Origin of the sequence: Edaphosphingomonas haloaromaticamans (assembly GCF_001853345.1) — a bacterium.
GTDB lineage: Bacteria > Pseudomonadota > Alphaproteobacteria > Sphingomonadales > Sphingomonadaceae > Sphingomonas_E > Sphingomonas_E fennica.
Window position 1 is genome coordinate 47,773 of the sequence record NZ_MIPT01000002.1, and the last position, 55,951, is coordinate 103,723.

Below are 55,951 nucleotides of genomic sequence, written 5' to 3' on the forward strand. Positions count from 1 at the left end.
TTCGATATCCTCGCTCATCACCGCTCCTCGCAAAAAGCGGCTATCAGCACTGCGGAGCAGCTTCCCGCAAGGCGGCCTTCAGAACACGGTTACGGCTGAGGGTGGAAATCTGAGCGAGTTGTACCCGCCGAGCCATCACGGCACTGACCTCCTTGACTAGCTTCTCAACTACCGCTTGTCGTAGCGGCCCGGCCCACTCCTTGCGTACCTCTGTGCCATCCATCCCTTCGATTTCGTCGAGCGCCGCCACGAGCATCGCCGGGAGGCCTTTGAATAACTCGGCGAGCATCACAAGCGAGGTTTGGAAGCGCTCGTCGAGGAAGAGGGCTGGATCACTGTAGGTCTCGATCGCGATCATGGCTTGCACGATGTTGATGTCCAGGGCGGCCAAAACCTGCTGGAGTTCATACACGAACATCGGCGCGCGCTTAGCGGGATCACTGTGAAGTAGGAGACCGAGACGCGTTTTGCTGATGCCGGTCTTCAGCGCCAGCTTGCGTTGGCCTACATTCTGTTCAGACATTGCTTCGAGGATCAGCGGGATGAAGTCCCACTGCTCGACCCTGGCCGGAACGCAGCCATCGTCGGAAGCTTCGATATGGGCAAGCGATGACAAGTCATGGCCCCCTTTTGCACGCAAGGCCTGAAACGAAACACACAGGCAGTGACTTAGCAAGCCTCTGCATTTTGTGCGCCTGCAGCAAAAGCCAGCAGCAACTATCTTAGCGGGACTATCTTCTCGTTACCCAGTTCTTCGCTGATCGCAGATTTTCGTGGCGGATTATCTGTGCCCTCCAATCCCAGTCGCTCAAGAACGCGCGCAGCTTTCTGGCCGACCACGTAGTGGAAGAGCATGATCGAAAGTGTGTCCCCCAAGCTTATTTCGGACCCAAGCCCCTCAGAGATGAGCTTCTTTACTGCATCCAGGCTGTCGGCACTTGATCTGGTGATGGTCAGATCGATTCGAATGTCGCCTGTTGTAGGGATCGCCGACAGATGCTCCCGGATTGTTTCAGGTGCATGGTCCTCCAGCGCACACGGCAACCCGATCCGATCGGAAACCAGATTTCCGAGGGTCTGATAGCACCTGGTTTCGTTCGAACGCAGGCGCAGGCTCTCCGTCGTCAAATTGAAGAAATGCTCCGATATGTCGAGCGCGAGGGTGCACTGATCTCCTGTCATGGCACCTGCACCTGGCTATCCTCCATCCTTAGCTGTGGTTCGATAACGTAGACACGATTAAGCCGGGCTGACGGGATCCCCCCGAATCCGGTTAGCGATTCTAACTTCGCCCGTCATTGATCGCAATTAGAGGCGCGGACGCCGAATCAAAAATTCGTCTGCCCCGAGAAATGGGGCGGCGTGCCCCAGATAGTGGGGCGAGCTGCCCCGCATGCCGGGGCGCGCCGCCCCGGCCATCGGGGCAGGGTCCGATCAGACTCACATAAAATTCGTTTGCGAGACCGTGCCGTCGGGAACTGCGTTGCCGCCGATCGCTCGCCGGGACCACCCTTCAATTGGGCGCGGGTCAGTCGCGTTCCGTTTGAAGGGAAACTCTCATGCAGTCTGTCATAAAGTACAGCGGTCGTGCGGAGCTGGCGATCTTCGCTTTGGTCGCACTCGCGTTCGCGCTCCTGCTCTTTGCCGGCCCGGCCCTCGCCGGTGCCGACACGACGTTCGATACGGCGCTCACGAAGTTCACCGACTTCCTCGAAGGGTCGGGCGGCAAGATCATCACCGTCCTGTCGCTCGCGGGCGGCATCGTCGCGTTGGCCTCAGGCCGCTTCTCGATGGGCCAGATCGCCATTCCTGTCGGCGTCGGTGTGGGTGCCGGGACCGGCATTCCGATCGTCACCTCCACCGTCACGGCAACAATCTGAACAGTCCAAGGGTCGGCCGGAATAGCAGATCCGGTCGGCCTGCGGGGAGGGTGGTGATATGGCCGCGGACAAGTACGTCGTTCCGTCTCATCTGGATGATCCCGAGCTAATCGGGCTGTGGACGCTGGATGAGTTCCTAGCGATGGTTTTGCCATTCGTCTGGGGTATCCTGTCTCAGCATATTCTCATTGGCATGTTGCTTGCGGGCGCAGGCTGGTGGGGACTGAAGAAGGCTAAGGCAGGACGGGCGATCTCCTGGCTGCTTCACATGGCCTACTGGCATCTTCCGGCCGGCTTCACCGGCATGAAGGCCACACCGCCCTCCTATCTCCGGCTGATGGCGGGCTGAGATGGAAATCTCCTACACCCACGCTCAAAGCCAGCGGGTCCTGAAGCAGCGCAACCTGCTTGTGATCGTCGCCGGCGTCCTTGGCAGCCTGTGCGCCATCCTCGGTCTTGTGACAGTCACGCGCGACAGGGAGATTGTCCTTCAACCGATCCTGGCATCGCCGTTGGTCGTGAACTCTTCAGGTGTCTCGCGGCAGTATCTCGAGCTGGTCACCCGCGACACCGCGGTGCTGACGCTCGATCGCAGCCCGGCGAATCTCGAATACTGGATGAAGTCGGTACTCGATATCACCGCGCCCAGCGCGCAAGGAAAGATCCGCGCCGACCTGATGAAGATCGTCAACGAGCAGCGCGGCTCGTCGATCGCCCAGTTCTTCACCATCCAGACTATGGAGCTGGATACGAAGAATCTGCGGTCGACCGTCACCGGCGACCTGCACACGATCGTCGGCAACAAGGTCGTCTCCAGCGAGCGCCGCTCCTTCCGCTTCGATTGGCAATATTCCGGACTGTCCCTGAAGCTCGTGGGCTTCGGAATGGTGACGACCGGCAAGGAAAAGGATCAGTGATGTCGGTCTACATCATCGGCAGCGCCGCGACCGGCGCGGTCTTCCTGTCGCGCTATTATTGCATCGTGAGCCGGATGATCGGCGTTGCCCTAGTCGCCGTGAGCTTCTTCCTCATCACCTCCCCGGCTTGGGCGGACCAGACGGTGATGGCAGCCGACGGCAGCCAGGTTGATTGCGCAGCGTCGGCAAAGGATCTCACCAGGATCAGCTTGGTCGAGGACGAGTTTGCGTCGGTCTCGAAGATCTCGACCGGNAATCCGCAGGATGACTTTTCCGTCGTCAACGAACCGGTGCGGGGAGACATCTACCTCTCGGTGCCGGAGGGCTTCGCGCGCCCGGCGCTTTCGTTCTTTGCGACCAGCAAGCGCGGCTACGTCTACAAGATCGTGTGCCGGATCGCCGGCGAGCAGGCCGTGCAGCTCTTCATCTCCAATCCGGCGATCGCGAAGGCCAACGTGGAGGAGAATGGGGCGCCCCAGGCGGTGGTTGCAACCAGCCCGCAGGAAGCGGCGGTCGTCCTCATCCAGGCGATGTATTCAAACAGCGTCGCCGATGGCTACGAGATGCGCCAGCGCACTCTGCGGCCGGTCTATGTCGGCAATCTCAAGGTCCAGATGATCGCTGAATATCGGGGGTCGGAACTGACCGGCCGCGTGCTGCGCATAGAGAATCGCGGCGGGGAAGCCGTCACGCTGACGGAGAGCACGGTCGCGCCGAGCAGTGCGCTCGCCGTGTCGATCGCCGAGCCGAAGCTGGAACCTGGGAAGGTCACCACGGCCTACCTCGTCTCACAAACCGGGAGGCAGTGACATGGCCTGGAATGACTTCCTCAAACGCAATCGTGAGCCGTTGGATGGCAGCGATACTGAGGGCGTCTCGCCCATCTCGGCCGACCTGTCCGCGAACGAAAGCATCCGAAAAAAGCAGCGCATGCTGCTCGCCGGGGTCGCCGGCGTCGGCCTGGTGGCATCGTCCTTCTGGATCTTCGGCGGCGACGAGAAGGCGACCGGTACGAACGACGACGGGACCGCGAAGGTCGAGGTGTCGACCAAGGACATGGTCAACAAGAATCTCAACCAGCAGGAGTGGATGGCGCTCTCCGAAAACCAGATGCAATCGGTCGAGAATCAACTGAAATCGGTCAACGGCCAGCAGCAACGCCTGGACCAGCTTTCGCAGCAGGTCGAACTGCTCAAGGGGGAAAATCAGGCGATGCGGGCGGACGGCTCGCGCGTCCTCTCGGCTTATCAGCAAGAGAATGAGGCGCTGCGCCGACAGGTGGCTTCCGCCCGAACTACGCCGGCGCCAGCGCCCGCGACCGGGCCGGGCGCGATGTACGGGCCCAACGGGACCCAGGCCTATCAGCGTCCGGATGGGCCGAACGCGTCTGCCAATGGTCGCCCGATGCCGATGGGAGGCGCCGCCGAGGTCAAGCTGGTCAGTTTCCAGACCGCAGATGCCGGCAATGCCACGCGCGTCGCTAAGGGAACGACCACCTTCAGCGACAGCATCAACTATCTGCCGCCCAACAGCTTCGCCAGTGCCAAGGTCATAGTCGGCGTTGACGCGAGCGCCGGCGTCAACAGCCAGACCGACCCCTTGCCGGTCGTGCTTCGCGTCACTGGCCCGGCCCGTTCCGTCTATCAGAACGGGCGCCTCCTAACGACCAAGATCGAAGGCTGCCTCGTGAACGGTGCCGCCCGCGGCGAGCTCTCGAGCGAGAAGGTCTACGTCAAACTGCAAAAGATGACGTGCCCGCAGCCTGGCGGGCGCTACGCCGTCTCCGAGGTCAAGGGGTTCATCGCCTTTGGCGGCAAGACAGGGGTGCGCGGCCGAGTGGTCAGCCGGGAAGGCTCGCTTGCCATGCAGGCGTTTCTGGCCGGTCTGGTCAGTGGTGGCGGCAACGCTCTCAACACCGCTTTCAATCAGCCGCTCGCCAGCATCAGCACCGACGGGGAGGGGGGCGTCAACCGCACGCCCAACTTCGGCAGCGTCGGCCTGCGCGCGCTCGGCGGCGGTGCCGCGGAATCGGGCAAGGACGTCTCGAAATATCTGATCGAGCGGGCCGAGCAATATCAGCCCGTGATCGAGATGCCGACCGGCATCGATGTCGAAATCGTTTTCCTGGAGGGTGTCTATGTCCGCAATTGATCGTCTGCGAAAGCTGCGCGCGTTCGCTCGCCCGGCGCCGATTGTAGCGGCCGCTGCCGCGCTCGGCGTTGCCGGAATCGCTCTTGCAGCCGATGTCGCCGGCAAGGATGACGCCAAGGTCAGCCTGCTCCTGAAGACCAGGCTTCCGAAGACGCCGATCAACAAGCTCGATTGCGATAAGATCGACGGGCTGTGCGAAGTCACCTCGGGCGCGAACCTCTTCTACGTCAATCATGGCGCGCGCTATCTGATCATCGGTCGTGTCTACGATATGGAGACGCGTCAAGACCTGACCGCGGCGCGGCTGCTCGAGATCAATCCGGACATGCTGGTGGGCGGGGCCGCCAAGGCGAACGCCGCGGTATCCGATGACGGCGAGGCTGGCGAAATCGCAGCGACGGCGCGCGGTGTCGGCAAGACATCCGCGCCGGTCCGCCCCGTCTCGCTCAACCTGTCTGGGCTTCCGGCCGACGGGGCCATTGTCTGGGGCAACCGGTCGGCCAAACAGAGCATCACCATCTTCACGGACTTCCGTTGCGGTTATTGCAGGGCGCTCGCCAGCGTCTTGCGCGGCATGGATGTGAAGGTGGTCGAGCGTCCGATCTCGGTCCTCGGTAGCCGCGACATCGCCGACCGCGTCTATTGCTCCAAAAACCAGGAACAGGCGCTGCATGCCGCCTATGCCGGTGAGCCATTCAAAGCGCCGGCGAGCTGCGACACCAAGGGGCTCGATGCAAACGAGCGCTTCGCGCGCGAGCATGGGCTTAATGCGACGCCAATCATCGTTCGGGGTGATGGCGCCGTCCTGGAAGGATATCGGCCCAAGGAGTTTCTCGAGGCCTGGCTGCAGGGGACGCGGTCGTGACGGCGCGGCACGCCCTGTCGCTGCGCGGCTGCGCGATCGCCGCTCTGTCCCTGCTTGGCGGGTGCGCCACGTTCGGCAGCAATGTGAAGGGAAGTTTTTCCTGTAAAGCGCCCGATGGCATCTGCGCGCCATCGTCCTCGATCGACGATCGAGCACTCGCGATGATCACCGGAGAGGGCACTGTCGAGCGTTCATCGCCGGCCAGCAGCGGGCCGGCCAGGCAGTCTGCACCCAGATCCTCGCACATCGCCTTTTTAGGACAAGCGCCGGCACCTCAGATCGATGCGCGCCGTACCCAGGAGCGCGTGCTGCGCATTGTCTTTCAGCCATATATCGATGAGCGTGGCCGCCTTCATGAGGTGACGGCAGTCCATGCCGTGGTGCAAAGCGGGGAATGGCAACAACAATTCCTCGTCAATGCAACAGCGATACCGGACCGAGATGCGATTGTCGCTGCTGAGCAGCCGGAATCGCTCGCCGAAGCGGTCGATCGAGCGGAACTGGCAAGCCGAGCGACGGGCGGCGTCGACCCCAATCTACCCGATCCTGCGGCCGTCGCGGCAGCCCGCGCCCGTGCAGCCGACCCGGTCAAAGCGATCAAGGACGATGTTGCGACCCGTCTAGCCCCCAAGGCGGGCCGCACACCGACGCCCCCGGCCACTAACGTCTCCTCCAGGCGCGCGGAATCGCGCAGCGTCGAGGGAGCAGTGCCGGGGGCGCCGACTATCGAAGCGAAGGTGCCGCCGCTCGCAACGGCAGACAAAGCCTCGGCCGGGACCGCCCCGGCGCCGGAGGGCGCAGACAGTGCGACCGCGATCGGCGAAGCAATCACGCGGGTGAGAGGCTCTACCGAATACCAGGCGCGCTCGGCTCAGGCAGCGAGCGACGCGAAGGCAGCAGCTCTGACCGGATCGACGCCGACACCCGAGCCCAAGACGAAGCCCACCGTGCGCGCGGCGAACTTCCCGGCCGCTGCTCCAGAGGAAAATTGAGATGGCGAGCGGCTTCCTCGATGAGTTGCTGTCCGGTATCTTCGGCGACAGCAAGCGACCGGACACCCAGCGGCCGGACCTGGTGGTCCCGATGCTTGCGCATTGGCTCCCTTATCGAAGCTTCGACCCGAAGACCGGTATCTTCTACAATAGCGCCTCGCGCGGCTTCGTGATCGAGGCCGCGCCGCTGGTCGGCGCGGACGAGCGGACGGGTGAGATCCTGGCGCAGTTCCTGTCCGAAGGCATTCCCGCGCCCGGCTGCCTTCAGATTCACCAATGGATGTCGCCGCGCATCGGCGAGCAGCTCTCGAAATGGTATCTGCCCCGCTACTCGGCGCGCGGCGTTTACGAACGGATGGCCAAGCACCGGGTCGACTTCCTGACGGACGGCGTCTGGAATTCGCTTTCAGCCGACGCGCCGTTTTGCCTTCGCCATCATCGGGTCGCGATATCCTACTCGACGCCGGAGTCCTCAAACATCACGATCGAGCAGATCGTATCGCTCATGGACGGGCTGATCTCGGCTCTTCAATCGGTGAACGTATCCGCCCGCAAGATGGACCCGGTCGCGCTCATCGGCTGGATCGACGATATCACGTCGCCGACCACCGCCGCTGGCGACGATGCGGTGAGCTACAACCCTCTCGACCCGATCGCCGATCAGGCGATCCGAAGGGATATCGAGCTGCATATCGAGCCGGACCGCATGTTGCTGCGGACCGAGCGCTTCCGGCCGACCGGAAAAACGCTGAAGGGCGCGCCGGAGATCGGGGAGATCTACCCCGACGTGTTCGATGTGCGCTCCTTCTCGGTGCGCAACCTGCCCACGCGCTGGGCGCCATGGGACGTAACCCGGCTGATCGGCGACATCTTTACCGACAAGCTGCGCATGCCATGCCCCGTATCGACCAACCTGTGCATCGAGTTCCCGGACCCGCAGGCGTCGACCAACAAGGCCAGCTACAAGTTCATGCGAACGACCAGCCTGGCCGATTCCAAATCGTCCCGCTTCCTGCCGCAGCTCCGCGAGCAGTCGCAGGAGTGGCGACACGTCAATGAAGAGATCCGGCAGGGCAGGAAGCTCGTGCGCGTGTTCTTCAGCGTCACGTCGTTCTCGCCGAAAGGGCAGGGCGACAGCAACGAGCGAGTGCTGAAGTCGGTCTACCGTGCGGCGGGCTGGGATCTTCTCGATGACCGCTACCTGCAGGTGATGGGTCTGTTGTGCGCGATGCCCATGACGATGGCCAATGGCCTGTCAAAGGATCTCGAGCGCATGAAGCGGATGCGCACTCTGCTCACGACGACGGCCGCAAATCTCGCGCCGCTGCAGGGGGAATATCTCGGCGGAAGCATTCCCCACCTGCTGCTGATCGGCCGGCGCGGACAGCCCTTCTTCTGGAGCCCCTTCGAGAATGCCGCCGGCAATCACAACGTCGCCGTGTTCGGCAAATCGGGCTCCGGCAAGTCGGTCGCGCTGCAGGAATTATGCGGCTCGCTCTGCGGTGCCGGCGCGCGAGTGGTCGTGATCGACGACGGGCGTTCGTTCGAGCATTCGGCCAAACTTCAGGGCGGCGCCTTTGTCGAGTTCACCATGAGCTCGGGCTTCTGTCTCAATCCCTTCTCGATGATCGACGAGGCCCAGGCCGCCGAAGACGAGGACTATCTCCTCGACGGCATGGCAATGCTGAAGGCCATCATCAATCAGATGTCCCGGCATATCAACCTGCTCGACGACACCGAGCGCGGGCTGATCGACGGTGCCGTGAACCAGGTCTGGGAGGCGCACGGCAGCCGCGGCTCGATCGATCTTGTCATCGAGGCGCTCGAGGCAACCGGAAACGGGCTGGCCGCGAACCTTGCGATCGCGATGCGGCCCTTCTCGTCGGGCGGCACCTACGGCCGCTTCTTTCAGGGCGAGGTCTCGTTCGAACTTTCGGCCCAGCTCACGGTCTTCGAGCTCTCCGATCTGTCTGCCCGTGAGGAGCTGCGCAGCGTCGTCCTGACGGCGATCATGTTCATGTCGCAGCAGATGATGCGCAAGCTGGATCGTTCGATCCCGAAAGCGCTACTCCTCGACGAAGCATGGCAGATGCTCCGCGGCGGGGCGATGGCCGATTTCATCGAGACCTACGCGCGTACCTGCCGGAAATATGGCGCATCGCTGGTCACGGCGACGCAATCGCTGAACGACTATTACAAATCGGCCGGATCGGTCGCGGCGCTCGAAAATTCCGACTGGTTCGTGATCCTCCAGCAAAAGCCGGAGACGATCGCAGACTTCAAGAAGCATGACCGCTTCGAGATGGACGATCACACCGATGCGCTGTTGCGATCCTTGAAGCGCAACGGCTTCGAATATTCGGACATCATGATCAAAGGGCCCGACACCCTCGCTGTCGGCCGCCTGGTCCTCGACCCCTATTCCGCAGCGCTGTTCTCCTCGAGTCCGAAGACTTTTGCGGCGATCGACGCTCTGATCGCCGAGGGCCTCAGCATGGACGAGGCGATCGAGCGGATCGCGTTTCCGAACAATCCCGAAAAGTGGGTCAGCAATCTCGTCCCGGAGGACGAGATCGCGATCGCGGCGGAGTAGCAGGGATGGCGACGCATCCGGTCCCGACCACCGCCCGGCGATACATCGGGTTCACGCGCCATGAATGGCAGACCATGCTTCATTTCCTGCTGCATGGGCTCGGCTTTGTCGCGTCGACGATGCTCATCACCTGGGGCCTCTTCTGCCTCTTCTTCCTCGCGATCGGCGGCTTCTCGTTCGATGGTTTCGTCCATCAGCTCAATAATTTCACGACGCGCTACGTTGCCGCGGACCCGGCGCGCACCGCCGCCTTCCTCAACATGTTCGCGATCGCGCACATGATCCTTTCCACCGCCGTCGTCGCTCTTCGCGCCAATCGCATCCTTCCGCAGCGTGCGGATGAGGGAGTTCCGCCTCATGGCTGACCAACCCCAACTCGACCTTCCTCCCCCTTCCGCGCCTGAGACCCGAGCAGCGAAGCGCAGGGTCGGTTTTGGCGGCTTCACGCGCGTCCAGATGCTGATCCTGTTGCTGCTCGTCGCTGCGATCATCTGGGGAATGTGGGTGACGCGGGCACTGACCCAGTCGAAACAAGACCATATCGTTTCGGCACGGTTGTCGGCGCTGGTCGGCGACTATGTCGAGGCACAGCGCTTCTCAGGCTCGCCGCCCGACCGCGTGCGCGCCGAGATGCAGGCGTTCATGTCCTCGCTCGACAAGGAACTGCAGCGCAGGAGCCAAGACGGCCAGATCGTGCTTGTCGGTGAAGCCGTGCTCACCAAGAACGTGCCGGACATCACCGACAGCCTGAAAAAGGCGGTCTTTGCCTCGGGCGTTCCCGAACCCAAGCGTATGTCCGTCGAGGAATTGCAGCGGATGCAGGAGCTCTCGGCTGCCCAATCGGCGCTGGCCGCCTCGCGTGCAGCACCGCTGGCGGCGCCGGGGGCAACCATCGATCCGATGGCTGGCGTCCCCGGCGCCAGCCCTCAGGTGCCCGCGGGCCAGGCTTTTCCGGCCCAGCCAATCCCGCCGCAGATTCCCGGTGCGTCCGTCTCGACGTTCGGAGGACCTGATGGCAACGGCGGCCAATAGGGTGGAAGCCCTGCGTTGGCGTCCCCGCACGCGCATGTGGGGGATGCTGGCGGTGGCCGTCGCCGGGACGCTTGGCTTCGGCGCGATCGGCGAATGGCGTGATGGCCACGCCCTTTTGATCAACACGACGGACTCGCTCCCGAATTGGGCGTTTCTCATCCAGCGCCACAAGCTGCCGGCACGCGGCGACTATGTGTTCTTCGATCCGCCGCCCGGCGAGCTCCTCCGCCGCCATTTCGGCGCGAAGCCACAGATGTTCGGGAAGATCGCCTACGGCGTGCCCGGCGACATCATCAGCCATATCGGCCGGACGGTCGCCGTGAATGGTCACCCGGTCGCGCAGATGAAGCCCTTCACACGCTTCGGCGAGCCGCTGACTCCTGGCGCCACCGGACGGGTGCCGGCCGGATGCTATTTCGCGGCGACGCCTCACAAGGACGGCTTCGACAGCCGTTACGGCGAAATTGGCTTCGTCTGCGGGCGCCAGATCATTGGGACAGGGGAGCCAATCCTATGAGGATGCTTGTCACGAGCTGCGTGTGCGCGGTTGCGGCGCTAGGCGCGGCGCTCGTCTTTCCCCCGATGCGGTCGGAAGCGAAGGATTATGGCCAGGCGGCACAGGCATTTCCGGTGATCGAGCCGGATCTGCTTTCGACGATCGAAGCCCGACTGCGCAGGGCCGAGGCGAGTGGCGAACTCGCGCGCACCAATGAGATGTTTGCCAAGCGCGTCGAGGCGAAGGTTCGGCGTCCTGATCCCGTGGCGGGGATAACCGCGGCGCGAGCGGCCCGAAGCTGGGACTTCGATCCTTCGGTCATGATGGAGCGCGACATTCGCGATCAGAAAGGAAACCTGATCGCCGCGGCCGGCCAGCGTATCAATCCGCTCGACTTCGTCTCGGTCCGACAGGACCTCGTCTTCATCGATGGTGACGACCCCGCGCAGACGGCGTGGGCCATCGAGCATTACTCCGACATCAAGGCCAAGATCATCCTGGTCAATGGCTCGCCGGTCGAGCTGATGACCGCGAAAAAGCGGCGTTTCTATTTCGACCAGGCAGGCAAGCTCACGACCCGGTTCGGCATCGAGCACACACCGGCAATCGTCACCCAGGCCGGCAGGGTGATGCGCGTGTCCGAAGTCGCGCTCAAGCCCGGAAAAACAGGCTGATGCCACCTTGGCTAGACATGCTTCGCACGCCGATGGCGGCCCCCGAGACCGGCGCGCTGCGACGTCTGCGCCTGATTTGGCAGATGCTTTGTCTGATGCTCGGCGCCGCGATTATTGGCCTGCAGCCGCTATCGCTCGCCTTCGGGCGGGCGGCGCCATGCGCGATCGCAGTACTTCTGCTTGCCAATATCTGCACGACCGCCGTCTACCTCGCGCGGAAGCATCGCGCCGACACCTCATTTCTGGAAGCAAGCGGGGAGGAGCAATGATGCATAGCGCGCGATGGGCTCTGCGGCTCCTCCTGACGATGATCGCCGCCTTCATTCTCGCGCCGAGCGCTCAGGCCGCGGGACCGACCTGTCACGGGAAGTTCGTCAACCCGATCACCGATGTCTGTTGGTCGTGCCTCTTCCCGCTGTCGGTGGGCGGCCTCAAGATCTGGCCGAGCGGCCGGCCGGATACAGCCAATCCGGCTTCGCCTATTTGCGCCTGCGGCAGCCCCATTCCTCGGATCGGTATCTCCGTCGGTTTCTGGGAACCAGCGCGCCTCGCGGACGTGACCATGAAGCCTTGGTGCTTTCCGAACCTTGGTGGTATCCGCATCGCACCCGGCTTCGACATCGGACAGGGCTATTTGGCCGGCCCGTCGATGGTGGGCGGCCGCTCCCAGAGCACGGCCAAATGGCACGTCCATTGGTATGTGTACCCGCTCCTCTACTGGATGGAAATCCTGACCGACTTCGTCTGCTTCGAGCAGGCAAGTTTCGATATCGCGTACATGACCGAGATCGACCCGCTCTGGCAGGACGACTCGCTGACAGCACTCATCAACCCGGAAGCCATCGTTTTTGCCAATCCGATCGCCCAGGTTGCCTGCGCCGGAGACTGCATCGCCGGCACCGCCCATTTGCCGCTCGATCCGCTATTCTGGTGCGCTGGCTGCCAGGGCAGCATGTATCCGCTCAATGGAAACGTGCCGTCGTCGATCGGCCACGTTCAGTCCTCGCGGCTCGCGCTGTCGCGCTTTGCGTACAAGATGCACCGCGAGGCGCTGGCGTGGGGAACGATGGGGTCGGCGGGCCTCTGCAAGAAGTACCTCATGCCGATCATGCGGAAGCAGCAATACCGCTTTCAGATGGTCAATCCGATCCCGACCGTGAGCGGTCGCTTCGCTTGCTCCGCGATCGGGGCATCCACCATGCCGCCCGACGCAGGCCGCGCCTATCCCGCCGGTGGCGAGGACATGGGCTACCTGGTCTGGCGCAAACGCAACTGCTGCGTTCTCTAGGGGGGCCTTTCGATGCGCGGATATCTTTGGGCTTCTACTGCTGTTCTCGGCATCGCCAGCATATCGGCGGTGCTTGCGCAGAGCGTCGATGGGATCGACGTTCAGGCGATCAAGAAGCGCTCAGCCGAGCTTCAGGCTGATGCCGAGGCGTTCGTCAATCAGGTGAAGGACAGGGGTGATGCGTTCCGCGAGGAGGCGGCCAATGTGAATGACGGTGGCATGGCCAACATGCAGCGCGTTGCGAAGACCGATCTGCCCAAGGGGCCCGCTGGTCCGGTCGACTTCGACGAAATCGTAGCGGGCGCCGCGTCGAACGCGACGGTGGGGAAGGGCGAAGCACCCCAGTTCATAGTGTTTGCCAGCCTGTCGATGCCGCCACAGGCGCTCAAGCAATTGATCGGCGATACCGCGCGCGCGGGCGGTGTGGTCGTCTTCCGGGGCTTTCCGAACAATTCGATGAAGGAGTTTTCGTCCGCCCTCGGGAAGATCGTGACCCGGCAGGACGATTTCGCCAATGTCGGTATTGATCCGCGCCTCTTCCGCGCTTTCGACGTCCAAGCTGTTCCGACCTATATCGCCGTCTCGTCCGATTTCGACCTTTGCGCCGGTTTCTCGTGCCAGACCAAGGTTCCGCCCCACGACCGTCTCATTGGCAACGTCTCGGTTGAATATGCGCTCGAGCAGTTTGCCGAGGGGAATGGCCCGGGTGCCCGCGTCGCCGCCGTTGGGCTCTCCAACATGCGCAAGGTCAATCGGTGAGGTCGATCCCCGCCTCGGCTGCGCTCGTTGTCGCGCTGATGGTCGTAACGCCGGCGCTGGCGCAAACGACCGTCGAGGAGGCGCGGGAGCAGGGCAAGGAGCTCGGCACCCAGAAGCGCAACGATCCGACGCTCGTACCGTCGAGTGACGCCCAGGCGGCAGCGGTCCCCGGCTATTCCGGCCCGAGCCTGCCCGAAGGTTCCTATTTCGACGATCCCGAGCGACTTGAGGCGGCCGGTCAATCGGCGAAGTCCTCGAACGAGCAATATCGCATCACGACGGACGCCGATCGGACGCGCGCGACGTTCAGCAATTCGGAGATCTTGGCGGCCACGCAGAGGGCGACGTCGGTTGAGAACGATCCATCCACCTATCTGGCCGGTGAAGATTATAGCGGCGGTGGCGGGTCTTGTGTGCCGTTGCCACCGGCGGTTGGGAACGCAGGCTACTACGAAGCGACCTGCAATCAGGGCACGAAGATCGAGGACCAGCCGCGCTCCTGCTCGATCACGATGGTGCCGGAGACGACGACGGTCGACGCCTTCAAATTCTTTGTGGTTCCCAACAGCGCCTACGGCACCCCGTTCGCACGGTACGATTCGATGGCGCCGCATATAACGGCCGGGACATGCCGTCCGACTGGCGTGGTGATGCAGGCGTGCGCCGCCCATCGCATCTACGGCGTTTCGACGAACAAATTTTGCGACGATTACAACGCCACCGAATATGTTTGCTCCCAGGACCTGACGGGAATTGCCTTCCTCCCTAGCCCGATTACCGGACGGGATTGGCATGCCAAAACGACCGACACGCAGGTCACCGTCAAGAGGGCCGACGGCTGTGGACATCTTACAGCGGATGCCATGTGCACGGCCGATCCTGCGGGGGAGATTTGCACCGAGGGCCCGGAGACCCGCGTCATCAATGGGGTGCCGATAACCCAGGCATGCTGGGCGTGGAAAAGAGACTTCACCTGCCACACGCTGACTCCCGCCAGCGACTGCGGCGACCTCGAGAGCAATCGGGCCTGCACCTATTTGCGGACCGAATGCCTTGATGACGAACCGAACGGCGGCGCATGTCAGGTCGAAAACCGGGTTTATAAATGCCCGACGCCCTTGAGTGGGACCAGCGACGCACCGCAATATATTTGCGGCGACGATGTCTACTGCATCAACGGTGATTGCGAGCCGATCGTTCGCGAGGCGTCGACCGAATTCAAGGATGCGCTCGTCGCCTTGCATTCGATCGACCAGGCCGGTGAGGAGTTCGACGAGACCAATTTCACGGTCTTCAAGGGCAATCGCGAGACCTGTCACAAGCCGGTGTTCGGGCTCATCAACTGCTGCGCCGGCAAAACGTCAGGCCTGCTGACGGTCGGTGCAGGCGCAGCCGCACTGGCCGGCGGGCCTGCGGCGATCGCCGCGTTGGCGACGCCCTTCCTGACCCTGTTCGCTTGTTCGCAGGACGAGATGAAGCTCGACATCAAGGATCGGATGGGTCTGTGCCACAATCTCGGAACCTATTGCTCATCGAAGATCCTCGGCATCTGCACAACGAAGCGGACCGCCTATTGCTGCTTTGAAAGCAAGCTCAGCCGCGTGCTTCAGGAACAGGGCCGGCCACAGCTCGGCAAGCCTTGGGGGAGCGCCAAAAAGGAAACGTGTCAGGGCTTCACCGTCGACGAATTTGCCCGCCTCGACCTCTCCGTCATGAATTTCACCGAGGTGTATGCGGACTTCATGGATGCGGCGAAGCTGCCTGACGAAGTCCAGACGATGACGGACATCCAGGCGAAAATTCAGTCCTACTACGACCTCCACGGAAAATGAGGCGGGTCAGATGTGCACCACGCCGGGGGGAGGCCGTCCGAAGCCAGAAAGTCAGGGAGAATGATCATGTCGATGCCGCTTCTTGAGCTGCCCGTCATCGCGGCAGCGCTGCTGCTTCAGCCAGCGCACGAGAGCCCGTCGCCGCGCCCGCCGTGCGCCTCCCGGCACGCCGCAACGGTGGCCGATTGCTGTGTTCATTTACCGGATTGGGAAGCGCGCAAAGAAAGCCCGCCCCGCGAACGCCCTGCACAGTCGCCCGGTAAGGCCGAGGGAGGGACGGAACATGGCAATTCTTGACCGGACGGTGATCCTTGCGGCAGCTCTCTCGGCGGCGATTTGGGCGCCCGCGCTTGCCCAGGACGCGCCCGCGGCCCGAAATGATACCATCGAGCAGGATCGGCCGGACGAATTCTACTGCGGCGAGCGCAGGCTGGGGCAGTGGTTCTATTGCGCGAAGCCAAAGCCGATGGACAACGCCAAGCCGGCGACGCCTGTCGAAGCGGATCGCGCCACGGATCGGATCGCCGCGATCGCCAAGCAACTCGACGAGCTGAAGGCCAAGGCCATCCTCGAGCCGACGGAAGCGAACGTCATCAACTATATCCGCTTCCAGCGCGAACAGCTCGATCGCGCGTCGACATTCTCGGACACCTGGCAACGCGCGCTCTGGCAGAACCCGGACCTCGACTATACGCTGCAACGCCCGGTTTCGACGGTCGGCAAGCGTCTGTGGCTCGATAATCGGAAGGCCGACCGCGATGCTGTCCTCACCAGCCTCGGCCAGCGCTACGGGCTGTTCTATTTCTATGCCCAAAGTTGCGGCGCGTGCGAGGTGTTCGCGCCGATCCTGCGATCGGTCACCGATAGTCATCGGATGACGGTGATGGCCGTATCCATGGACGGCGGGCCGAGCAGGGATTTTCCGAATTACGTCGTCGATTCCGGGCAGCGGGCACGAATGGGTGTGCCGGGCAATGAAACGCCTGCGCTGGTCCTGTTCGATACCCAGACCAAGCGGACGATTCCGGTCGGCTACGGCGTGCTCAGCGCCGACGAAATCATGGACCGCATCTTCATGCTGACCAACACCAAGGTCGGGAGCGACTATTGATGACACAGGCAAAAAAGGGCGTCCTGCGCCGGAAGTTCGGCTCTGGTCTGGCGTTAATCGCAGCTTCCCATTTCGCGATCGTCGGCGTCGCGCACGCTGATGTCGCGTCTGAGATGAACGGCTTCTTCAACGATGCCGGTGGCGCCGCAAATGTCACCGGGCCGACGGCATTCCAGGGTCAGTCCGCGGGCTATTACTCGCTTGGCAACGTGTGGACCCGCTTTCCGCAGAAGAGCGTCTCGCCGTTCAATCTGCAGCTTCCGAGCGCGCGGGCGGGCTGCGGCGGCATCGACCTGTTCGCAGGCAGCTTCTCCTTCATCAACGCCTCGGAAATCGTGGCGATGTTGAAGGCGACCGCCAACAATGCCCTTGGTTTCGCCTTCAAGCTCGCGATCGATTCCGTTTCGCCAGAGATCGGGAAGGTAATGGATGAGTTCAGCCAGAAGGCGCAGCTTCTCAACCAGATGAATATATCGAGCTGCGAGACGGCGCAGGCGCTGGTCGGTGGAATCTGGCCGCAGATGGAAACCACCCGCTCGACGATCTGCGAGGCGGTCGGCAACAGCCAGGGCATATTCTCCGATTGGGCCGCTTCACGGCAAGGCTGCAACAACGGCAACCGCCGGGACAGCACAATCGCTGGCAATACCGATGCGAGCATGAAGGACCAGCTCGTCGGCGAGCCACACAACTACACTTGGGAGGCGCTGAAGAAGTCCGCCAAATTCGGGGCGTTCGACCAGTCATTCTCCGAATATATCATGACGCTCGTCGGCACGGTGATCACCACGCCATCAACCGATCCGAGCGTAGGCGGGAAGGTCATCATGTTCGGGCCCGCCGAGGAGGCGGTGGTTACGGCGCTGCTCGACGGCACGGCGAACGCACCGGCGGTGAAGATGCTCAAGTGCAACGACACGGATTGCTACGATGTCGGTGAGCAGACCCTGACGGTGCCGGCCTCGTCGGCGTTGCGGCCGCGGATCGCAGGGATGATCCGCTCGATGAGCAGCAAGATCAGGACGGACACCGCGCTCGACGGTTCGGAGAAGCAGCTCCTCAACCTCGCGACCGTACCGCTCTACAAGATCCTGTCAGTCCAGGCCTATGCGCATTACGCGCTGACCGACGGCGAAATCGAAACGCTCTCAGAGATCGTCGCAGTCGATCTGCTGGCCGCGATGCTCGATAACATGCTCGATCGCGTCGAGCAGGCGCAGACTCACTATCAGACGTTCGACCAGGCCACCGCGACGCAGTGGAAACAGCAAATCGCTGCGACGCGGCAGAAATTCGCGCAGCGTGACGTGAAGCTCTCCAACAAGCTGCAGGTGACGATGCAGATCATCGATCGCAGCATCATGCTCGAATCCACGCTCCAGAATTCGATGACGCCGGGCATGGCGTCCGCGCTCAATTTCTCGCGCGGGTTGAACGCACAAGGGCTGAATTAGGGCAGGGGAGCCGGCGCGATGCTCGAGGTCTTTACGGTCGGGGGCGGGGAATATCTCGTCAACACCTTCAATGCCGTCGCTGCCTGGTCCGGGGGAGGTGGATACCGCTCGCTCCTCCGCGTCGTGATGGTGATGGGGCTCATCTACTCTCTGCTCGTCGTCGCCTTCACGATGAACTTTCGCGTGTGGATGAACTGGTTTCTGCAATCGACGGCGATCTATCTCTGCCTCATGGTGCCGACCATCGACGTGAAGGTCACCGACCGGATCAATCCGTCACTGGCACCGGCAACGGTCGCGAACGTGCCGCTCGGGCTTGGTGTTCTGGCAAGTTTCACCACGCAGATTGGCGACTGGCTGACGCGGACGGCCGAGACCGTTTTCGTGATGCCGAGCGAGCTCAACTATTCGACCAACGGCATGGTCTATGGCGCGCGCCTGTTCGACGCCACTCGCAACTTCGTGATCCGCGATGCCGAGTTCTCGACCAATCTTGAGGAGCATTTCAAGAAATGCGTCTTCGGGGACGTGATGCTCTACCGGAAGTCGCTGACCGTCCTGGCGCAATCGAAGGATCTCTGGGCGGAAATCGGTCCCGGCTCGGAAGCCCGATCGCAGGAATGGCTCGAACGGCAGGGCGATGGGACCGTCACCAGCGCGATCGTCACCTGCCGGCAGGCTTACGACATGCTAAATGCGCGGTGGGCGCCGATGATCGAGGCGAACACGCCGTTCTGGGGGAAGGAGCTTTACCCGAAGCTGAGCAACGCGCTGGCGGCCGACAAGCTGAGGCACGATCTGCCGATCGCCAATGCCGCGTTCACCGGCTCGGGCAGCAACTACAGCGATTCCATGCGGCAGAACACGGCGATCAACGCCTTCATGCAAGCCCGCAACAGCATGGCGGGCGGATCGGGCGCGGCGACGATCGACACCTTCGCGCAGACCCGCGCCGACATTCAGGCACGCAACACTTATAATTCGATCGCACAGCAGGCGATGGCCTGGGTGCCCATCCTCAACATCGTGCTGACCGTGGTCTTCTTCGCGATGTTCCCGGTGATATTCCCATTGTTCCTGATGCCGCAAACGGGTCTCGCGACCCTGAAGGGCTATGCGATGGGCTTCTTCTATCTCGCAGCCTGGGGGCCTCTCTATGTCATCCTGCACATGATCTGCATGACAAGAGCCGAGGCCGCCGCCGCGGGGGTCGCGCCCGGCGGCGTCACGCTGGGCACCTATGCCGGCATCGGCGCCGTGAATGGAGAGACTGCGACGATCGCCGGCTTCATGCTGATGAGCATCCCATTTCTCGCCGCGGGTCTTGCACGGGGCGCGATGTCGATCGCGGGCCAGGCGACCTCGATGCTTGCGCCGGCACAGAACGCCGCCGAGGCTGCCGCGCTGGAACAGACCACGGGAAACTATTCTTACGGCAATGTGAGCTGGGCGAATGCGACGTCGAACATGCGCCAGAGCGACCAATGGTCGATTGCGCCGAGTTTCACGGGCGGTGCGACCAGCGTGGGTTGGCGCCAGGACAACGGCGCCGTGGTGTCGGGCTTCGGCAATGGACAAGATGTCATCGACATGTCGGGCGCGATCTCGCGGCTGGGGTTCACGCCAACCATGAACAGCGGCACCGTCGCGGAATGGCGGGAAATGTCGAGCGCGGCGCATCGCCAAGCGCAAGCGTGGGAGAATGCCGCGCAGGATATTCTGACCAGCACACACACGAACCGAAGTGCGTTTGGGGTCTCGTCCGAGCGATCCAGAGGCTTTGAATCTGGAAGCGGGTCCACCGCAAATACAAATGTCGAGAAGTTCGATCGTGTTACCGGGTCGAGCTCGCAGGGCCTAGAGGAGCGCTCCTCGACCGGGTTGACCGATCGGATCTCGATGGGCCGTGATCGGTCAGCCGGCACGCTCGATCAGGTGACCGGCGGGATCAATGGCGGCATCGGCGGCGGCGGAGGTCGTAAGGGTGGCGGTGGGCGGGCAGGCGGCGGGGGACTTCTTCCCAATGTCGGCGGTTCCCTTGGGGTCAGCAAGACCGGGCAACAGGTCGACAATCTTCGCTATGGCACGGATCAAACGCGTTCCTCCGACAGCTCCAGCTCGTCTTCAAGCGGTGTGCGCGACGAGCACTCCAACGGCAGCGGAGCTAGCACATCCGACGGCACTTATGTTCGTTCAGGCTCGTTCAGCCGGTCATCGGTGACGTCATCGTCCTCGGTGAGCACCGAGGACGCCCTTTCGCGGGCACGATCCTATTCCGAGGCCGCGCGGCGTATGGAAGAGCTATCGCAATCCCTCGCGCGCGATGCGAGCTTCGCCGAATCGCACGGGATGCAGCTCAGCGAGAATATGAGCCAGGATCTTGCGCAATGGTACAGGCTGCAACAGGCCCTTCATCCCAACCTTGATGCGCCCGAGCTTTGGGCGACCGACTTAACGCCGCAGAAGCGCGCGGTCCGTGACCAATTGATTCAACAGTGGGCACAGGAAAAACGAGACGCGCTTTGGTCCGAGATCAGCGGCGATATCAAGGACCCGTCGCTGGTCGACGTGTCGCGGATCGATCTCGACGCCGGCGATGTGCGCGGCTCCTATAATCCGCGCGGGGTTAGCGGGATCGGTAGCGGTGGGGGAGGCGGCGACCCTGGCGCCGCTGCCCGCATGATCGCTGATGGACAGGCGAAGCTGGACGGTGATCGGGCGGCAGCGGAAGCCGCCCGTAACAATCGCGGTGGCGCGAATGTTGATCTACAATCCGAGGTCGGCCGCGAACTCAATCGCGGTTTCTTCACCGATCCGAACTTGCGGAAGTAAAGGACCGGTCAGAGCGTCAGGTAAAGATAGGCACCCGTCGCCACGAGCAGGACAAGCGAAATCACGCCACCGATCAGGCGGCCACGCGAAAGCTCGTTAGTATCGTCATCGCTCTCGTCGGAATTGATCTCATGCGGCATCGGATCGGCCGGCCTATAGATTGGGCCGCCGGGTAGATCTTTGGTGAATGCGTATGTGATCGTATCAAACATGGGCGACTTTCTACCGCCGACATCATATCATTGAGTAACTTCGCATTCAAACCGGAATAGGCCGATGCGGACACGTGCCACAATCGCAAATTCTTAGAGCGATAATATATATTATGTTAAATATCAATATCTTATAAGAATATCAGTCCCGATACAACGCGGAGACCTTTCATGGAAGTCCGATTGAGCGCGACACCTAAAGGCAACGGATTTCAGGCAACGGTCGCATTGCCCGATGGGGTATCGATCAGCTCGGCCGAATCCTATCCCACCGAAGCCGAAGCGATCACCGCGGCGGCCGTGAAGTTGTTGGAGATGCCCGATCGCCTGATGCGCGCGACCGCAGTAGAAGCCGATCTTGCGATCAGCGGCAGCTCATCGCCGGCGTAGCGCCGCCAAGGTGTCCGGCATGATCGTGTAGACTGCCTCGCGCTGGGCGCCGCGATTTTGATGATCCACCCGATAGCCCTGATAGTGGCGTCGCAGGAGGCCGCCCCGACATAGATCCGACACTGCGCGGCTGACATTGCAGCGGCCCGATTGGCGAACCCGCTCACGGACCCTTTCTTCAATGACACGGTCAGCCTGTGTCGGATCGGCCGGTAGTTCGTCAGCCTGCTCAAGTGCCGACCGCACGGTTTCGATCGTCGAACGGCGCCAGGGTGTACGCTGCGCGATCGGAGCCAGCGCATCGCACAACCAGTCGCGGACAGGCACGGCGTCGCCGTTCACCATCACGCTCGGTCCAGCCCTGCCCTTTTCGTCAGCGACTTCCTCCAGGAGCTGGAGGAGCATGTAGGAGAATTTTGGCCGCGGCGAAGCTGCGGCGATCGCCGCCAAAAGCCCCGGCGTGTCCATCCCTCGCGCGGGTTCGACGGATGCTTCGAATAGGTCTGCCTGATGGAACATAGCATGAATCTACTATGCACTTTGGTGGATGTGAATCCCACAAAGGACCGAAGGCGCTTTTTTTCTGGCGGATTCCACAGGCTTCGGAAGCGGTGCATTTGAGCTGCTTGACTCATCGCCGGGAACAGGAACAAATAAGGAACGAATCAACGAGTCCCGAGTCTCCTGAATGCCATGCGTCAATCAACCGTCCTTGAAGATTTGCGAGCGCGTATCGAGGGCGTAGGCGTTCAGCGCGAAGCGATCCCGTTCGGCATCGACGAACTGGATCAGCGATTGCCGGGCGGAGGCATTGCTGCAGGTGCTCTCCATGAAATGATGGGCAGTCCCGATCTCGCGGACTAGGCGAGTGCGACGGTCTTTCTGGCGGGAATCCTGGCGCGAATGGAAGGTCCCGTCTTCTGGTGCCTGCGCTGGCGCGACCTGTTTGCCCCTGCCCTTCATCTCGCCGGTCTTCATCCAGATCGGGTCATCTATGTCGAGGCCGGCAGCGACACCAATGTCCTGCTCGCGATGGAGGAGTGCCTGCATCACCCTGGCATCGCCGGTGTGGTTGGCGAAGTCGGGAAATATTCGACTACTGCATCGAAGCGCCTGCAATTGGCGGCGGAAAGCTCGGGTGTAGCGGCCTTCGTGTTTCGTCGCGCGGCGAAGGCCGAACAGGTCGCCGAAGGGACGGCAGCGATGACACGCTGGCGGATCACCGCTTCACCAAGCGAAGATCTCGGTCTGCCGAGCCTGGGTCGCCCTCGCTGGCATGTGGATTTGGAACGTGTGCGCGGTGGTAATCCGCACGCCTGGATCGTGGAGGCGTGCGATGCGACGGGTCGTATCGCTCTTCCTGCCGCACTGGTCGACCGACCGGCTGCGGCGGAAGATCGCAAAATTGTCGCCTGAGTGCCGTGACGGCCTGGTCCTTGATCTTCCGCTGGTGACCGCGGTGCCCGATCACGGCAGGAAAGTCATTGCTGCCGTCGATGCCGAGGCTAAGGCGCTCGGTGTCCGCGTCGGCATGACCGTGACGAAGGCCCGAGCGTTTGCCCCTGAATTGCAGGTCGTCGATGCCGACCCGGAGGGCGACCTGCAGGGACTTCGCGATCTCGCGCTATGGGCGGGCCGCCGATACTCACCCTTCGTATCACCGGATGCGCCCGACGGAATCTGGCTCGACATCACCGGCTGCGCGGGTCTCTTTGGCACCGAGAAGGCGCTGCTCAAGGATCTCCATCGCCGTGTTGCCGCGTCGGGGCTGGCTCTGCAGATCGCTGTGGCCGACACTGCAGGCTGCGCCCATGCCGTTGCGCGGCATGTACCCGCCGGCCGGCCGGTCACGATCGAGCCGGGCGGACACCGCACTGCCATTTCCATCCTGCCGATATCGGCGTTGCGATTGCCAGGACGCGAGGTCGAAGGTTTGCGCAAGCTCGGATTTGAGCGGATCGAACAGCTCATCGGTGCGCCGCGCGGCCCTCTCGCCAAACGGTTCGGCCGCGAATTGCATCGGCGGCTGGATCAGGCGCTCGGCTTCGTGCCCGAGCCGATCGAGCCGATCTACCCTGAACATCTGCCGCGGGCCCGTCGAGGTTTCATGGAGCCGATCGCGACATCTGAAGCCTTCGCCCAGGTGATCGGCGATCTCGTTGCCGATGTGGTGGGGCAGCTCACCTGTATCGGCAAGGGTGCTCGCCGATTGGATTGCTATTTCCACCGTGTGGACGGCCACAATCAGGCGATCCGCATCGGGACCGCAACCGCATCCCGCGACGCAGGCCATCTCGCGAAATTGCTGTGCGCTAAGATCGAGACGGTCGAGCCAGGGCTTGGCATTGAGGCAATGACCCTCGTGACGCCGCTGGCTGACGCGCTCGCGGCCCAACAGGATGAAGGGTTGGAAAGCCCGCGACGCGGGCCGAACCTCGCCTCTCTGGTCGATGCGCTCGCCAACCGTTTTGGTCCACGGAGCCTGCATCGGGCGGCACCGCACGCGAGCAGTATGCCTGAGCGCTCGATCACCACGATGCCCGCCCTTGCGAAAGATAGCGGCGCCCAGTGGGACGATGACCTCCCTCGCCCCGCCCGCATGTTGGATCGACCCGAGCCAATCGACGTGGTCGCCCTGCTGCCAGACGATGCCCCTCGCCTCTTCGTGTGGCGTCGAAAGCGCTATCGGGTGACCCGAGGCGATGGTCCGGAACGCTTGCACGGCGAATGGTGGCGCGAGAGCGGCAATGAGGCCGACAAGGCGCTGATCGTCCGGGATTATTATCAGGTCGAGACCGAGACAGGCGGTCGGTACTGGCTGTTCCGGCTCGGTGACGGCGTAAATCCGGCTACGGGCACCATGCGCTGGTTCATCCACGGTGCGTTCGCATGAGCGAGGTCGACGCCAACTATGTCGAGCTGCAGGTTACGACGCACTTCAGCTTCCTGAGGGGCGCATCATCCCCCGAGGAGCTGTTCGCCGCGGCCGCATTGCTCGGATTGCCTGCTCTCGGCGTCGTTGATCGAGGATCGGTCGCCGGCATCGTCCGGGCCTGGGATGCCGAACGGACCACCGGCGTTCGTGCCATCATCGGATGCAGGATCGATCTGAGCGACGGCACGGCGCTACTGCTCTATCCGACGGATCGCGCAGCCTATGGCCGAATGTGCCGACTGCTCAGCATCGGCAAAGAACGCGGCGGCAAGGGAGCCTGTCATCTCGACTGGTCGGATGTCGAACAATGGAATGACGGGCTCATCGCGATCCTGAGTCCTGACCGGGCAGACGTCGGCACCGAGGCCGCCCTTGCGCGGACGAAACGGATTTTCGCCGACCGTGCCTATCTGGCTCTGACGATCCGGCGGCGACCGAAAGATGCGATCCGGCTGCGTGATCTCGCGAACCTGGCGGCTGCGGCTCGCGTTCCTACGGTCGCGACCAATGACGTGCTCTACCACGCGGCGGAGCGCCACATGCTGCAGGATGTTGTCACTTGCATCCGGGAGAAATGCACGATCGACGAATTGGGCGCTCGGCGCGAGCGGTTCGCCGATCGGCATCTCAAGACCGGCCAGGAAATGGAGCGGCTGTTCCGTCGCTATCTCAAGGATGCGTCGCCCGTCTCTCGCACGCTCGAGATCGCAGCGCGGTGCAGTTTCAGCCTTGAGGAGCTCCGTTACCAATATCCGGATGAGATCAATGTGCCCGGCCGGACGCCGCAGGAGGAGCTGGAGCGGCTGACCTGGGAGAAAGCCCCCGACCGCTATCCCGAGGGGGTCGATGACAAGGTGCGCTCGCAACTGGTGCACGAACTGAAGCTCATCGCGGACCTTGAGTATGCGCCCTATTTCCTGACCGTCCATTCCATCGTGACCGAAGCGCGGCGGCGCGAGATTATCTGCCAGGGACGTGGGTCGGCCGCGAACAGTGCCGTTTGCTACGTGCTGGGCATCACCTCGATCGATCCGGTGCGCTCGGAATTGCTGTTCGAGCGTTTCGTGTCGGCCGAGCGGCGCGAGCCGCCCGATATCGACGTCGATTTCGAGCATGAGCGCCGGGAGGAAGTGATCCAGTGGATTTATGAGACTTATGGGCGGACGCACTCGGCGCTGACGGCCGTCGTGACCCGCTATCGCGCGCGGGGCGCGGTCCGCGAAGTCGGCAAGGCGCTCGGCCTGAGCGAGGACATGACGGCGGGTCTGGCCGGGTCCGTCTGGGGATGGAGCCAGGATGGCGTCGAGGAAAAACACGCGGAAGAGCTCAATCTGGACCTCGCCGACCGGCGCCTGGTGCTGACCCTGGAATTGGCCCGTCAGCTCATCAATACGCCGCGCCATTTGTCGCAGCATCCTGGCGGATTCGTGCTGACGCGCGATCGGCTTGACGAACTGGTGCCCATCGAGCCGGCTGCGATGGAAGATCGACAGGTGATCGAATGGGACAAAGACGATATCGATCTCCTGGGCTTCATGAAGGTCGATGTCCTGGCGCTGGGCATGTTGTCGTGCATGCGGCGGGCGTTCGAGTTCATGGAGAATGACAAGGGCCTGAAGCTCGATCTCGCGACCATCCCCGCCGAGGATCCGGCGACCTACGCGATGATCCGCAAGGCCGATACCTTGGGTGTCTTCCAGATCGAGAGCCGCGCACAGATGGCGTCCATTCCGTTGATGGCGCCGCGCACCTTCTATGATCTGGTCATTCAGGTGGCGATCGTGCGCCCCGGGCCGATCCAGGGCGATATGGTCCACCCTTATCGTCGCCGGCGCAACGGCGAGGAGGCCGTCACCTATCCGACCGAGGAACTGCGGCGCGTGCTCGAGAAGACCTTGGGGGTGCCGCTGTTTCAGGAGCAGGCGATGCGCGTGGCCATCGAATGCGCTGGCTTCACACCGAGCGAAGCGGATCTGCTTCGGCGCGCGATGGCGACGTTCAAGCTGACAGGCGGCGTCTCACATTTTCGGGACAAGCTGATCGATGGCATGGTCGCGCGCGGATACGATCAGGAATTCGCGGAGCGCACCTTCAAACAGATCGAGGGCTTCGGCTCCTATGGTTTCCCGGAAAGCCACGCCGCGAGCTTTGCGCTGATCGCCTACGCCAGCAGTTGGGTGAAATGCCATCATCCAGATGTGTTTTGCGCCGCGCTGCTAAATGCCCAGCCCATGGGCTTTTATGCCCCGGCCCAAATCGTCCGCGACGCGCGTCAGCATGGCGTCGAGATCCGCCCGATCGACGTCAATCACAGCCGCTGGGATTGCACCCTTGAGCCAACGGGCGGCCGCTATCTCGCCGTTCGGCTGGGCCTTCGCATGGTGAATGAGCTCGCCAACCGCGATGCCGCGGCGATCGTCACGGCGCGCGCCGATCAACACTATGAGAGCGTCGAGGAAATCCAGCGGCGTGCCGGCGTGGGGCGCGGCGCTCTGGATCGGATCGGCGAAGCCGATGGGTTCGGCTCATTGGGGAACAATCGGCGTGAGGGACTGTGGAGCGTTAAGGGGCTCGGCAATGCAGCATTGCCCTTGTTCGCTGCGGCGGACGAACGTGAAGGCAAGCTACGCCAGGAAGCGATCGAGCCGACGGTCATCCTTGCGCCTATGGGCGCCGGCGCGGAAGTGGTCGAGGATTATCGGGCCTCTGGCCTGTCGCTGCGGGCTCATCCGCTGGCGTTCCTGCGCGACGAATTGCGCAATCGCAAGATGATCACCTGCGATGAGCTGCAGTCCATGAAAGACGGCCGCTGGATCAATCTCGCGGGGATCGTGCTGGTCAGACAGAAGCCGGGCTCCGCCAAGGGCGTCATGTTCATCACGCTGGAGGACGAAACGAACGTCGCCAACCTGGTGGTATGGACCAACGTGTTCGAGAAGCATCGGCGCGCCGTCCTGGGTGCGTCGATGATGGGCGTGCGAGGCCAGGTGCAGCGCGAGGGCGAGGTTATCCATGTGGTCGCCCAGCGGCTCGATGATTTGTCGCCGCTCCTTGCCAGCGTTGGCACACGCACGGATGTCGCCGATATCTACCGGGTTAGTCGCGCTGACGTGGCCAAACATCCGCTGCGGTGCGATCCCCGTGATCTGGTATCGTGGGATCGCAGATCGCTGACGCCACCGCCTGATCCCGGCATAAGGGTCCGTTCGCGTGATTTCCGCTGATCCTGTCCAAACTCGCCGGCTCGCAGCTCCGGGGGAAAACGAGAGAAGTTCGGCGCAGTGGGAGCTTGTCATTAGACTAGCCGGTCGGTGCATAGGTATTCGGGCGAGAGACATCATTCCAGCTCATGGCAGGGAGCCTGGACCATTCCTATATCGCCTTCGGGGGCCAGCTTACGGCCAACGCGTCACAGTGTTTCTGTTCACGCCATTGACGTGTGAGCGGGTGAACGAGGCGCGCCAGCAACAGCCGGAGCAGGAAAGCAGCGTTTCATGGTATCTTCGTCCGCCGCGACAGTTGAAGCCCTCATCGCGACACTGCTTGCGACACGGAATCAGACCGACATGATTGCCAAGCTGGGCCAATCGCCGCGGCCTGCGATGTCCAAGGCGATCGGCGCCGAGATCCGGTCCGCAATCGAGACGCTCGGCGGTCATATCGAAGCAAAACGCCGCCGCGAGGCGACCGTGACGCTCCTCGCGCTGTTGTACATCGATGCCGCCTATGTGGTGCCCCGCCTGCGCCGGGCAGGTGTGCTGCGTGCTTCGCGTTACGGCTACGCCGGCAATCTGATCGGCACCCTCGCCAAGACCGCACTCCAGATACGGCCGTTGTTGAACGCTCCAGAACGCGCTCGCTATTTCGAGTCCGTGATTGCGCTCAGCAAATTGGCCTCCAACGCGCGCGCGATCTACGACGAAATCGTCAAAATCCTCGGGAGCCGGCGAGATTGCGTTCTCAAGACCCTGCTCGTGATTCTCAATAACCAGTTCTACCAGGGCTGGGTCGCCGACCCTTCGCAGCCGTCCTGGTCGCCTCGCCGCTACACCACGGAAGAATATGTAGACGGCGCCTCGCTGATCTTCTCGATCTATGCCTCGCTGTTCCCGATCACCGACGAATGCTGCAATCACGTCGATATTGCTGCCATCACGACGGACGCGGTGGTCTATGAACGACTGCTCCTCGCGGCCGTGCGCCTCACAAAATTCAAGGACGCGGAAACCCAGATTGATGGGTTGCCCTATCAAGCGACGCTCGAAGGCGAGACCGTCACAATCTCATCGATCGACCCGGACATAGAGCGCTCCGTCCGCTTGGGCTACATTCAGAGCGACAATCAAGCGATCATCCGGATCCACCGTTTCCGGAACTCAAACCCGCCGATGTCCATGAGTGACTTTCTCGACATGGGCTTTGAACGTGACGCCTTTCCCGGCTTGCTCGAACTCGCGGAAAAGCCGGTCAGACGCTATCGAATGATGCTGCCGACGGCGCCGGAAATCTTCTCGATCTTCGCTGGGGACCAGATGTTTCGCGAGGAGGTGGAGAGCCTCCTCCTCCTCGATGTCAACAACTTTGGGAACGTCAGCGATCTGATCGCCGATGTGAATGAGCATGTCACCACCACCGACATCTTCAAATTTCAGAGGTACTTCACCTTCCTGAGCGGTGTGTACCAAAGGGCCTTGGCGCGGATTGAGGACGAGGCCGAGCGCACATTCCTCACCTTCACGTCGACCGTCTTTGTGATGTCTCACGACAATCTCTTCATGCAGATGATGTTGATTTTTAGGAGCGAAGCAAAGGTGCGCTCCCTGATCGATCTGATGAAAATGACCATCAGCACCGGTCACATCGATCTGCAATATCGACCGTTGATCGACCTCGGCGGCTACTACGTCATTGCCCCTCAGGTGCTGGCCGCCTCGAATCTCGTCCGTAACACCATCGTGGCCAACGGCCTGCGACCGATCGCACTCGGCCCCGAAGACCAGATGGTGAACGCAGTGATCGACGCGCTCAAATCCGCGGGGTTCAAGGTTGAATCCGGCGTGGAACTGCGTGCTGGCGGGCTCGATTTTGAACTCGACATCGTCGCCTGGCGCGATGGCCATCTGTTTTTCTTCGAATGCAAGAACGCCTACCACCCGTGCTCACCACACGAGATGCGCAACAGCTATGATCACATTAAGGTCGGGCGCGACCAGCTGGACAAGCGGCGGCGGGTCTTTTCGGAGACGACCCACAAGAGCCAATTGTTGAAGAAGCATGGCTGGGCGGTCGATCCGTCTGCCGAAGTCCACACCGGAATCGTCACCGCAAATCGTATCTTTCATGGTGCGGCCCTGAACGGCCATCCGGTTCGCCAGGCGCATGAACTCATCAATGTCCTGACCATGGGCAAGCTGAGCGGTGAGGAGCGCAGTCTGTCGATCTGGGCCGGAAGCGAATTCCATGCGCTCGATCTTGTGACCTATCTCGAGGGCGATTCCATCGCCGCCAAACAACTTGCGGCGCTCGACCCCACAGACTGGGAAGTCGCGATGGGATACAGGCGACTTACGCTCGCGACCTATGTCCTTGATCCTCTGAAACTTCAGGGGATCATGGAGGCAAGCTACCCGGCCGTTGAACACGCATGATGCGGACACGCCGATAGATGGCCGACAACAAGAACCAGCACTTTGTCCCTCGGGTCCACCTTCGGCCGTTCACGGTCAACGGAGAGGGGCTGGCGATCAACCTGTTCAATCTCGATCGCATGAAGGCCATTCCCAACGCACCCGTCAGGAATCAATGCTCGGGCGACTATTTCTACGGGCAAAACAAGCTTCTCGAGAACGCGATCAACTTCATCGAGGACCCTTATGGGCCGATCGTCCGCCACTTGTCCGATGGCGGCGCGGTCGGTTCAGCGGTCAAGGTCGTCCTCAAGCGGTTCATCTATCTCCAATACCTCCGGACGGAAGCCGCCTCGCTGAAAGCCAGTGAAATGGCGCTGGCGCTGCAAGATGTTCCTGGATCCGACCTTCCCGTGCCAACGGTGAAGGAGGCATCGAAGGAGGCCGTCCAGGCCGCGATGCTGAACTACAAGGACACGATGCGGATCGTCGACGATCTCACGCTTTGCATCGCGCGAAACCGGTCAGACCTCCCCTTCTTCACCTCCGACGATCCGGCCATCCTGACCAACCGCCTGCATATTCAACGGCCGCGCAAGGGCCGACCGAGTTTCGGGGTAAAGACCGCTGGGGCCATCTTTTTCCTGCCGCTCTCACCTTCTCTCTGCGCAATCCTTTACGACGGGGCTGTCTACACCTCTGGCCACCGGGCGCACTGGATCGACATCGATCGGCACCAGGATATCGAGGCGCTCAACGCCCATCAGGTTCTTGGCTGCTGGGCCAACGTGTATTTCCGGGAATGGGGCGATCGCGATACAATTGCGTCGCAGGTAGAGGCCGGTAAACCCGGACGGCCTGCCACTCGGCAAACGGTGACCCAGGCCGTCCTCGAAAAGAGCGACGATTGGGGCGAATATTACGCCGTCAGGAAGCCCACCGATATCAGAAACGGGGAGAAGGTCCTTGTCCATGTAGCGACGAACCACCCAGCCCCTTCGACCTGGCCCTCATTTCTGCGCTTCCGCTCGAACGCGCACGCCTACTCGAATGACACCGGCGCCGGCTTGACCCGCCGATGGTGCCTTGAACAGGGATTCGTGCAGGGAAGCGGCTATCGAAAGATCTCGGTCTAGCGTGTGGGCGCCGATAGCGCGATTTCCGCTGACGCACCCGGCCCGGAACGCAGCGCAAGAAACAGCGAATAGGGCTCTCTACTCGCCGCCAAATGCGGGATGATATGTGACGATGCCGCTGTGGTGCTGCTGATCGAACGAGAGCCGCTGAAAAAACTCTGGCGGGGCTCCTGCTAACCGCAGGTCGGGATCGACGGCAAAGCCGAACCGGCGGTAGTAAGCGGGATCGCCGAGAACCACGCATCCTTTCGAGCCTTGCCGCTTCAGGTCGGTGAGACCTGCCTCGATCAGCGCACTGCCGACGCCCTCTCGTTGGCAATTTGGGTCAACCGACACGGGGCCAAGCCCAAACCACCCGTCGAGAATGCCGTCGATCATGACTGGGGAGAATGCGACATGGCCTACGATATTCCCACCGTTGGCAGCGACAAGCGAGATCGTCAGCGCACCCGCATTGCGCAGCCCATCAACGATTGAGGCCTCGTTGCCGTCACTGTGCTCCGCTGCGAGGAAAGCGGAAGTAGTTACGGCGCGGATAAATTCCTCGTCCGCAGGTTTCTCGGGTCGTATCTGCATCGGTATCATCATAGCAAAGTGTCGAAGGCCCTCAACGGTAGGGCGGCGGCCTATCGATAGGTTCAGCCTGACGAAGGTCTCATGCAATATCGCCCAACAGGTCGCCCATGGCGTTGTTCGAGGTCGGTGTCCAAGCCGTGAGCCGTTCGGCGATTGCACAGAAGCAGCGCGCGAAGGCGACCTGGCCGCGATGAATGTCAATCGCGTGGTCAGGCTCGCCCGTATGAACGATGGCGCTGCGGGCATAGTAGATCGCCAGAACGCTGGCCTGATAGTTCGCCACGCCTGGCACCCCTTTGATGCAAATCCCAATCCGGCGCCGCAGGCGCTCTGCAATCGCGGGGGCATATTGGTCCGTGAGCAGCGTCTCGAACGCCACCGCCAGCGCGACGATCGCCTCCGCCTCGTTCGCCCGGGCACTGAACGACTGCCGGAACCAGTCCAAGGCAGTGAGCAGACGGCGGTAAAGGCGGTTCTCCGGTTTCGAATGCGTGGCGATACTGACGTGACGAAAATAGCCTCGCTCCACCGTGTTCAACGCCTGCGTCACCTTCGCCGCAAGCCGCCGCATGCGGGACGTCGCCAGTGCGGTGGTGGAGAGCGTCGCGGCGACGTCAGAGAGCTTGGCCAGCTCGAGCTGGGAGACGTTCATGGGCACGCGGCGCGTGGACATCGGGCGGCCAGGGATCGCCTCACCGATCATATAATGGGCGATGTCGAGCGTCTCGAAATTGTTGACGAAGGACGAATTGCGGTGCCGGTCGAGCGGCCCGACTGCCTCCTGCGACAGGCTATGCAGCATCAGCAGGTTCGCCGCTGCCACCCTGATCTTGAGTGAATAGACGAACTGGTTCTCGTACATATCGCCAGTGAACGACGTGAGGCGGACCAGCATGAGCGGGTTCTTTCCGAACCACTTTGCCGAGTAAGCGAAGTGCCGGAAATCCGACTTGTCTATGCGCTGCTTCACGCCGAGCCCCCTTGCCATCCGCTCGATGCTGGCGACGGCCGCGTCGAACGAATTGCTCTGGGTACTCACGGCGAAGCCCGCGCTCCTGAAGATCGCCTCGGAGCGGAGCTTGCTGTCCTTCGCGAAGATCCGCGGCATCTCCATCCCGAAACCTGTCAGCGGATAGAGGACGAAGCCCGGCCTGTCGGCGCCTGCGGTCGCGAGCCCGGCGATGACCCGCGCGGGCACATCCCCGCCCCCATTCTTGGCGGTGTGCAGGATATAGTCGTCGAGCAGAGAGCGCCCGATGTAGAACTCGTTCGACCATAGCGTGCGCGCGATCGCCGCGCGGAGCTGCAGGATATGATGCTCGATCGCCTGGCGATCCTTGGCAGACAGCTTGGTTTCGTCCGTGACGAGATCGTCGATGCTGTCGAACTGGGTCAGCAGGTTGTGCTTGGCCTTCAGGAAATCGTCGGACTGTTTGAGCTTCTTGCCGAGCGTGACGGTCAGACCGCCGAGCGTCGAGGTCATTCGCCCCCCTCGCTCTTGCGGGACGCCTGCCATTCTCGCGCCGCCGCCTCGATGTCGAACCCTTCGATCGACAGGCCGACAATCGTGTTGATGAAGGCCTTCGCCTCGGCGATCACGGCTTCAGCCTCCTCGGGATTGCTGAAGGCTCCTTGGTGCACCACGGCATTGCGCACCGTGTTGATCTTCTCGGCCGACGCTTTGAGCGCCTTTCCGATCGGACTCTTGTCCGGCGTCTCGAAATAGATCGGAACGAACAGCCGAGTGACCTTTAGCGGAAGGCCATTGGCCCAACGCAGGAACATGTCGACGATGGTGTCATCGAATTCGGTCTTGCGGGCCCATTCCGTCCGAATGGCATAGTTGGCCGCGATCTCCGCTGCCGTGGCGCAACGGACGATCGCCGCAGATGGCTCTTCTCGAAGGTGCAGGCCGGATAATTTGGTCCATTGTGACTGCAATTTTTCGAGATCGGTGCGTTCGTTATAGGGCTTTGACGATTTCTCGCGATGTGCGTTGCTGTTTGCCTTAGCCATTTGCCCCCCAATTTTGCTGCCCGCCGCCCGATCAGGGCAAGCTCTTCAATATCTTTTCTACGATGAAGGTATAGCTTGCGATGCGGGCGGGCTGATCGGAATTGCCCTGCTTATAACGGGGGATTCCATGACCGCAGTTACGGCGTCGAACGTCTTTTACATCAAGCTGGGCCGGGGCGGTGACTGGGAGACGGAGAGCATCCGCGACGGCGTGCTGCGCTTTGGCTACCGCGAAGTGCCGCACGACCTTTGCGTGGCAGGCGACTGGCCCGGCGTTTGGGACGCGATGAAGGATCGTCGAGGGGACGCCGGCGCTGCAACTCGCGATGTGAAGCAAATCCGGGCATTTTACGAGAGCGACGAGGATACCATCTTCATCACCTTCGTCGGCGGCTTGCTCTATTGGTGTCGGCCGGTCGGCGAGATCGAGATCCTGCCCGACAACAGCCATCGCCGCGCGACCCTGGATGGCTGGCACAGCACGTCGGTCGGCGGCAGTCTGTTGACGGCTGACCGGCTGTCCGGGCGACTGCTCAAGGTCCAGATGTTCCGCGGGACGATCTGCGACGTGCGCGCGGCCGACTATCTGCTGCGCCGGTTGAGCGATGAGCTGTCACCGGAGGTCGCAGCGGCGGAAGAGGCGGAACGCGCCCTCACAGCGGCGATCATTCCCCTGATGCGACTGCTGACCTGGCAGGATTTCGAACTGCTGGTTGATCTGGTCTTCTCGAGCAGCGGATGGCGCCGGCTCAGCCAGGTCGGCCGGACCCAGAAAACGATCGACCTCGAACTCGTGCTTCCGAGCACTGCCGAACGCGCCTTCGTGCAAGTGAAATCTCAAGCCACTCGGGCAGCTCTCGACGACTATGTCGGCCGGCTGGCCGAAGCGGAGGCCTATGATCGCATGTTCTTCGTATGGCACACCGGCAACATCCCAGAGAATGAAGGCCCGGACGGGGTAATCCTACTCGGGCCGCAGCGCCTCGCGCGAATGGTCCTCGACGCAGGGCTGTCGTCCTGGCTCCGGGAGAAGGTCTCGTGAGCACTATCACCCCCGGACCGGCGCGATCACGGCCGGCGCGAAAGGACTGACCGTGGACTACGAACCCTATCCCGACGAGGTGGATGACGAGCCTCGATATCGTCCGGTGGCTGAGATCGGACAGGCCGAACTCTACGAAGCCCTGATGACCCTGGCAGGGTTCGGCGAGAATCCATTTTTGAGGATGCAGGCGAGCCAGCTGTGCCTGGTCGACAACATGCTCAATCACATCGAGCAGGAGATCCTTGAGCATCAGCTCGACGACGAACCGCCGCGCGGCCGGATGGCGCAGCTGTCGGCCCTGACACCCATGTGGATCTATGCGGCCTACGAACTGCTCCGCACCTGGCGCCAACGGTGCGAGGAGGTCATCAAGCTCGCGGAGAATGGCGGGATCAATCTCAAGGCCACCAACCTCGAACGCGATCTCGGCTACCGGCATTACGATAGGGAGCTGCGGGCCCAACAGCTTCGCGATGCTCAGGAGCGACCCGAACTCGTCGATCAGATGCGGATCGATCTACGCCGGACGGAAATGGGCTTCACCAGGCTGGAATTCCTGCGCGTTGCGCTCGCCAAGCATGAGGTGAGCAAAAAGGGAAACAAGAAGCCCATCGCCTTCGCGCCCGGGCTCGCCACCGTCGATCGCCATTGCGGATCGATGCAATATGAGCTCTCCAACGGTGGCTCGATCATCGACTATGTTACGCGGCGCGATATGGCTGAGACGATCCGCTATATCCCCGAGATGGAGAATCCGAGCGACGAGGATCTTGCTGGATTCAGGGTCTATATGAACCCGCCGGATGTCGAGCCCCCGGCGGCCTGAGACCTCAAAGCAGCGACGCTTGCGCCGCGGCCGGTGGATAGACCTGCAGCGGCAGGAGGCTGCCCTTCGGCAGGAGGCCAAGCACCTCCTCTGCTGGTACTGAGGGATCAAGCCAGTCGGCCCACCGGTCGCGCGGTAGCGGGATGATCTGACGGGAATGATAGGGCGCGACATCCTCGCCGGGCTCCATCGTCAGCATGGTGAACGCCTCGCCGATTTCCGGATGCGATCGCCAGATGCCGGCGATGCAGAACCAGGGATGGTCCTTCATCGTGAACAGCCATTTTGTCTTGCGCTTCTGGCCCGGTTCGAGCGGCGCCGTGAACTCATAGAAACCGTCGGCCGGAATGAGGCAGCGGTGCGAAGTGAACTCGCGGCCCTCGGAGCGGAAATTATAGACCGGCCGCCCATTCTGGCCAGGCCAGCTCCATCGCCGATTGACGAGCTCGCCCGATCCCCTGCCCTCGCCGCTGCGCACGATAGGCGCGACGTCGCTGATGTTGATGTCTGCGCGGGCCGCGACATTGGGCGTCCCTTCGGGCATTTTGATCTTGATCTTGAGGTCGTCGAAATCCTCAACGATCGAGGCGATATCGACCTCCAGGCGATAATCATTGCACATCGGTCATCCGTTCCACTGGTCCTTGCGACTCATCGTCGTTCTATATATGTTCTTGTCATGGCGACGCCAACACCGTTCGACTCCGAGGCCCCCCTCGAAAAGCTCTTGCCCATCATCCGGCGAAATCCGGACGATATGCAAGAAATGGAAATGGTCGAGGCCCGGTGGGGCTCCAATCCACGCTTCAGCGGCGGGGCCTCCTTCCGCTTCGTGCGCTCGGAGGGCCAGATCTTCCCCAGCCAGCGCTGTCTGGTGCCCGCCTCGGAATTCCACATGACCGTTAGCGGCGGCAAGCAGTATCGGGTGCGGCTCGAAGACGGCAATTTCTTCTATCTCGCGGCGATCTGGGAGCCGGCCATGGCAGAGTGGCCCCTGTCCTTCCGGGTCATCACCGTCGCGGCCAATCCTGAAGTCAGCCACTATCAGGATCGACACGATGCCATCATCCTGCGCCGGCAACGCATGCAATGGCTCGACCACCTGCTCCCAGAGATCGACCTTCTCGAAACACCGCCGGCCCGCACCTTCATCGTCGAGGAAATAAACGGCGGCCCGAGGCAGAAGAGGCTTGCCGTCTAGTCCGGGATCTGGATTTCCATCGCCGCCATCTGAGCGATCAGCTCTGCCCTGGTGATCCGAACATCAAAGCGCCATTCAAGGAGCCGCACACCGTGGCGAGCCAGCAGCGCGCGCTTTTTCTCGTCGCGGAATTGCGTGAGCTTGAACCCCTCTTCGCCGCCGAAGAGCGTCACGGGCGCGTAGTGCTGCTGCCCCTGATACTCGATGGCGAGGCCCAGCTCCGGCACATGGATATCGACGGACTGCATGCCGAGGAACGCCGGGCGCCATTGATGGACCGCGGAGGGCCATAGGGTTCGAACCAGATCGAGCAGCGCCACCTCGGACACCCAGCCCCGTCCGATCTCGGGAATCGACCTCTCGCGGCGGAACGCCTCTTCGGCAGCGACCATGGCGGTCGCAAAGAACGCGGATGCCCCGGTGTCGGCGGCCCCGATGTTGATGGAGAAAATCCGGCCGCGCCGCGCACCGTGGTTCGTGAACTGCGCCATATGACGCCGATAGGCGGCCCAATCCGAAGCGGGCGGCATGGGCGGTATCATGGTCGACCCGAAATCCGGCCGAAGCCTGATCATTTCCTCCAGGACAGGCGGCTCCAGCGTGAATTGCGCATCGAGATGGCCCAGGAATGCCTCGAATTCCTCCAGCAGACGCCCCGCAATGAGCGATGATTCCGCATGTTTGCGCGCCAGTACGCGAATATCCTGCGCGCGCAGCGGCGATCCTGTCAGGAATCTGAGATAGATGACCTCGTCGAACAGAGGCTCACGATCGCGGCCGGGCACCGCCTCGACCAGCGTAAGTGCCTCGTCGAGCCGATCAGCCTGTGTGAGTTCAAGAACGCGCTGCCAATGCGGATCGGGATCCCAAGGTTCGCCATCGACATCCGGAAGATCACCTGGGAGGCCGGTGCCGTCAGCGCCACGCCATTGGTCGCCAAGCAGGCGTGCCTGCAATCCGTAACTCCGGGCCCGTTGATTGTCTTCCCATACGCGGGCAGTCGGCAAGGCTGGATCGAGGGGATTGGGCGTCCAGGACTGACCTTGGGCGATTCCATCGGGCCGCATCACATAGCCGATGTCGAATCCCGCGGCGGCGTAATCAGCCATGGCGAGATCGCCGATAGCTTCAACGATGCGCTCGAACAGCCGGACCTGATCCTGACGGACCCCGATCGAGAGCAGGACGCGGCCACGCGCCGAGATCTGCCGGAAGATGCCCGGCGCATGGACGGAAAGCTTAACGGCGCGTTGCCGCCGGATCCCCGGCCCTTCGAGGAAGTGAATGCGATGGGTAATGTCGTCGGGGAAGTCGGGATAGCTCAACGGCACCGGCTCCACCGCCTTGGGCACCCGCTTCTTGGGCGGCGCCTCCGGTCCATATTCTGTCAGCAGCTCACCGCAGAGCGCCGATAGTCGAGTGAAATGAACGGCCGTTGCCGAGCCTGCCGCGCGTTTCCCTGCGAGCGTCGCGTAGAGTTTCTGCCACTTTGCCAGGTCCTTTCGATAGAATTCGCGGGACATCCGGCTGCGCAACGTATCCTCATGGAGCTTGGCTGCCTCACGGAACGCCTGAAGACCGGCATCTCCCTCTTCCGGTGACGGGGGCTTGAGCTCCACAGCGCGCACCCGGTCAGTCGAACGACGGCGAGCCGTCGGCCCAGCCCGACGCCTGCCAGAGGATATTGAATTGCTCCTGCAGCTGCGGCTGCATCGGCGCGGCAAGATCGGTCACCTGAAGCTCAGGCAGGAACAGCTCGGGCTTTCGGATCTTGCGACCGCCACCGCGGGCCCGCGTCAACTCGACGTCTTCCACTCCCCGGAATGCGATGGAAACGAGGCCGGAACCGGCCAGGCCCACGTCGGCGAGCACGGCGGCAAGACGCTCGAGATGGGCGGCGATCGATGCTTCCAGCTCGCGACCATTCACCAGGATCTCGGGATCATCGTCGATCCGGGCGCCGATCATCGCCTCGAATTCAATCAGGCCGGGTCGAACAAGGCGCGTGCGCCACCGGGTCTCCGGGTTATTTTCGGTCTGAATGAGCGGCAGGCCATAGCTCCACCATTGGCGCTCATCCGAATCTGACTGAACCCGGACCTGGCTGTCAGGCGGAAAGCGGAGCGCCGCAGCGAGGACGGTCTTTGGATCGAGAGCCGGCCGATCCATCGCAGCGAGCGGCACAATGCGCAGCGTCATGCTGGGCATGGCGACGATCTCGGGAAGCCCTCCTCGCATCCGGTCCGCCGCCAGCTCTGAAATCGCGGTCCGCGCGGCCTCCCAGCGGGGATCCACCTGCGGCGCCGTTGGCGCCGGCGGCGCGACACGAATTCGGGAGCGCCCAACCTTCTCGAACGCATCTATCGCGCCGATCAGCGTTCCGGCGCGCGCATTGAGTTCCCGGATCGCATCCAGGGTGACCTGCTGCGTGCCGTGCCGCACGTCATAGTCGGTCTTCGGCCAGACCATGTTGGGGTTCCGGTCCATCACATGGATGCGCTCATAGACCAGCTCCATGAGAGAGGTGTTCGCCGCGCGAAGCGCCATGGCGGCCTCCTGTAGCGCGGTGTCCTCGAAATCGAAGGCAGCGCCCGCCCAGGTAGCAGCCATATCATCGAGGGGATCGAGTGCCTTGCGCGGATAGGGCGTCCCGAAATTATGCTCGCGCAGGAACTGGCGCAGCAGCTCCGGGATTTGCTGGCGATACCGCTGCAACAGCTCAACATCATGAGGGTGAGGTTCGGCCGGCGGCGCAGCCGCCATAAGAACCTCGTCGTCGAGAATCAGGCGAAGAGCGCTCTCCAGATCCTTCTGAAGCCCTGCCCGCGCCGCCTGGCGCTCCTCGTCGGTCGCGTCGGCCGGACAGTGGAAGAGGATCGGCCGTTTGAAATGGGTGAGGTCGAACGGAAGAGGATGCTCGTCGGGATGGCCCATCGCTGTGTTCATGACGCCGATCATCCTGCCCCACCCGCGCGATTTTAGCGCCCAGCCATGCTCGAGCAGGACATTGGGGTTGGGCGAGAGCTGGCCCTTGGCGCGCGTGGCAACGTGCGTGAGGTCGGACAGGAAGGCGACCGCCCGGTCGATCTTTCCGAAGATGGTGTCCGCGAGCGGCGGCATGCCCGGCACATTCACAGTGTCGCGATCGGCGCGAAGCTCACGATCGGCGGGATCAACGTCGGCGTCCGCATTGACGGTTCGAATGGCGCGGTCCAGCGCCCACTGAATCAAGCCGCGACCGATCCGGTTCTCCGTGTCGCTTTGCCAGGAATAGAAGATATGGTGCGGCATTCAGGTAGCGATTCTCGTCGTTATGGTGGTCGCCCTCGCTAACATGCCTGCCTGGCCCAAGCATCATGGACGCACTTTCCCTCGTCGAATGATTGTCATCAATGACACTCTACCAGGCGTTTCGGGGTAAAGTGTCATTGATGGCATCTTAGGTTCTGGTGGGGCGGGCCGCCCCGGTCAAAGCGGCGCTGGTCGAGAGCCCATCATCCGCGTCTCCAGATTGCCGCCGGGCCGACGATGCAGGTCGATGACGTGACCCATCGTCGGCGTGAACTCTATCAGACTGGCCACCGTCTCGTAGGATGTGTTCGGCCCGAAATAGCGCTTCGCGCCGTGCCACTTCCGCCCCTCGATCAGGCGGACCCGGTACGTACCCGCAGGCACCGGCAGGGACACCCGGTCATTGGCGGCAACATAGATCGACAGTGCATGGGCGTTCGTATCCGGGTCCACCAATTGCACCACCGTGTTGGAATCGGCTGCCTCGATCGTGAGATTGCTGCGTTTGATCAGACCGATAACATTGGCCCCAACCGTAACCGACCCGCTCTCCGGAAACGGCTGCGCCGGCTCGAGATCAGGAATCCAGCCATGACGCTGCGCGTCCCCATAGAATGGGATCAGGATCAGCAGCAGGCTCAGCACCGGCAGGGCGAAACGGACAGCGATCGCCGCCGCAGACGGTTGTCGGCGATATCGCTGGTGGCGCGGATCAAGCCAGGCCGCCTCGATCCGCCCCCTACCCTCGTTCCATCTCGTCCGGTTGGCGCGCTGTCTGTGGCGCGCTCGCATATAGTCGCGATCATCGATGCCCATTGGACAGCCGCCTCCTGCCGAATGTCCGGGCCGCCGACGTCCGGATCAAAACCAACCGCCCTTGCGGCCTTCGCCCGCGTCACGAAGGTTTCGGCCGTCGATGGCGGAGCGGCGGATCTCCAGCTCGACCTCATCACCCTTGCGCCGGGTGCGGAAGTCCGCATTGCTGAGGCCGTTGCGCCGGGCATAGTCCTCGGCGGCCTTCTCGCTGCCGAACTTGCCGCCTTCGTCAAAATCCCATGCCATCGTCACTCTCCTTGCTTTCAGCCGGCACCGCGCCGACCGTTCGTCATCAAAGATCAAGGCCCAGGCTGCGCTCGGGCAGCGGCGGCAGCAGGTCTGCCTTTTCGGGCTTGAGATCCGGGGGCGCCTTGAGGCCGTCGCCCTTGATCGGTGCTGCGGGCTCAAGCGGCCCGTCCGGAATGGGGGGAAGATCAGCGAGGATGTCCGGCTGATCCGCGAGGTTGATCCCGTCGATCGGGCCGGGATCGAACTTCACCGGCTTGGCGCCGCCCTTCTTGCCGTCGATATCGAGGCGGCCGACCGTCTCTAGGGCCGAGGTCTTGTTGCCGGCATTGTGGTCGAGCTGGCGTTCGAGCTTTTCCTTATCGTCCACGATCATGGTGAGTTCGTCGCGCACCCGCGTCACGCCCACATTGAACAGGCGCTGGTTCGACAGGTTGCGCTCATGGCTGTCCATGACCGTGATCGCCTTGTCGGTGGTGATGCCCTGCGCCATGTGCATGTTGAGCGCGTAGGCGAGGTCCAAACGCGAGAGCATCGGATCGCCCGGCGCCAATGTCAGGGTCTGATTGCCCGCCGTCTCGACGGTGATGCCCGAGGCATCGGCCGAGATGATCCGGGCGAGCGCCGCGTTGTGCAGGTCGCGCGGCTTGTCGTTCGCGGTCCAGCGGATGCGATCCCCCTCGCGGACATGCAGATCCTTCTTCTCGGTGAGTTCGAGCCGGTCCCGCTTTTCGGTGGGCGAGAGGCGCTGCGGGTCGAAGCGAATCTTGCGGCGCCCATCGACCAGTTCGACCTTGCCCGAGGGCAGCACCCTGGAGACGTCATAGCGTCCCTGCGCGAGCCCGACGTCCTGCGCGCCGCCGCGGCCGACATCGAGGGTGAGGCCGGGCCGATAGCTGGCGGCGTAGCGAAGCTCCTCGCGGGTCAGGTTCACGCGGTCATAGACGATGAGATGGATGCCCTCGCCCCGCACGGTGCCCTCGGCGGCAAGGCCGTCCTGGATGCGCTGGTTGATGATGGCGCGGGACTCCCGGCCAGACGCAAACACCTGGGTCGCGGCACGGTCGTCCGCCCCCAGCGCGAGCCACCTGTCGGCGGCCTCTTCGGGCGGGTTCGCGCTTTCGTGGACGTTATCGCCCAGCACCTTCATCGCCTCGCCCGCCTTACCGACATTGGCGAGCGCGGCGACGGTGCGCAGCGTGTCGGTCCGCTGACGGATATTCTCGTCCATTCGGGCCATCGTGCCGCCGGCGGCCTGGATCATCGCGAAGGACTTGCCGGCGTCGATCGAGGAGAGCTGCTGGCGATCGCCAACCAGCACGAGCTTGTCGATGCCGAGCGCCTCGACGATGCTGTGAAGCTTCAGCATGTCGGCGCTGGAGACCATCGAGGTCTCGTCCACGACCAGCATCGCGCCGCCGAGCCGCTCGCGCGCCTCCTCGTAGCGCGGCGTATCGCGCTCGGTCAGGTAGCGCTCGTTGGCGAGCACGAACGAGGCGATCGTCTGGCTCTTGATCCCGGCCCCTTCGGCGAGGTCGGCGACCATCTTGTTCTGGAAGGCCAGGCCCAGCACATCCTTGCCTTCGCCTTCCGCGATCCGGGCAACCGCCTGCAGCATGGTCGACTTCCCGGCGCCGGCGACGCCCTGGACAGTCACGGTCCGATCTTCGGAGGAGAGGATCAGGGTCGCGGCTGCGAGCTGCCCCGCATTGAGCGGGCGATCGGCGACCTCCTGCAGGCGGGCGGGCCCATCCTGCGCGGGGAGTATCGGCACCGCCTTGCCCACGCCCGCATCGACCGCCTTGAGAACGGCTTCCTCGGTGCGCAGCGCCTCCTGGGTGGTCACCATCCGGACGCCCTTGTCGCCGGCGCGGGCGACACCGGGGATTAGCTGGCGGTTGTCGTAGAGCTGCTCGATCCGGTGCTCGACCGTCTCGATGGTGACGCCCTTCAGGCCGAGGTCCAGCGCGGTCTTGGAGAGCTTGTTGACGTCGAACGCCGCCTCGCGTTCGGCGAGGATGCGGACGGCCGAGGCTACCGCCAATTGCGTCCGGGCGACGGCCGGCGATTTGGTGGCGCGGGCAAGGCCGCTGTCGATCAGCGGATCGGGCGAGCGAAGGAAGCCGCCGATGAGATCGCGCGCGCCGGCGATCGCGTCGGTGACCGCCCGGAAGCCCCGCTCCAGCTTGTTGTCGGCGGCGCCCTGCCCTGCCCGGGCCAGCGCCGAGGCGAGCAGTCCTTTGCCGTCGAACCCGAGCTCCGCCGCCTTGTCGATCCATCCTTTGAGGAGCCCGTCGCGGTCCTCGACATTGAGCTTGGGATCGCGGGTGGTGGTGGTCACGCCGTCGCGCCCCTTGGCCGAGACGATGCCGAGCTCGGCCGCCTTCTCGAGGATCGCCTCGCGCCGTTGGCTGAAGGCATCGATGATCGCCTTGGGCACGCCCATGATCTCGAACGTGCCGTGCTTGCCCTTGAGCTCGACCTGGTAGCCGAGCTTCTCCAGCCCGGCGCGCAGGTAGGCGTGGTAGATCGCCCCGACGACCGCGTTATTCGACCAGATCTTGTCGGCGTGCAGCGCCTGCCATTTGCCGTCGGGCATCTGGGTCAGATTGGCGATGACGGAGTGGACATGGGCCTGCGGATCGAGCGCGCGACTGGTGTCGTGCTGGAACAGCGCATAGACGAGCTTGCCGGTCGGCACCGGCACCTTGCGACCCTCGACGTCCTTGCGCCCTTCGGCGAGATTCTTCTCGACCCAGGCCATGGTTTTCTGGACCGCGACCATGTTGGCGGCGAGCACCCGCTTGTCGCCGGCGACATAGGCCATGACCGACACGGACTTGGGCGCGGAGAAGGTGAGGTCGACACCGTTGCGCCGGTTTTCGACCTGGGCGACGCCCTCTCCGCTCGGCAGGACGCCGCTCAGAATCTGCTCGAAGCTTTCGCGGCTGACTTCGCCTTCAAGCGCGAGGGCTTCGGCCCCTGCCCCGCCCCAGGCACTGACCTCGGAGGAGCCATCGGCCGTGTAGTAATTGTCCTTGAAGTCGTCCTTCGCGAAATAGTTCGCGGCGCCTGATGCGGAACGGACGGCGGCGACCGAGAGCATGGATCAGATCCCCATGTCGAGATCGTCCTGGTCACGGCCCGCGGCGAAGCCCTGACGCAGTTCGATGAGGGTCTGATCCTCGACTTGCGGCGCCTGCGGTGACGGTCCGCGCCGGTCGTCGGCGGGCCGCTGGCCGGTCTCCTGCTGGGCGTCCCTGCCGCGCGCGCCGTCCTCCTTGCCGCCGCCCGCTCCCTTCGCCTGCGGGGGCACCGGCCGGTCATCGCTACGCGGGGCGGTACGATGGGTTTCGGCGGCCTGGTCCTCGCTCGGCGACTGCAGGATCCGCGCCGCCATTTCCTTCGCAAGATTGGTTGGCTCGACCACCTCATCCACGATCTGGACGGCGCCGTCCCTGCCGCCGGCCTCACCGCCCTCCTCGTCGAAAATCTCCTCCCCGCGCTTGGACCGGACGGGCTGCATCACGGGACGCTTCAGGAAGCCCGGCGCCACGATGGGGTAGTTCTTCCATTCGAGAAGGATGCGCGCGGCCGGGAAACCGTCGGGGAATTTCACGAACCCGTGCATCGAGGGCAGGTTGGTGATGTCGTCGGGGATCACGAGGGGCTCGACCTGCTTGCGCGGAGTCAGGGTCGAGGCGTCGCGATTGTTGTTGTAGCCGTAGCTATAGGCCTCATCCATCTGCCGCACTTCGCGGTTGCCGATGTACTGCGAGCACTCCTCGGCGGTCTTGAACTCGCTGGTCGCGAGGATGAGCTTGGAGCGGGCGAGCGAGGCGAGATTTCGCGCGCCTTCCTCGCCATAGACCTCGACCAGCTTCTGGAAGCTGTGGAGCCCCAGGATCATTGCGCCGCCGAAGTTCCGCGCGGTCTGCAGGCCCTTCTCGATCGCAGGCAGGCGGTGCAGCGCGCCGACCTCATCGAACATGAACCAGGTCCGCAAGCTGCGCGTGCGCGGCAGCGTCATGAGGCTGGTGATGGCGATGTTCATCCAGAGCGTCAGCAGCGGCCGGTTCATCTCCAGATCGTCGTAGTCGGAGGTGACGAACAGGATCGATCCGGGCGCGCGCTCGGTGGTCATCCAGTGCCGGATCGAGAACGGCTCTCCTTCGTCGGGCAGGAAACGCAGGACCTGCGCATTGGTGTTGAAGACGGCGCGGATCGATTCCGCCATGCGGGCCGCTTCCGGGGCGGTCAGCGGGTCGGCGATGGTGTTCGCGAGGAAGCGATGCACCCGCTTCAAATCGGCGGTCATCAGGTTCTCGGCGAGCGCCAGGTTGGTGGTCTGGCCGCGCTCCTGAAGCCGGACGCACATCTCGATGAACAGGGTGCGGGCCGCGAGCGCCCAGAAGGGCTCGGACGAGCCGCCATCGGAGGGAATGAGCGCCGCGGCGGCCGACGTGAAATGGCTGTAGGTCGAGCAGTCGTTGAAGATCGACCAGGCCGGGCAGCGCTGGTCCATCGGGTTCAGGATCGTGTCGCGCATGGGATCGTAGAAGGCTTCGACATAGGCGCCGGTGAGATCGAAGATCACGGCGCTGTCCTGGCGCTGGCGCATCTGGCTGACCAGACTCCTGAGCTCGGTGGTCTTGCCCGCGCCGGTGGTGCCGATCAGCATGGAATGGGACTGCTCGAGGCGGTGCGGATAGGGGATGCCGGCGAGCGTATAGGGATGGTGGATGCCGCCCGCCTTCCGTGTCGCGAACGGCAATTTGAGCACGGCGGCGGACGAGCGGCCGGGGAAGAACTCGCGCGCGTCCTCCGCGAATTTTTCCGCATTGTGCTGCGCGATTTCGGAGACCAGCACGGCGCGATCGACCAGCATGGCGCCGCGCTCATGGCGTTCCTGAAGGATCGAACGCCCACGCCTGCGCGAGATGTCGACGAACCAGATGGTGAGTGGCGCGACCACGAAAACCGAGACGAGGATCGAGCCGATCAGCGCCCGGATGGTGGTCTCCCAGGCCTGCTGCACGGCCGGGATATAGGGCACCACGGGCATGACCGTTTTGTAGATCTCGCCATTGGGCAGGGTGACGTTGACGCGCTTGTTGGGATTGAGGTCGACCCAGTTCCAGAGCGCCGAATAGATCTTCATGCAGACGAGCTGGAATCCGTGCTCGTCGAGGCGGATCGAGAGGATGACGAACCAGGCCGCGAGGAAGGCGAAGAACCAGACCATGATGGGCAGCCGCGCGCCCGAAAACCACATCAGCATCTCGTGGGTGAGAAGCTGTGAGCCGCGGGTGAAATTGCCCGAGTTTCGCTGCACGCGGCCGCGCGCAGAGTGGTGGGTCAGCGGGATGTTTTTCCCGTTCGAGCGGATGTCCTCACGCGCCATGATATTGCACCAGGCGCTTGTCGGTTTCGGCAACGAGGCGGTCGCGAAGCTCAGGATATTGCTCGCGCAGAATGACGTCGAGCACGAGCTGCTGGAACTCGCTGATCCGGGCCAGGCGGCGCTGGCTCGCGGTCAGCACGTCGGAGGATGAAAGGAAGACATTGAGGGCCGACCGGATGACGTCGGCGACGCTCAATTTCTGTTCGGCGGCGATCACGCTGAGGCGGTCCCATTGGGCGCGCTCCAGGCGGACGTTGTAATGCCGGTAACTGGTAGCCAAGACCAACCTCCTAGCAGGGAGGCTGGTGGGGACTGAAGAATGGCTCTATTTATAGCCGAGCGGCCCGGTTCCGGCAAGTTGATCGTCATGGACCAGCAGGCCGTAGTCTCACAGACTACGCGCGAATGGCTGATTTCCGCCGTTTTTGCCCGCCCACCAGCTCGTACTACAACGTAGTCTCCTTTCCTTCCGCGCTAACCCGTTGTGAAACAACGGAACTCATGCACCTTCAGGTGCGTAGGGTGTGCTAATCCCAAGAGCCCGATCCCCTGTCCCTGGGCCTGTTACGATGTCGTCGGAGAGGAGCCGGTTGCCGGGACCGGCGAGGTACGCGCCGCCGTGAGGCGGAACGCGCGAGGCCGGTGTCACCGATCCGATCAGGGCGCGAAAAGCCCCGATGCGCAGCATCAACGTCGGCCAAAGGGCCGCGTTGGAAAGGCGAGGATCGTGACCCGAAGGGCGGAGACAAGGCGCATGCCTTGGCTCCGTGAGGTTGGGCTCTCGTTGCCTGAAGGGCATCGGGAGCCCTAGCGAATAGAGCCGTCGTCGGGCGCAGGCCCGATGCGCCCAGCCCCATGAATCTTCTTCTTCCTGCCCTCACCAACCAGCGCTATGTTCAGCCAGTTCATAGCCCGATTAGCCTTCACAAGAGGCACCTATGGCAAAGACACTGGAACAGGAGAGACAGGCTCTCGAAGAGGATCAGCGCCGGCTGGAAGAGCGGCGCAGGAAGCTCGAAGAGAAAGAGCGCGAGCAGGCGATCGCGACGATCGAGAAATCCGGACTGCTGAAGCTTGAACCTAAGCGGCTCGCCGATCTGACGGCCCGCATCAAGACACTGGGTTTCGAGGAAGTCGAAAAGCGGCTCAAGGCCTGAATCATCCCCCGCCGCGGCAACGCCGCGGCACGGTCATGGGGGGCTCGATGCCCCCCGTGACCGTTCCTCTCCCAGCAAAAAAAGGGGAGAGGCCGCAGCCCCTCCCCTATCGTTCAGAATTCGTCGATGATGCCGCCCGGCGCGGTGTAGACGATCCGGTCGATCATCGCCTGTCCGAGCGCGCCGTAGTCGCCCTCGTCAATGGCGAGGAACCCCAGCTCATCGTCCTCGACCACATGCTGGTCGAAGTAGCTGTGCATCGCGCGGCGCTCGGCATTGGCGACGGCGGCGAAGTAGGCGGCGTGCTGATCGGCGGCGGCGATGTTCGTGATCGTCTGCATGTTCGTCTCCTGTCGTCTTGAATGACAGGGGAATGGCGTCGGGCGGGCGGGACCGTGTCAGGCCTCGCCGGCTTGCCGGCGACCGCAAAGCGGCGGTGGGGGTCACGATTTTCTTCGGCGGCCACCGTCGTTCGAGATTGATGCGCAGCGCCCGATCCGCCGAAGAAAATGGTGGGGCCCCGCCGGGCTTGAGACGGTCTCGTCCGCCCGACAGAATGGGAAGACTGTGAGAGATTTTTCCTCTCGGGGAAGCGCCTCCGGCAAGGCGTAGCGGCGCGCGGACCGACGGGTCCGTGCGGCACGCGAGCGAGCCGGTGTCGTCACGATGAAACGCCGCCCCATCATGGCTTTTGCGAATTATGAGAACGGCGTGCACGGACCCTTCACCGATCTCGGCCAGCGGGCGGAGCGGATGGACAATCCACTGATCCGGGAGGGTGCTGGACAGGGCCGAAACGACTTCGCCTTGGTGTCACAGGAGGTCTGTGTTAGGCGCCGGATTGCGCTGCGAAGGCTGCGGCGCCGGGACTGGTAATCCCGTCGAGAAAGGCAGCTCGGTGTGATCTCACGCCGGGGTGCCTGCGCACATGTCCAGGTGCCTTGGCACTAAAAGCGTAGGCGCATGTCTCGACGTGTTACCAGCCCCGGCTCCCGCGCACGGCGCGGGAGCTCTCCGGGGAGGAGCGACGGCCCGGAAGCTCGCGAGGATGGACCGCGCTCGAGGTAGCGATATGGACCTCTCGGAGACGGACCCGACGGTGACACGGGCGCTTGCGCTGGCATTGATGCGGCAGGCCAAAGAGTATCTGGCGGCGACAAACGATGTCGATGCCGCCGACCAATTGCAGCGCGCGATCGATACCCTGCTGACACCGCGAACGCCGGTCGCGGCATAGGCTCGCAGCGGCATTGCGGGGCGCGCCGCGCGCGGCGACGCGCCCCTTCGCGACGTCTGGTCCGGGCGGAGGCTATGCCCATTCCAGACGGGAACTGTCGTCAAGATCTCCGGTCGCGATCAGGCGGTCGAGCCGGGACAGGTATGGGGCTGCACCCTGCGCTTCGACGCTGCGCCGGATCGCGGGATCAGCGAGGCGGGCACGGACATTGTCGACCGGGATTTCGCCGACGCTCTCCGGTCGCAGTCCAAGCCCTTCGAGCAGCGCGAACGCATTCTGATAGGCCAGATCGAGTTCGAGGCCGAGATCGGAGGTCAGCCCGACCGACAGGGTGATCGGGCCAGTGTCGCCCTCGCGATAGACGCTGACCCGGCGGCCGCGAAACTGGGCCTCATCCAGCACCGTGATGACATCGGTCTGATAGTCGAAGATGCGTGCGATGCTGGCGAGCGCCAGCGGGCAGACACGCGCCTCGAACCGATAGGAGAGATAGTCGTCCTCCGCGAAATCTGGATCCAGCAGGGTCATGTCGAGACGCTCGCCTTGGCCGCGCAGAAATTCCCGGAAGGCGGCGAGCTGGCGGGCGTTGATGACGGCGGTCTGGCGTTCCTGATGGTCGGCCGATGTGGTGATGCGAAACACAATGGACATCTCGTCCTCCCTTGCTGAACGCAGCACCCGTCCCTTCTCCCCTCTGGCCGCCTGGCGGGGCGAAGTCGGTGCGAATGGTGGCCATTGCGCGAGCGCGCCAGCGCTCAGTCCCCCGCGGCGCGAAGGGGCTCGATGCCCCTGAGCGCCGCATGTCCACGCAGAAAAAGATGGAGAGGCCCCGGCCGAAGCCGGAGCCCCTCCAAGCGAGCACTCACGCGCTGCGCTGGGTGCGCTGGTGCGCGAGGCGGACGATGTGCAGCGGCACCCCCGCCTGCCGCAGCTTCTGGGCGAGGTTCTGCTGGATGCCCGAGCCTTCGCAGATGACGGCTTCCACCGGCTTGAGACCGAGAATGCGGTCATTGCGGACGAAGGCGGCGCGGTTGCCCTGACTGCGATCGAGGCGGAACTGGATGACCTTGACGCCGCGCGATGCCGCCCATGCGTGCGCCACGGCATCGCAGCCCTTCGCTTGCGCGGTGGTCGCGAGGATCATCTCCGGGATGCGTGCCTTGATGCTGTCGAGACCGTTCCAGAGCAGGTCCACGTCCTCCCACACCTGACCACCGGAGAACGCCACGACCGGGCCTTCGGGGGCGAACTGCTCGCGGCGCTCCCGGGCTTTCGAGGCAAGATAGTCGCGGGCCTCGATCATCGATGCGGTAAGCGCGCTGGAAACCCGGCTTCCCCGCACCGGCGAGAAGGGCTTGCCGGTTTCGACCCGATAGACCTCGGCGGCATGGTCGCGCATGCATTCCATCGCCTCGCGGCAACCCTGGAGGGTCTGGCAGAGGAGCTGGGTGTCTTCGAGTTCGGTCGCGTAGATCTCGGACGGATCATAGCTGCGTGCGAGATCGCCGAGCTTCTTGGCGGCGTCATCCTCGCGGCCCTCGATACGCTTCGCCACGACATGGAAGCTGTTGGCGAAACCCCACGCCAGATCGGCCGCAAACGGCTCCATGCGGGTGTCGCGCAGCACGTCGAACATGGTCTGCATCATCATCTCGGTGGCGGCCCGCACCTGCTCGGGATCGGGCATGTCAAGTGCTTCGGGCGCTTCGACGATGCTGAGCTTGGCCATCTCGCTATGTTCGATGAACGCGCCCTCGTAGGTCTGGGTCAGTCCGTCATTTTCACGCGACGCGGCGACGAAGCTGGCAAGGTCGGCGAAATTGTTGAAAGAAGTCATAAAAGCCTCCGAACAAGTCGATCTCTCATCCGGGATTGGATGAAAGATGAAATCTCATCGGATGGGCCGACGGGGCTTTGTCAGGGACGCGGGGACAAGTCCCCGCGCCGCCTCGGCGGGGCGTGGGGGAACCGATTTTCTTGGGGCCAGAGCGCAGCGACGGTCCCGGGAAAATTGGGGGGACCGCGCATCCTTGAGAAAGCCCCCCAAGGCACATCACACTACGGCGATGAAGCTTGTCTGATACCGAGATGTTAGAGAGAGAATTGGATTTGCCCCGGCCGCGCGGCGGCCGGGTTAACAGCAAATCGCTCCATACTGTCCCAGGAGAAACCCCCTCCCCATCACCCCCGCAAGGTGATCGTAACCCGGCAGGGCGGAGACGCGGCAAGGCCGTGGCTCCGGGAGCCGCAGGCGAGTAGAGCGCCGGTCCCGGCCTGAGCCTGTCGAAGGGCCGGGATGCGCCAAATGATCGAGCACCGACGCCGCAGGCAATGTTGAAGGAATGAAGAGTGAAGGCCCAGATTCAGGCGAACTATGAGGAGCGTCTATCGCGATATGCTGCACTGTTGCATGGCAATGAGCCACCGGGGCTGGTGGCGAAACTCGCCGTCTATCAGCAGCTCCTGCGGCAACGTGATATTCATGGCGACCGCCTGTGGCAGATCGAGCCGATCCTCTATCCGCTGGCGGAGCAGGACGTGATCGCGCTGGTGAACAGCGTGATCAAGGTCGTCACCGATCAGGAGTGGAAGCTCCGGGATGGGGCGAGCTTCCATGTCGGCGAGTTCTACGCGATCGGCGTCGAGAACATGGTCCACAACCTCGAGACGGGGCGACGCGCGAACTTCCCGGGCCAGTTGAGCTGAAGGGCGGCGCCCGCAGGCGCCGCTCTACCGGGTCAGAAGAAGTCGATCTTGTCGGCGATGATCTCGCAGCCGTACCGGGTGACTCCGTCGCGATCCTCCCAACTCGAATAGTGCAGCCGGCCGGTGATGGCGACGACATCGCCCTTCTTGCGCGAGGCGCCGGCCTTGCCGAGGCCGTTGAAGCAGGTGACCTTGTGGAACTCTGTCTCTTTGGCGGTGTAGCCGGTGGCGTCGTCGACATAGGTCTTGCCGTCCCTGAGCTTCACGCGATCGGTCGCGACAATGAGGGTGGTGACGGCGCCGCGGGTCTCGGGGTCCTTGGCGACGCGGCCGGCGAGATTGACGTTGTTCATGGTAGTGCTCCTCGTTGGGTCCAGCGGCCTTCCCGCCGGTGACACCGAAGAGCGGCGTGCGGAGAGGGTCCGCACCGTAGCGTCAGCGGAGGGGAACCCCTGGAGGGAGTTGGCGCGGGCAGCCGCGAAGCGGCAACACGGGCGACCGGATGGGGTTGCGGGACGTCTTCGTCTCGCCGCAGGTGTCAGGAACAGGCGAAGGAAGGCTGCTGGCCGCGGCGGGGCTCTACCCGATGGACGATCGCGCGGCGCGCTGCTCTTGACCCCGGCGCCGGCGGCGGAGCGCCCTCAGGAGTTCGTGCTCAGCAATCGGTGACGGGCAAGCCCGTTCGGCGAGGCCCGCTAGACGCAGCGATCGGGATTGAGGGCAGAGCCTCGTATTGCTCGGCCTCGGCGGCCTCAGGCGCGAAATGGCAGACGGAGTTTCGCGCGGCGGGACCTTTCGCGCGCGGTATCATGCTCATCAGCCCATCGGTCGGCGGCGATCTCTTCGTCCGTAGGTCGCGCGCCCGCGAGATCGGCCCGCTGCTTGTCGCTCAAGGTCTCGGCCGTGCTCACCGCCCGATTGCCGTGCCGCTGGTTCGTTCCCATGTGTTCTCACTCCGAAGTCGCGATGATCCGCGCCGCGTGGCAAATGCGGGCGCGGCCGATACTGGTCAGGAGGTACGCTTGACCTGCGTGACCTTGCCGGCGTCGTAGGCGGCGAGCCAGCGGGTGCGGATGGTTTCGTAGAAGGCGGTTGGAAGCTGACCGTATGCAACCTCGCCCAATGGATCGCCGGGCACCGTCCGAAGATCGGGCCCGGGCCATTGAAAATAGTTGAGCTCCGTGAGGACGACCCACGAGCGATCATCATCGAGCCCGAGACGAACCTTCGTCGCGTGCGGAATTTCAACGGCAAGGCTCGTGTCGGACGGCGGCGTATGGGTCACTGGCAGGATGGTGACCATCTTGGCGCCTGCCTTATTTGTCGTCGCGAGCAGCACGGCGCAGGGACGGTCTTTGCTGCCTTCTTCGTGACCTGCCTTTGCTTCATGGCTCCAGAGATACGAGTAGCGAATTACGAGGCCGGGAACTGGATCGGGAATTTGCACTCGTCAGGACTCGACCTCGTGATCGAAGGCAGCGGCTTCTGCCGGCGCTCGCGCCGCTCGAACCCCCTCCACGATTTCCTCCGGCACGTCAGTCAACGTGAAGACCTCGCGATCGCGCCGCTTGAGCCGCTGATATTCGGCGGCCGACATCAACACGAGGCTATCGTGGCCATGATGCGTGATGGTAAGGGGCGCAACCAGCGCCTGGCGGCTGATGCGGCCGAAGGCCTTTGACGCCTCAACGGAACTGACAGTCTGGGGCATGGTGATTCTCCTGTCCGGAAAGTACGGAGTTTCCGGATAAATTTCAAGTCCTCTCTGTCGCGCGCGCGAGGACGATAGCTGAGGACACGGTCACAGGGAAACGAAGGCAGGGCCCGCTTGCCGTGAGGCAAACGAGCCCTGCGGGGTTGCCGCGCGCCGGAGGGACGCGCGCGGCAGGGAGAGAGGATCGTCAGTCGGCCATCTCGGGCGTGCGGCGACGGCGGCCATTGCCCTGCGCGGGCTCGCCGCCGAACGCGCCCTCGGCCGAGGATTCACCCAGGCCATCCGTACCGGCGAGGCCGTTCGGCTTGGCCGGCTCGTCCGCACCGGGCAGCGGCGGCAGGCTGTCGTCGGCCGGGGCGGTGTCGGTCGGCGCATCGCGGCGGCGGTTGGGACGCGACCAGACGATGTTGTACGAGCCGTCGTCCTGACGGAACGCCGAGATGTAGAGCGGCTTGTCGAGGCTGGGATCCTCGATCTTGCCGTTGAGGAACATTTCGCCGGTCGCATTGGACGCCAGCTCGAACAGTGAGCCGACCTGGACCCACTGGCGTGCCGCCGAGAGCGCGAGGATCTCGAACTTGGGCGCACGCGGATTGGCGGAATGGACGGTGCGAAGGGCGATGACGATCGCGACCGTGAGCGTCGAGATTTTGCCGGTGTAGGTGCCGCTGGCGTTCTGGGTGATGGTGCCGATGTTCATGGGAAGTCTCCTGAGAAAGTGCGCTCGAACCCCTTGTCCGAACACCTTCTCTCACCCGCTCCTCTCCTCGGCCGTTCGGCCGAGTAAGGCGCGCCAGCGCCGCTCCGACGCGCCACTTCGGCGCCGTCGGGTACTTCAGGGCCTCGCAATCACGCGATGCGTGTCAAGTCTGGGGAGCGCTTGCCGATGGCCGCCACAGGGCAATGACATCCTGCATCTCTTCGGCGAAACCGAGACCGTCGATATAGACGGCGCCGCGGTCGTTCTGGCCGAGAAAGCCGATCACGCTCGTGATGTCGTTTGCCACGTCGATGTCGAGGCCGAACATGTCGGCGATCTCGAAATGACCAAGCTCCGGGCCATTCCACCAGGCCATCAGAAAGTTCGCGACGCGGCGCGCCTGCCCGGTGTCGCCCATGGCGAGCGGGATAAGCCGTGTCAGCGCCGCACGGGCGGAATCATAATCTGTCGGTACGGACGTCATCGGTTTTCTCCGCGCGCAGAGGGTATCGAGGCGAAACCCGGGCGCAAGCGTTTCTGCCTCGAACGGCCCGATCCTAATGAATCGAGCCGAACAGCCGCCGCTTGACCTCGGCCTGGTGCCGGCCATCCTTCTCGCCGATCGTCGCGGTCATGTCGGCGAGGAGCTGTTCGGCAAGCCTCGGCGGGATTTCCGCATAGGGCGTGATAACGGCGATCGCGGCCTCGGGCGTGGGAAGCTCGCCCGGTTCCGTGCCCCGCCAGATCAGCGCTTCCCCTTCATCGGGCTCATCATCGGTGCGAAAGCACACCTGAGCATAATAGGTCTGGAGCGGTCGGTCCCAGCCTACCGCCGCGCAGATGACGTCGGGATGGCCGGCCTTGGGCGGGAGAATGTGCCTGCTCATGCGTGTGTCCTCCGCATTCTGTGCGCGACGTGCCGCGCGGCGCCTTCGGCGCTGTTGATGGCCTGACCTGCTGCCGATGCCGCGCGGCGCGCGCCCGCCCTGCGCAGCAGGTTACGGGCTTCGCGCAGGCGTTCAACGGCAATCGCAATGGCTTGTCCGTCCTCGGACGTCGCGGGTGTGATGCGGCGCAAGATTACCTCCATTTTGGTTGGAAATTGGCGAGGCGACTGATCGGCTCAATCGTCGCAGGGGAGCATGATCGTCAGGACACGGACGGTCACCGCGGCGTCGGCAGGATCTTCCGAGCCCCATTCGAGCGAGGGATCGTAATAATCGATGCGAAAGCAGACGATGTGACCCTCGAGCTCGAACTGCCCGTAGTTGCGTTTCGGGCCGTCATCAGGCTTGAATTCGTAGCGCCGGACGGCCGCGAGTACCGCGGCCTGGGCGACGGCTTCGCTGACGATGCGGTCGCCGCCTGCCAATGTGGCGAGACAGGTCGCCGTCATCACGATCCGCGCGTTTCGATCGAGGCCGAGCCGCACGCGGTCATTGAGCTCGGCGATCCGGGATATGGTGCTGGTCATGCTGCCTCCATCAAGCCGGCGTTGAAACTCGCGATCCATTCTTCCATCGTCGGCCGCTCGGCGATCGGCACGATGCTGGCGGCGTCCTGGAAACGGATGAGATCGGTCGGCGCATCGCGACGGATCGCGTCGATCTCGGCCTCGGGGAGCAGCCGCTCGGCGCGGATGAAATCGGTGATCCTGCCGGGCCGGGTCCTGGTCGATCGGCGCCACAATCCCTCGACGGTGCGCAGGCGCGGTTCGGCGCGGGCCTCAATCAGGACAATCAAGCGAAGGCACCACGCCGGCAGGGCGCGTACTTCATCGGGCCGGATGGCGCCGCAGAAGAAGCAGCTCGACTTGGGCGGCACCGGGAGACCGGCGGCC

General features: G+C 63.2%; 58 protein-coding genes and 2 pseudogenes (1 of these 60 cut by a window edge). 31 read left to right on the plus strand and 29 right to left on the minus strand.

The features are described from left to right. Nucleotides 1-43 precede the first annotated feature (43 nt). Both BHE75_RS21585 and BHE75_RS21590 read right to left on the minus strand, forming a co-directional pair. Entirely contained in the window at nt 44-616 is a 573-nt protein-coding gene (locus BHE75_RS21585) for a hypothetical protein (RefSeq protein ID WP_070936273.1), read from the minus strand. A 101-nt stretch (nt 617-717) separates the two neighbouring features. Next, a complete protein-coding gene (locus BHE75_RS21590) occupies nt 718-1,182 on the minus strand; it encodes a hypothetical protein (RefSeq protein WP_066701144.1) in 465 nt (154 codons plus the stop codon). Nucleotides 1,183-1,559: 377 nt separating this feature from the next. Here BHE75_RS21590 and BHE75_RS21595 point away from each other — a divergent pair, with 377 nt between their 5' ends. From BHE75_RS21595 to BHE75_RS21680, 19 genes are all read left to right on the plus strand, one after another. Then, nucleotides 1,560-1,880, plus strand: coding sequence for a TrbC/VirB2 family protein (locus BHE75_RS21595; protein ID WP_066701143.1), 321 nt, complete (start codon nt 1,560-1,562; stop codon nt 1,878-1,880). Nucleotides 1,881-1,938: 58 nt separating this feature from the next. Next, nucleotides 1,939-2,229, plus strand: a complete 291-nt coding sequence (gene traL, locus BHE75_RS21600; protein ID WP_066701142.1) for a type IV conjugative transfer system protein TraL — start codon at nt 1,939-1,941, stop codon at nt 2,227-2,229. A gap of 1 nt (nt 2,230) precedes the next feature. Continuing rightward, complete coding sequence (locus tag BHE75_RS21605) at nt 2,231-2,797, plus strand: type IV conjugative transfer system protein TraE (protein ID WP_066701141.1); 567 nt, start codon at nt 2,231-2,233, stop codon at nt 2,795-2,797. Further along, on the plus strand, nt 2,797-3,606 hold the full coding sequence (locus BHE75_RS21610) for a type-F conjugative transfer system secretin TraK (protein ID WP_066701140.1): 810 nt from the start codon (nt 2,797-2,799) through the stop codon (nt 3,604-3,606). The genes BHE75_RS21605 and BHE75_RS21610 overlap by 1 nt, the downstream gene beginning before the upstream one ends. 1 nt (nt 3,607) lies before the next feature. Next, complete coding sequence (locus BHE75_RS21615; RefSeq protein WP_066701139.1) at nt 3,608-4,948, plus strand: TrbI/VirB10 family protein; 1,341 nt, start codon at nt 3,608-3,610, stop codon at nt 4,946-4,948. Continuing rightward, nucleotides 4,935-5,813: a DsbC family protein gene (locus tag BHE75_RS21620; protein WP_066701138.1), complete on the plus strand. Its 879-nt coding sequence runs from the start codon at nt 4,935-4,937 to the stop codon at nt 5,811-5,813. Before BHE75_RS21615 ends, BHE75_RS21620 begins: the two co-directional genes overlap by 14 nt. After that, entirely contained in the window at nt 5,810-6,805 is a 996-nt protein-coding gene (locus tag BHE75_RS23690) for a TraV family lipoprotein (RefSeq protein WP_066701137.1), read from the plus strand. The genes BHE75_RS21620 and BHE75_RS23690 overlap by 4 nt, the downstream gene beginning before the upstream one ends. Nucleotide 6,806: 1 nt before the next feature. Further along, nucleotides 6,807-9,398 (plus strand): type IV secretion system protein TraC, encoded by a 2,592-nt coding sequence (traC, locus tag BHE75_RS21625; RefSeq protein WP_070936277.1) that lies wholly within the window; start codon nt 6,807-6,809, stop codon nt 9,396-9,398. A gap of 5 nt (nt 9,399-9,403) precedes the next feature. Further along, nucleotides 9,404-9,763: a hypothetical protein gene (locus BHE75_RS21630; RefSeq protein ID WP_066701135.1), complete on the plus strand. Its 360-nt coding sequence runs from the start codon at nt 9,404-9,406 to the stop codon at nt 9,761-9,763. Next, complete coding sequence (locus BHE75_RS21635; protein WP_070936364.1) at nt 9,756-10,430, plus strand: TrbI F-type domain-containing protein; 675 nt, start codon at nt 9,756-9,758, stop codon at nt 10,428-10,430. Before BHE75_RS21630 ends, BHE75_RS21635 begins: the two co-directional genes overlap by 8 nt. Continuing rightward, nucleotides 10,411-10,947 (plus strand): S26 family signal peptidase, encoded by a 537-nt coding sequence (locus BHE75_RS21640; RefSeq protein ID WP_066701133.1) that lies wholly within the window; start codon nt 10,411-10,413, stop codon nt 10,945-10,947. The genes BHE75_RS21635 and BHE75_RS21640 overlap by 20 nt, the downstream gene beginning before the upstream one ends. Then, nucleotides 10,944-11,600, plus strand: a complete 657-nt coding sequence (gene traW / locus BHE75_RS21645; protein ID WP_066701132.1) for a type-F conjugative transfer system protein TraW — start codon at nt 10,944-10,946, stop codon at nt 11,598-11,600. Before BHE75_RS21640 ends, traW begins: the two co-directional genes overlap by 4 nt. Beyond that, a complete protein-coding gene (locus tag BHE75_RS21650; protein WP_066701131.1) occupies nt 11,600-11,869 on the plus strand; it encodes a hypothetical protein in 270 nt (89 codons plus the stop codon). The genes traW and BHE75_RS21650 overlap by 1 nt, the downstream gene beginning before the upstream one ends. Continuing rightward, complete coding sequence (traU, locus tag BHE75_RS21655; RefSeq protein WP_096367889.1) at nt 11,869-12,888, plus strand: conjugal transfer pilus assembly protein TraU; 1,020 nt, start codon at nt 11,869-11,871, stop codon at nt 12,886-12,888. The genes BHE75_RS21650 and traU overlap by 1 nt, the downstream gene beginning before the upstream one ends. A 12-nt stretch (nt 12,889-12,900) precedes the next feature. Beyond that, entirely contained in the window at nt 12,901-13,647 is a 747-nt protein-coding gene (gene trbC / locus BHE75_RS21660) for a type-F conjugative transfer system pilin assembly protein TrbC (RefSeq protein ID WP_066701129.1), read from the plus strand. A 38-nt stretch (nt 13,648-13,685) separates the two neighbouring features. Further along, nucleotides 13,686-15,479: a conjugal transfer protein TraN gene (locus tag BHE75_RS21665; RefSeq protein WP_070936368.1), complete on the plus strand. Its 1,794-nt coding sequence runs from the start codon at nt 13,686-13,688 to the stop codon at nt 15,477-15,479. Between the two features lie 283 nt (nt 15,480-15,762). Continuing rightward, on the plus strand, nt 15,763-16,590 hold the full coding sequence (locus BHE75_RS21670; RefSeq protein WP_083216030.1) for a conjugal transfer protein TraF: 828 nt from the start codon (nt 15,763-15,765) through the stop codon (nt 16,588-16,590). After that, nucleotides 16,590-18,044, plus strand: a complete 1,455-nt coding sequence (locus BHE75_RS21675; RefSeq protein WP_066701128.1) for a conjugal transfer protein TraH — start codon at nt 16,590-16,592, stop codon at nt 18,042-18,044. Before BHE75_RS21670 ends, BHE75_RS21675 begins: the two co-directional genes overlap by 1 nt. An 18-nt stretch (nt 18,045-18,062) precedes the next feature. Further along, on the plus strand, nt 18,063-20,876 hold the full coding sequence (locus BHE75_RS21680) for a conjugal transfer protein TraG N-terminal domain-containing protein (protein WP_066701127.1): 2,814 nt from the start codon (nt 18,063-18,065) through the stop codon (nt 20,874-20,876). 8 nt (nt 20,877-20,884) lie between these two features. Here the strand turns inward: BHE75_RS21680 and BHE75_RS21685 are convergent, their stop codons facing one another. Beyond that, nucleotides 20,885-21,088 (minus strand): hypothetical protein, encoded by a 204-nt coding sequence (locus BHE75_RS21685; protein ID WP_070936279.1) that lies wholly within the window; start codon nt 21,086-21,088, stop codon nt 20,885-20,887. Nucleotides 21,089-21,259: 171 nt separating this feature from the next. On the opposite strand from BHE75_RS21685, the gene BHE75_RS21690 reads away from it, so the two are divergent. After that, nucleotides 21,260-21,478: a hypothetical protein gene (locus tag BHE75_RS21690; protein ID WP_066701117.1), complete on the plus strand. Its 219-nt coding sequence runs from the start codon at nt 21,260-21,262 to the stop codon at nt 21,476-21,478. Here the strand turns inward: BHE75_RS21690 and BHE75_RS21695 are convergent. Both BHE75_RS21695 and BHE75_RS25270 read right to left on the minus strand, forming a co-directional pair. Then, on the minus strand, nt 21,464-21,997 hold the full coding sequence (locus BHE75_RS21695; RefSeq protein WP_066701116.1) for a hypothetical protein: 534 nt from the start codon (nt 21,995-21,997) through the stop codon (nt 21,464-21,466). The two genes, BHE75_RS21690 and BHE75_RS21695, sit on opposite strands and share 15 nt — an antisense overlap. A 183-nt stretch (nt 21,998-22,180) precedes the next feature. After that, on the minus strand, nt 22,181-22,309 hold the full coding sequence (locus tag BHE75_RS25270; RefSeq protein ID WP_283214641.1) for a hypothetical protein: 129 nt from the start codon (nt 22,307-22,309) through the stop codon (nt 22,181-22,183). On the opposite strand from BHE75_RS25270, the pseudogene BHE75_RS23695 reads away from it, so the two are divergent. The 5 genes and pseudogenes from BHE75_RS23695 (at nt 22,262) to BHE75_RS21720 (ending at nt 31,176) form a co-directional block, all read left to right on the plus strand. Further along, nucleotides 22,262-22,894, plus strand: a pseudogene (locus tag BHE75_RS23695) (ImuA family protein). The gene BHE75_RS25270 and the pseudogene BHE75_RS23695 sit on opposite strands and share 48 nt — an antisense overlap. Beyond that, nucleotides 22,815-24,371 (plus strand): DUF6504 family protein, encoded by a 1,557-nt coding sequence (locus tag BHE75_RS21705; RefSeq protein ID WP_070936285.1) that lies wholly within the window; start codon nt 22,815-22,817, stop codon nt 24,369-24,371. Before BHE75_RS23695 ends, BHE75_RS21705 begins: the two are co-directional and overlap by 80 nt. Continuing rightward, on the plus strand, nt 24,368-27,637 hold the full coding sequence (locus BHE75_RS21710; protein WP_066701113.1) for an error-prone DNA polymerase: 3,270 nt from the start codon (nt 24,368-24,370) through the stop codon (nt 27,635-27,637). The genes BHE75_RS21705 and BHE75_RS21710 overlap by 4 nt, the downstream gene beginning before the upstream one ends. A gap of 270 nt (nt 27,638-27,907) precedes the next feature. Further along, nucleotides 27,908-30,061: a hypothetical protein gene (locus tag BHE75_RS21715; RefSeq protein WP_137864397.1), complete on the plus strand. Its 2,154-nt coding sequence runs from the start codon at nt 27,908-27,910 to the stop codon at nt 30,059-30,061. A gap of 17 nt (nt 30,062-30,078) precedes the next feature. After that, nucleotides 30,079-31,176, plus strand: a complete 1,098-nt coding sequence (locus BHE75_RS21720; protein WP_066703447.1) for a DUF4238 domain-containing protein — start codon at nt 30,079-30,081, stop codon at nt 31,174-31,176. Nucleotides 31,177-31,254: 78 nt separating this feature from the next. Here BHE75_RS21720 and BHE75_RS21725 read toward each other — a convergent pair whose 3' ends face one another. The 3 genes from BHE75_RS21725 to BHE75_RS21735 form a co-directional block, all read right to left on the minus strand. Then, nucleotides 31,255-31,752: a GNAT family N-acetyltransferase gene (locus BHE75_RS21725; protein WP_096367890.1), complete on the minus strand. Its 498-nt coding sequence runs from the start codon at nt 31,750-31,752 to the stop codon at nt 31,255-31,257. 79 nt (nt 31,753-31,831) lie between these two features. Next, nucleotides 31,832-33,235: a HEPN domain-containing protein gene (locus BHE75_RS21730; protein WP_066703444.1), complete on the minus strand. Its 1,404-nt coding sequence runs from the start codon at nt 33,233-33,235 to the stop codon at nt 31,832-31,834. Next, the gene (locus tag BHE75_RS21735) at nt 33,232-33,768 is read right to left on the minus strand and encodes a hypothetical protein (RefSeq protein WP_066703440.1); all 537 of its coding nucleotides are present in this window, start codon (nt 33,766-33,768) and stop codon (nt 33,232-33,234) included. The genes BHE75_RS21730 and BHE75_RS21735 overlap by 4 nt, the downstream gene beginning before the upstream one ends. Nucleotides 33,769-33,895: 127 nt before the next feature. On the opposite strand from BHE75_RS21735, the gene BHE75_RS21740 reads away from it, so the two are divergent. Together BHE75_RS21740 and BHE75_RS21745 are read left to right on the plus strand one after the other, a co-directional pair. Further along, nucleotides 33,896-34,810 carry a hypothetical protein gene (locus tag BHE75_RS21740; RefSeq protein WP_070936290.1) on the plus strand — a complete coding sequence of 305 codons (915 nt, stop codon included), beginning with the start codon at nt 33,896-33,898 and terminating at the stop codon, nt 34,808-34,810. Nucleotides 34,811-34,862: 52 nt separating this feature from the next. Next, nucleotides 34,863-35,639, plus strand: a complete 777-nt coding sequence (locus BHE75_RS21745) for a hypothetical protein (RefSeq protein ID WP_066703428.1) — start codon at nt 34,863-34,865, stop codon at nt 35,637-35,639. A gap of 4 nt (nt 35,640-35,643) precedes the next feature. Here BHE75_RS21745 and BHE75_RS21750 read toward each other — a convergent pair whose 3' ends face one another. Further along, complete coding sequence (locus BHE75_RS21750; RefSeq protein WP_066703426.1) at nt 35,644-36,261, minus strand: SOS response-associated peptidase; 618 nt, start codon at nt 36,259-36,261, stop codon at nt 35,644-35,646. Nucleotides 36,262-36,318: 57 nt separating this feature from the next. Between BHE75_RS21750 and BHE75_RS21755 the strand changes: the two genes are divergently transcribed. Next, nucleotides 36,319-36,840: an SOS response-associated peptidase family protein gene (locus BHE75_RS21755; RefSeq protein WP_066969933.1), complete on the plus strand. Its 522-nt coding sequence runs from the start codon at nt 36,319-36,321 to the stop codon at nt 36,838-36,840. On the opposite strand, the gene BHE75_RS21760 is transcribed toward BHE75_RS21755, so the two are convergent. The 7 genes from BHE75_RS21760 to BHE75_RS21790 all read right to left on the minus strand — a co-directional run bounded on the left by BHE75_RS21760 (nt 36,837) and on the right by BHE75_RS21790 (nt 46,877). After that, entirely contained in the window at nt 36,837-38,459 is a 1,623-nt protein-coding gene (locus BHE75_RS21760; protein ID WP_139181863.1) for a hypothetical protein, read from the minus strand. The genes BHE75_RS21755 and BHE75_RS21760 overlap by 4 nt on opposite strands. A 13-nt stretch (nt 38,460-38,472) precedes the next feature. Beyond that, on the minus strand, nt 38,473-40,131 hold the full coding sequence (locus BHE75_RS21765) for a hypothetical protein (RefSeq protein WP_070936291.1): 1,659 nt from the start codon (nt 40,129-40,131) through the stop codon (nt 38,473-38,475). A gap of 177 nt (nt 40,132-40,308) precedes the next feature. Beyond that, a complete protein-coding gene (locus BHE75_RS21770) occupies nt 40,309-40,947 on the minus strand; it encodes a hypothetical protein (RefSeq protein ID WP_070936293.1) in 639 nt (212 codons plus the stop codon). 45 nt (nt 40,948-40,992) lie between these two features. Further along, a complete protein-coding gene (locus BHE75_RS21775) occupies nt 40,993-41,250 on the minus strand; it encodes a hypothetical protein (RefSeq protein ID WP_438830635.1) in 258 nt (85 codons plus the stop codon). Beyond that, complete coding sequence (mobF, locus tag BHE75_RS21780) at nt 41,240-44,299, minus strand: MobF family relaxase (RefSeq protein ID WP_030090599.1); 3,060 nt, start codon at nt 44,297-44,299, stop codon at nt 41,240-41,242. The genes BHE75_RS21775 and mobF overlap by 11 nt, the downstream gene beginning before the upstream one ends. Before the next feature lie 3 nt (nt 44,300-44,302). Continuing rightward, entirely contained in the window at nt 44,303-46,597 is a 2,295-nt protein-coding gene (locus BHE75_RS21785; protein WP_030090598.1) for a type IV secretion system DNA-binding domain-containing protein, read from the minus strand. Further along, nucleotides 46,587-46,877 (minus strand): hypothetical protein, encoded by a 291-nt coding sequence (locus BHE75_RS21790; protein WP_030090597.1) that lies wholly within the window; start codon nt 46,875-46,877, stop codon nt 46,587-46,589. The genes BHE75_RS21785 and BHE75_RS21790 overlap by 11 nt, the downstream gene beginning before the upstream one ends. Nucleotides 46,878-47,535: 658 nt before the next feature. Between BHE75_RS21790 and BHE75_RS21795 the strand changes: the two genes are divergently transcribed. Beyond that, entirely contained in the window at nt 47,536-47,754 is a 219-nt protein-coding gene (locus BHE75_RS21795; RefSeq protein ID WP_030090596.1) for a hypothetical protein, read from the plus strand. 113 nt (nt 47,755-47,867) lie between these two features. On the opposite strand, the gene BHE75_RS21800 is transcribed toward BHE75_RS21795, so the two are convergent. Then, entirely contained in the window at nt 47,868-48,095 is a 228-nt protein-coding gene (locus BHE75_RS21800; RefSeq protein ID WP_062787863.1) for a hypothetical protein, read from the minus strand. Nucleotides 48,096-48,826: 731 nt separating this feature from the next. Here BHE75_RS21800 and BHE75_RS24645 point away from each other — a divergent pair. After that, on the plus strand, nt 48,827-48,991 hold the full coding sequence (locus BHE75_RS24645; protein WP_157077779.1) for a hypothetical protein: 165 nt from the start codon (nt 48,827-48,829) through the stop codon (nt 48,989-48,991). Nucleotides 48,992-49,063: 72 nt separating this feature from the next. On the opposite strand, the gene BHE75_RS21810 is transcribed toward BHE75_RS24645, so the two are convergent. Both BHE75_RS21810 and BHE75_RS21815 read right to left on the minus strand, forming a co-directional pair. Continuing rightward, entirely contained in the window at nt 49,064-49,642 is a 579-nt protein-coding gene (locus BHE75_RS21810) for a hypothetical protein (protein WP_030090593.1), read from the minus strand. 211 nt (nt 49,643-49,853) lie between these two features. After that, complete coding sequence (locus BHE75_RS21815; RefSeq protein ID WP_030090592.1) at nt 49,854-50,828, minus strand: DUF2493 domain-containing protein; 975 nt, start codon at nt 50,826-50,828, stop codon at nt 49,854-49,856. A 512-nt stretch (nt 50,829-51,340) separates the two neighbouring features. Between BHE75_RS21815 and BHE75_RS21820 the strand changes: the two genes are divergently transcribed. Beyond that, nucleotides 51,341-51,697: a hypothetical protein gene (locus tag BHE75_RS21820; RefSeq protein WP_066703409.1), complete on the plus strand. Its 357-nt coding sequence runs from the start codon at nt 51,341-51,343 to the stop codon at nt 51,695-51,697. Nucleotides 51,698-51,729: 32 nt separating this feature from the next. On the opposite strand, the gene BHE75_RS21825 is transcribed toward BHE75_RS21820, so the two are convergent. The 10 genes and pseudogenes from BHE75_RS21825 to BHE75_RS21865 all read right to left on the minus strand — a co-directional run. Beyond that, nucleotides 51,730-52,050 (minus strand): single-stranded DNA-binding protein, encoded by a 321-nt coding sequence (locus BHE75_RS21825; protein WP_062787869.1) that lies wholly within the window; start codon nt 52,048-52,050, stop codon nt 51,730-51,732. A gap of 399 nt (nt 52,051-52,449) precedes the next feature. Then, the gene (locus BHE75_RS21830; protein ID WP_062787870.1) at nt 52,450-52,641 is read right to left on the minus strand and encodes a hypothetical protein; all 192 of its coding nucleotides are present in this window, start codon (nt 52,639-52,641) and stop codon (nt 52,450-52,452) included. 65 nt (nt 52,642-52,706) lie between these two features. Then, nucleotides 52,707-53,144, minus strand: coding sequence for a hypothetical protein (locus tag BHE75_RS21835; RefSeq protein ID WP_030090590.1), 438 nt, complete (start codon nt 53,142-53,144; stop codon nt 52,707-52,709). 3 nt (nt 53,145-53,147) lie between these two features. Next, entirely contained in the window at nt 53,148-53,408 is a 261-nt protein-coding gene (locus BHE75_RS21840) for a type II toxin-antitoxin system Phd/YefM family antitoxin (protein ID WP_037505398.1), read from the minus strand. Nucleotides 53,409-53,598: 190 nt separating this feature from the next. Next, nucleotides 53,599-54,111: a DUF736 domain-containing protein gene (locus BHE75_RS21845; protein ID WP_062787872.1), complete on the minus strand. Its 513-nt coding sequence runs from the start codon at nt 54,109-54,111 to the stop codon at nt 53,599-53,601. A 163-nt stretch (nt 54,112-54,274) separates the two neighbouring features. Then, nucleotides 54,275-54,595 carry a DUF7673 family protein gene (locus BHE75_RS21850; protein WP_030090587.1) on the minus strand — a complete coding sequence of 107 codons (321 nt, stop codon included), beginning with the start codon at nt 54,593-54,595 and terminating at the stop codon, nt 54,275-54,277. Nucleotides 54,596-54,668: 73 nt separating this feature from the next. Then, a complete protein-coding gene (locus BHE75_RS21855; RefSeq protein WP_062787874.1) occupies nt 54,669-54,998 on the minus strand; it encodes a hypothetical protein in 330 nt (109 codons plus the stop codon). Further along, complete coding sequence (locus BHE75_RS23700; protein ID WP_083216155.1) at nt 54,995-55,189, minus strand: hypothetical protein; 195 nt, start codon at nt 55,187-55,189, stop codon at nt 54,995-54,997. Before BHE75_RS23700 ends, BHE75_RS21855 begins: the two co-directional genes overlap by 4 nt. A 45-nt stretch (nt 55,190-55,234) precedes the next feature. Further along, nucleotides 55,235-55,585 carry a DUF3768 domain-containing protein gene (locus BHE75_RS21860; protein WP_070936298.1) on the minus strand — a complete coding sequence of 117 codons (351 nt, stop codon included), beginning with the start codon at nt 55,583-55,585 and terminating at the stop codon, nt 55,235-55,237. Next, nucleotides 55,582-55,951, minus strand: a pseudogene (locus BHE75_RS21865) (hypothetical protein) (its annotated part continues 233 nt past the right edge of the window); the annotation flags it as partial. The pseudogene BHE75_RS21865 and the gene BHE75_RS21860, both read right to left, overlap by 4 nt.

Bases quoted from the DNA above. Each gene is read 5' to 3' on its own strand.
- BHE75_RS21590 (WP_066701144.1), bottom strand. From the start codon at position 1,182: ATGACAGGAGATCAGTGCACCCTCGCGCTCGACATATCGGAGCATTTC.
- BHE75_RS21595 (WP_066701143.1), top strand. From the start codon at position 1,560: ATGCAGTCTGTCATAAAGTACAGCGGTCGTGCGGAGCTGGCGATCTTC.
- traL (WP_066701142.1), top strand. From the start codon at position 1,939: ATGGCCGCGGACAAGTACGTCGTTCCGTCTCATCTGGATGATCCCGAG.
- BHE75_RS21605 (WP_066701141.1), top strand. From the start codon at position 2,231: ATGGAAATCTCCTACACCCACGCTCAAAGCCAGCGGGTCCTGAAGCAG.
- BHE75_RS21615 (WP_066701139.1), top strand. From the start codon at position 3,608: ATGGCCTGGAATGACTTCCTCAAACGCAATCGTGAGCCGTTGGATGGC.
- BHE75_RS21620 (WP_066701138.1), top strand. From the start codon at position 4,935: ATGTCCGCAATTGATCGTCTGCGAAAGCTGCGCGCGTTCGCTCGCCCG.
- traC (WP_070936277.1), top strand. From the start codon at position 6,807: ATGGCGAGCGGCTTCCTCGATGAGTTGCTGTCCGGTATCTTCGGCGAC.
- BHE75_RS21630 (WP_066701135.1), top strand. From the start codon at position 9,404: ATGGCGACGCATCCGGTCCCGACCACCGCCCGGCGATACATCGGGTTC.
- BHE75_RS21635 (WP_070936364.1), top strand. From the start codon at position 9,756: ATGGCTGACCAACCCCAACTCGACCTTCCTCCCCCTTCCGCGCCTGAG.
- BHE75_RS21640 (WP_066701133.1), top strand. From the start codon at position 10,411: ATGGCAACGGCGGCCAATAGGGTGGAAGCCCTGCGTTGGCGTCCCCGC.
- traW (WP_066701132.1), top strand. From the start codon at position 10,944: ATGAGGATGCTTGTCACGAGCTGCGTGTGCGCGGTTGCGGCGCTAGGC.
- BHE75_RS21650 (WP_066701131.1), top strand. From the start codon at position 11,600: ATGCCACCTTGGCTAGACATGCTTCGCACGCCGATGGCGGCCCCCGAG.
- traU (WP_096367889.1), top strand. From the start codon at position 11,869: ATGCATAGCGCGCGATGGGCTCTGCGGCTCCTCCTGACGATGATCGCC.
- trbC (WP_066701129.1), top strand. From the start codon at position 12,901: ATGCGCGGATATCTTTGGGCTTCTACTGCTGTTCTCGGCATCGCCAGC.
- BHE75_RS21665 (WP_070936368.1), top strand. From the start codon at position 13,686: ATGGTCGTAACGCCGGCGCTGGCGCAAACGACCGTCGAGGAGGCGCGG.
- BHE75_RS21670 (WP_083216030.1), top strand. From the start codon at position 15,763: ATGGCAATTCTTGACCGGACGGTGATCCTTGCGGCAGCTCTCTCGGCG.
- BHE75_RS21675 (WP_066701128.1), top strand. From the start codon at position 16,590: ATGACACAGGCAAAAAAGGGCGTCCTGCGCCGGAAGTTCGGCTCTGGT.
- BHE75_RS21680 (WP_066701127.1), top strand. From the start codon at position 18,063: ATGCTCGAGGTCTTTACGGTCGGGGGCGGGGAATATCTCGTCAACACC.
- BHE75_RS21685 (WP_070936279.1), bottom strand. From the start codon at position 21,088: ATGTTTGATACGATCACATACGCATTCACCAAAGATCTACCCGGCGGC.
- BHE75_RS21690 (WP_066701117.1), top strand. From the start codon at position 21,260: ATGGAAGTCCGATTGAGCGCGACACCTAAAGGCAACGGATTTCAGGCA.
- BHE75_RS21695 (WP_066701116.1), bottom strand. From the start codon at position 21,997: ATGTTCCATCAGGCAGACCTATTCGAAGCATCCGTCGAACCCGCGCGA.
- BHE75_RS25270 (WP_283214641.1), bottom strand. From the start codon at position 22,309: ATGGAGAGCACCTGCAGCAATGCCTCCGCCCGGCAATCGCTGATCCAG.
- BHE75_RS21705 (WP_070936285.1), top strand. From the start codon at position 22,815: ATGCGACGGGTCGTATCGCTCTTCCTGCCGCACTGGTCGACCGACCGG.
- BHE75_RS21710 (WP_066701113.1), top strand. From the start codon at position 24,368: ATGAGCGAGGTCGACGCCAACTATGTCGAGCTGCAGGTTACGACGCAC.
- BHE75_RS21715 (WP_137864397.1), top strand. From the start codon at position 27,908: ATGGTATCTTCGTCCGCCGCGACAGTTGAAGCCCTCATCGCGACACTG.
- BHE75_RS21720 (WP_066703447.1), top strand. From the start codon at position 30,079: ATGGCCGACAACAAGAACCAGCACTTTGTCCCTCGGGTCCACCTTCGG.
- BHE75_RS21725 (WP_096367890.1), bottom strand. From the start codon at position 31,752: ATGCAGATACGACCCGAGAAACCTGCGGACGAGGAATTTATCCGCGCC.
- BHE75_RS21730 (WP_066703444.1), bottom strand. From the start codon at position 33,235: ATGACCTCGACGCTCGGCGGTCTGACCGTCACGCTCGGCAAGAAGCTC.
- BHE75_RS21735 (WP_066703440.1), bottom strand. From the start codon at position 33,768: ATGGCTAAGGCAAACAGCAACGCACATCGCGAGAAATCGTCAAAGCCC.
- BHE75_RS21740 (WP_070936290.1), top strand. From the start codon at position 33,896: ATGACCGCAGTTACGGCGTCGAACGTCTTTTACATCAAGCTGGGCCGG.
- BHE75_RS21750 (WP_066703426.1), bottom strand. From the start codon at position 36,261: ATGTGCAATGATTATCGCCTGGAGGTCGATATCGCCTCGATCGTTGAG.
- BHE75_RS21755 (WP_066969933.1), top strand. From the start codon at position 36,319: ATGGCGACGCCAACACCGTTCGACTCCGAGGCCCCCCTCGAAAAGCTC.
- BHE75_RS21765 (WP_070936291.1), bottom strand. From the start codon at position 40,131: ATGCCGCACCATATCTTCTATTCCTGGCAAAGCGACACGGAGAACCGG.
- BHE75_RS21770 (WP_070936293.1), bottom strand. From the start codon at position 40,947: ATGGGCATCGATGATCGCGACTATATGCGAGCGCGCCACAGACAGCGC.
- mobF (WP_030090599.1), bottom strand. From the start codon at position 44,299: ATGCTCTCGGTCGCCGCCGTCCGTTCCGCATCAGGCGCCGCGAACTAT.
- BHE75_RS21785 (WP_030090598.1), bottom strand. From the start codon at position 46,597: ATGGCGCGTGAGGACATCCGCTCGAACGGGAAAAACATCCCGCTGACC.
- BHE75_RS21795 (WP_030090596.1), top strand. From the start codon at position 47,536: ATGGCAAAGACACTGGAACAGGAGAGACAGGCTCTCGAAGAGGATCAG.
- BHE75_RS21800 (WP_062787863.1), bottom strand. From the start codon at position 48,095: ATGCAGACGATCACGAACATCGCCGCCGCCGATCAGCACGCCGCCTAC.
- BHE75_RS24645 (WP_157077779.1), top strand. From the start codon at position 48,827: ATGGACCTCTCGGAGACGGACCCGACGGTGACACGGGCGCTTGCGCTG.
- BHE75_RS21810 (WP_030090593.1), bottom strand. From the start codon at position 49,642: ATGTCCATTGTGTTTCGCATCACCACATCGGCCGACCATCAGGAACGC.
- BHE75_RS21815 (WP_030090592.1), bottom strand. From the start codon at position 50,828: ATGACTTCTTTCAACAATTTCGCCGACCTTGCCAGCTTCGTCGCCGCG.
- BHE75_RS21825 (WP_062787869.1), bottom strand. From the start codon at position 52,050: ATGAACAACGTCAATCTCGCCGGCCGCGTCGCCAAGGACCCCGAGACC.
- BHE75_RS21830 (WP_062787870.1), bottom strand. From the start codon at position 52,641: ATGGGAACGAACCAGCGGCACGGCAATCGGGCGGTGAGCACGGCCGAG.
- BHE75_RS21840 (WP_037505398.1), bottom strand. From the start codon at position 53,408: ATGCCCCAGACTGTCAGTTCCGTTGAGGCGTCAAAGGCCTTCGGCCGC.
- BHE75_RS21845 (WP_062787872.1), bottom strand. From the start codon at position 54,111: ATGAACATCGGCACCATCACCCAGAACGCCAGCGGCACCTACACCGGC.
- BHE75_RS21850 (WP_030090587.1), bottom strand. From the start codon at position 54,595: ATGACGTCCGTACCGACAGATTATGATTCCGCCCGTGCGGCGCTGACA.
- BHE75_RS21855 (WP_062787874.1), bottom strand. From the start codon at position 54,998: ATGAGCAGGCACATTCTCCCGCCCAAGGCCGGCCATCCCGACGTCATC.
- BHE75_RS21860 (WP_070936298.1), bottom strand. From the start codon at position 55,585: ATGACCAGCACCATATCCCGGATCGCCGAGCTCAATGACCGCGTGCGG.